Source organism: Prevotella merdae, from assembly GCF_900290275.1.
Lineage (GTDB): Bacteria > Bacteroidota > Bacteroidia > Bacteroidales > Bacteroidaceae > Prevotella > Prevotella merdae.
The window spans coordinates 173,014-230,684 of sequence record NZ_LT985323.1; the positions used below are offsets into that span (position 1 = coordinate 173,014).

Below are 57,671 nucleotides of genomic sequence, written 5' to 3' on the forward strand. Positions count from 1 at the left end.
CAACAATGGACTTAGCGGACCGCCTTGGGGAGTTCCTTCCTCGCTCGCTTCAAACAAACCTTTGTTCATTACACCACTTCGGAGATATTTGTGTATAAGACTGACCACTCTGCCGTCTTTTATCGTACGGCTGAGGATTTCTATGAGTTTGCTATGGCTCACCGTGTCGAAGAAGCGTTCAAGGTCAAGGTCGACTACATATATGTAGCCTTCGTTGACTATCCTTCGCGCTCCTCGTAGTGCGTCATGGCATCCTCTTCTCGGACGGAAGCCGTAGCTCGTCTTGGAGAATTGGTTCTCATAGATGGGAGTCAATACTTGGTTGATGGCTTGTTGCACCAGACGGTCTACTACTGTAGGTATTCCCAACAGGCGCATCTTGCCATTGTCCTTGGGTATTTCTACCCTTTTTACTGGGTTCGGACGGTAAGAACCGTCCATCAAGGAACGGGTGAGTTCATCCTTATTGGTCAGGAGCCATGGGAACAATTGCTCGCACGACATCTTGTCGATACCACCACAGCCCTTGTTTCTCATAACTGCTTTGTATGCTCGATTGAGATTTGTGGGACTAAGAATTTGCTCGAAAAGGTGTTCCTTGTCGAATGGTACTTCCACGATGTTGTCTTCACACATCCACATGAAGGTCTGCACTCCCCCATACCATTCGGTTTCCGACCTATTTCTTTGGGGGCAGCCATTAACTTGGGATAATGTTTTCTGCATTCTTTCCTTCATAAGGTATGTTTCAATTACTATCGTTTAATTGTTAGGTTCAGCCCTTCGTGTAACGTTATCGATTGTTGCACTACTATGACGTCTGCTGACTTCTCACGGCAAGCTTTACTCCACTTCTTTCGTAAAAACAACTATTTGAAGCGTCCGTGAGACCTCCTCGGATAAGGGCGTTGTCTTTCCATCTTATACCTACTTCATTTACACCGACCGTTCCGAATAGCTATTGGGCTTTGGTTTGAATAGCAACCTCACCCACGGTCACATGCCTTATATGAAGTTTCTGTCCGTTAGGTCAGATGTTTGTCTTGGGCTTCCTTCAGATTTCATCTCGCGATGAACACCCTTGCCTTTGACTATGCAATTCCCGCTATTAGGGCTTGCTCGGGACTTTCACCCGTTAGACAATGCTCATGCCGAGCGTACTATAGCAAAAAGGCGTGCTGGCAATAAGCCAACACGCCTTTTTGCTATTTTATACAGCGCTGTAAATATATTTACACAAACAATGTGAGTGTATACAGATATATTACGGCAGCAGGAAATGCCATAAGCGAAGAATCGAAACGGTCGAGCATTCCTCCATGTCCAGGCAGAATGTTGCCCGAATCCTTTATGCCGATAGTACGCTTAAGGAGAGACTCAACAAGATCGCCCCATGTTCCGAAGAGCACAACAACCAATCCTAAGCCCATCCATTGTGGTACGGTAAGTATTAGCTCGGTAGCTGTCTCGTGCATATCCGAATTCTGATACATGCCAACAAGGGCTGCAACCAAGAGTACAAGAAGTCCGCCACCGATGCTTCCTTCCCAACTCTTGCCTGGCGACACACGTGGAAATAGTTTATGCTTTCCAAAGAGCGAGCCGCTAAGATAAGCACCCGTATCATTGGTCCAAAGAAACACAAAGATACTTAACGGTGCCAAGTAGTTGTATACAACTCCATTGCCTACACCACGGAATGCCAACACATTGACCATAGCAAACGGCAACGCGATGTACATCTGCGACAACATGGTGTAAGCCCAGTTGTTTATGGGGTTAGGCGCCTTGGTATAGAGCTCGGCAATGAACATGTACACCACAGTAAGCAGATAGGGTATGAACACTGCCGAAGGTACAATGCCTGCACAGAAACCTGCCATGCCAAGGAAGAAGTATACGGCTGCCACTGTAGCAAGAAAGCGGTTTACGCATACATTCTCTATCCCGTTGACAATGCCGGTATACTCCCATACGGTGAGTCCGGTTACGAGTGCAAACAACAGTATCATTGCCTCTGGACGCATAAAGCACACTACTATGGCTGTCACGAATATGACGCCAGTAATCGAGCGTGTTATGAGATTCTTCATTTTATCACTCATCGTCATTAGTATTTAAGTTAGCCTTTTTAGCAGCTTCATGCTCGGCTTGCGCCTCTTTTACCTCATCAGGCATGTCCTCAAGCTTGGGAGTGTTATCCTCCATTATCTCTTCAGAACGACTAACCCAAGGACGCTTTCCAAAGATTTGCTCCACATCCTCAGCAAATATCACCTCACGAGTCATCAGCAATTCGGCAAGCTTGTTGTGGCCCTCGCTGTGCTCCTTCAATATCTGCTTGGCGCGTGCATACTCATCGTTTATCATCTTGAGCACCTCATCGTCCATAATCTTGGCTGTTGTCTCCGAGTAAGGACGCTGGAACTGATACTCCTGATTGTTATAGTAGCAGATGTTTGGCAAGCGTTCGCTCATACCGGCATATGCAATCATACCATAAGCCGACTTAGTGGCACGCTCAAGGTCGTTCATAGCACCCGTAGATATATGTCCGGTGAACAGCTCTTCGGCAGCACGTCCGCCAAGCAAGGCACACATCTCGTCGAGCATCTGCTCCTTAGTTGTAATCTGACGTTCCTCAGGCAAATACCAAGCTGCACCAAGGGCACGTCCACGCGGCACAATGCTAACCTTGACAAGAGGATTGGCATGCTCGCAGAACCATGATACAGTGGCATGACCTGCCTCATGCAATGCAATGGTGCGTTTCTCATCATTGGTCATAACCTTGGTCTTCTTCTCCAATCCGCCAATGATACGGTCTACAGCGTTGAGGAAGTCTTGCTTGCCTACAGTCTTATTGTTATGACGTGCCGCGATAAGAGCAGCCTCATTACATACATTTGCAATATCTGCACCCGAGAAGCCAGGAGTCTGACGCGAGAGGAAATCGATATCAACCGTGTCATCTATCTTTACCTTACGCAGGTGCACCTGGAATATCTCCTTACGCTCAGTAAGGTCAGGCAAGTCTACGCTAATCTGACGGTCGAAACGTCCGGCACGCAGCAACGCCTTGTCAAGCATGTCGGCACGGTTGGTAGCTGCAAGTATTATGACACCGCTGTTTGTGCCAAATCCATCCATCTCTGTAAGCAACGCGTTGAGCGTATTCTCGCGTTCGTCATTGCCTCCCATTGCAGGGTTCTTGCTGCGGGCACGTCCTACAGCATCAATCTCGTCGATAAAGATAATGCATGGAGCCTTCTCCTTAGCTTGACGGAATAGGTCGCGCACACGGCTTGCACCTACACCAACAAACATCTCAACGAAGTCGGAACCGCTCATCGAGAAGAATGGCACACCAGCCTCGCCAGCTACAGCTTTAGCAAGCAAGGTCTTACCTGTACCCGGAGGACCTACAAGTAATGCACCCTTAGGAATCTTTCCACCTAAGTCGGTATACTTTTGAGGCTCCTTAAGGAAGTCAACTATCTCTTGCACCTCTTGCTTGGCACCAGCCTGTCCAGCCACATCCTTAAATGTTATGCCAAGGTCATTACCCTTCTCGTACATCTGTGCTTTCGACTTGCCGACGCTAAATACGCCGCCACCGCCGCCGCCACCGCCCATACGGCGCATCATAAACACCCAGAGTATGACGAAGAAGATTATAGGTCCGAAGGTATAGAATATGGTTGTCAGACCCGAGCTTGTGTCCTTCTCGTAGCTATAGTCCATTATCTTGTTCTGCTGCTGTGCGGTTGCAAGATAATTGTCGAGAGCCTCGGCCGAACCATAAGTCACGCTTACAAATGGATTTTGTCCCAGTTGCTGAGCCGACTTACCAAAGACATCGCGCATCTTCTCGGGCTTGATATACATACGCAACGTACCCTTGTCCTTATTGACAACCACGCTGCGGGCATAACCCTTCTGCACGTACATCTTGAACTTAGTGTATGTGGCATTCTGCGTGGCCGACGGACCACCCAAAAGCATGTCGCCACCATCCGAAAAGATCAGCACAGCCAGCAACACGATGACGATGGTATAAATCCAGTTCATATTGAACTTTGGCATCTTGGGCTGGTTGTCGCCTAACTGATTTCTATTGTTGTCCATTGTTTAAATTACTAATCGATGTTTGGAATCTCTGTAATGACAGCATCCTGCCACAGATTCTCCAGATTATAAAAGTCGCGTGCCTCTGGAATAAACACGTGCACCAATACGTCTACATAGTCCATTGCTACCCAGTAAGCCTGTGGCAAACCCTGAACATGTACTGGCTTCTCGCCTGCCTCAACACGTGCAATCTCGCTAACAGAGTCGGCAATAGCCTCAACTTGCGAAGGCGAATTGCCCTGGCATATAACGAAGTAGTTTGCTATCGAACCATCCAAACCACGAAGATCGGCTATGGTTATGTTCTGCCCTTTTTTCTCTTGAATACCCTTTACGATAGCGTCAACCAATTTGTCTTTAGTTTCCATTCAAATTCTTCTGATTTCTGATTTTAAATTTATTAAATACCGCTTTTTATATACACGGCCTGCACTTGCAGCGCACACCGACATATATATTATATAATGTGTAAACGCCTCGCCACAAAGCTTGTTAAAAGCCCTTGCCCAACTGGCGCTTAGACTCTACAAAGTTACGGCTAAATATCCGAATAACGACTAAAATAGGTGGAAATCGCCAGTTTATTGCATTTTTTTAATGAAAAACGCATACATTTACAAAAAAATCGGTGAAAACACTTGGCGATTAAAAAAATATTCGTACCTTTGCAGACGCAATGAGGCAACAAGTTGCGACACATTAAAATTGGGATATGGTGTAATGGTAACACTACAGATTCTGGTCCTGTCATTCTTGGTTCGAGTCCGAGTATCCCAACCATAAACAACCTATCTAATGAGGGTACATGTTGAAATGTGTCAAAACTAACTCATTAGCAAAATTGGGATATGGTGTAATGGTAACACTACAGATTCTGGTCCTGTCATTCTTGGTTCGAGTCCGAGTATCCCAACAAATGAGAGGTGAACATCATTGATGTTTGCCTCTTTTTTTTTGAAATCTATGACGATACAGTTCAACATAAGCCACGATGCCCCTTACGGCGAAGAGGTACTGCTCAATGTGCTTGTCAATGATGACGAAGGAAACACACGGGCGGTAGCACTTGATATGCGCACCTCTGATGGTCAACATTGGACATACAAGTTGAACAACATTGACAGGCAGAACCAAAGCCGCATAGATTATTTTTTCTCAACAACATTCGCTGGACACGAACGCATGCGCGAATGGACTGGCATTACACACCGACTTGACCTCAACATTACACGTTGCGAGAATCTTAACATTCACAACGTGTGGCACAACACGCCCGAAAACGTACTGTTCTACTCGTATGCGTATACCGAATGCAAGGAACCACGCCCTATATCCACACCGTCGCGATGCCTATATACAAAGACATTGCGCCTTATAGTAAGAGCGCCCAAGCTGCGTTCTGGCGAACGTCTGTTTATTACAGGCAAAGGCAAGGCTTTCGGCGAATGGAATATAGAGAACGCCATTGCCATGACCGAACATAACACCGGAGAATGGCAGGCTGACATCAATGCCATACATATTGGACACGAGGCTGAGTTTCGCTTCTTTGCCGTTGACAAGGATGGAACTATGACCAACGAGAACGGTGCCAACCGCATCATTGACATGCCACATATGCAAATGGGCGATATGATAGTGTTCGAACTACCCGAAGCAGATGTAGACATTCCTTGCCCAGAGCCGAACATAATATATGCATCAATAGCCAACTTGCGCTGCGCTGACAGTTTCGGCGTGGGCGACTTTGGCGATTTGGCATCCTTTGTTAGCAATGTTGCACGCAAGGCATCGGCAAGTGTAGTGCGCATAACTCCTACAAATGATACACAGTCGACCAATACAGCAGCCGATGCCAGCCCGCACTCTATCATAAGCGTATATGCCTTGCATCCACTTCTGTGCGACATAAGACAGTTGCCTACGATTGAAGATGCATGCGAACAGCAACACATGGAGGCATTGCGCCATCAGCTCAATGCCCTGCCCTACAACGACTATCTTGCCACATTGGAGGCAAAACTCGACTACATACATATTGCATTCGTACAGGAAGGCGACCACATTATGCACTCGGCTGCTTTCAAGCAATGGTTTGCGGCTAACGAATATTGGCTTGTACCCTATGCACAATACAGTTATCTGCGTGAGGCTTACAACCAACCAAACTTCCGTATATGGCCTAACCACAACGAATGGACCGAGGCAGAGCGTGGACAATTGCAAAACCCGCGCACAAAGGCATACAAGAAATTGGCTTTCTACTACTATGTTCAGTACATTCTGCACACCCAATTATGTAGAGTACACACCATAGCACGCGACAATGGCATTGTGCTCATGGGCGACCTAACTGCCATAATAAATCCTAACGGTTGCGATGTATGGCAAGAGCAAAGCAATGTTGGCACAGACCATTGGTGGACACGCCGCCTAAAAGCCGCCAAGCAATACTATGATGCATGCTTCGTAACTACCGATATAGCCAAGCGACAGCGCGTGGCAGACGCAACAAGAATGTGGATGAGCACAAACAACTAACATGATTATTTTCCACTAACATTCACGTTGCATCTCCTTGGCACATCACATTCCTATTACCATGGACATGACAACAGCAGAGACAGTAAATCATAGTATTTAGGTATTGTGTATAAGTTGAAACCAAACTAACTTTGCAACCGGTAAAACCAAAGGCTTTAACCATACACATATATATAAATAAAAACAATTAAAATTATGAAAAAGACAGTTATCATCTATGGCACAAGCACTGGTACTTGTGAAGATCTTGCTGGCAGAATTGGAGCAAAGTTGGGCGTGGACAACATTATCAATGTTACCGATATGGACGATAGTGTGATTGCCGACAACGATAACCTTATCCTTGGTACATCTACTTGGGGAGCCGGCGAAATGCAGGACGACTGGTATGATGGCATTAAGGTTATCAAAAATGCCGACCTTAGCGGCAAGACTGTAGCGCTTTTCGGCTGTGGCGACTCTGAATCTTATCCTGACACATTTGTGGGCGGAATGGCCGAGATATACAATGCCGTGAAGAAGGCTGGCGCTAATGTTATTGGAGCTGTCGCAACTGACGGCTATACGTTTGACGAGTCAGAATCGGTTGTTGACGACAAGTTTGTTGGACTGGCCTTGGATGAAGTGAACGAGGACGGCAAGACCGACGAGCGCATAGATGCCTGGGTGGCTGAAATAAAGCCAAACCTTTAGTATACACACAAGTTCTTATTAAATAATAAAAACAAGTTATCAATCATGCAGCAATCCACAGCATTACCTGTAGACATGAAGGTTCTGATGAACCACATCTACGAATACAAGAAGGGAGTGCGCCGTATGGTACTCTTCACTTTCAACAAGAAATACGAGGACTTTGCTATCCGCAGACTGGAAAGCCAAAACATCAAATATGTTATACAGCCTGTTGGCAACGACCGACTTAATTTGTATTTCGGCAGAGAAGAGTGCCTTAACGCTATACGCATGATTGTAACACGTCCGCTTAACCTGCTCACTCCCGAGGAAGACTTTATGCTTGGAGCTATGCTTGGTTATGACATTTGCGCACAATGCGAGAGATACTGCGAGCGCAAGGATAAATGTATTAATGCCAATTGAACAAACCGCTATTCGCACATAAGTTCAAAATTGCATTCTATCGGCTAAAGTTCTTTACGGACAACATGAAGCAAAGACAGCTTGTTTATGTTATTTAGACAAGATAACTGTAGAGAATTGGTTTATTTTTAAGAATGGAAAACAAAAGAGTGGGTGTTGGCTGTCTATACTACAATATTAGTTTGGCTGGAATTGCAGCCAAACACTCGCGGCTTGCACCCTCTCTTTACCAATAAACATTAATCACCGACAATAGATATCGGTTTTCACTTTTCTTCAATTCTTTTTTTTCAATAATCCTACCTTAATCCAATGATAATACAAAGATAAACACTAACTTTGCGGAACCTAAACAAAGCAACAATCTAAAAGATGATGAAGAAGAGTATTTCGGCATTTTTGCTACTTGCTGCCATATCCCAGACAGCCAATGCCCAAAACGCACAACAGATGCGCTACTGGTTCGACCGCCCTACAAGTGTGCGCGGTGCCGCAGTGTGGTATAACGGACATCCCGAGAAATGGAATGACGCCAACAAGCCTATTACTGCTGGCGACGCTGTACGCAATCCTGACCCCGAATGGGAATCGCAATCGCTGCCTATAGGCAATGGTTATATAGGTGCCAATATTATGGGATCGGTGGAGGCAGAGCGTCTTACTATCAACGAAAAGTCGCTATGGCGCGGCGGACCTAATACCAAAAAGGGTGCCAGCTACTACTGGAACGTAAACAAGCAATCGGCACATGTGCTGAAGGATATACGAAAGGCGTTTGCCGAGAACGACTGGAAAAAGGCTGCCGAACTAACATGCAAGAACTTCAACAGCGAGGTGCCTTACGGCTCGGCTGACGAGACTCCATCACGATTTGGAAGCTTTACAACAGCAGGAGAACTGTATGTGGAGACCGGACTTAACGGTATAGGCATGACAGGATATAGACGCGAACTGTCGTTAGACTCGGCTTTGGCACACGTGGAGTTTGCCAAGGACGGCGTGACATACCGACGTGACTACTTTGCAAGCTTCCCTGCAAACGTCATTGCTGTGCGCTTTGGTGCCTCAAAGACTGGCAAGCAGAACCTCGTGATATCATATGCACCCAACCCTGTATCCGAAGGAAAAATGACAGCCAACGGCAATAACGAACTGCTGTGGAAAGCCATACTCGACAACAACAACATGCAATATGCCGTAAGAATTAAAGCCATAAACAAGGGTGGAAGCATAAGCAACGACGGGGGACGATTGATTGTAAAGAACGCAGACGAGGTATTGATACTGCTGACTGCCGATACAGACTATAAGGAAAACTTTGATCCCGACTTTAACGACCCAAAAACATACGTGGGTGAAGACCCTGTGGCAAACACAGGCAAATGGATGGAACTGGCCTCTACAAAAGGATACAACCAATTGCTTGACGAACATTATGCCGACTACACACAGTTGTTCAGCCGTGTTAGTCTGCAACTGAACGACGCGTCTGCCACTAAGAACGATCGCCCCATAAACCAACGACTTGCCGACTATAGACGTGGCAAGCAAGACCCATATCTGGAACAACTGTACTATCAGTTTGGTAGATACCTGCTTATAGCATCGTCGAGACCTGGCAACTTGCCGGCAAACCTACAAGGAATATGGCATAACAACGTTGACGGACCGTGGCGCGTGGACTATCACAACAATATCAATCTGCAGATGAACTACTGGCCAGCCTGCCAAACAAACCTAATGGAGTGCGAGCAGCCACTGTTCAACTTCATACGCGGACTGATAAAGCCGGGCGAAGTTACAGCAAAGGCTTACTTCGGTACACGAGGATGGACAACATCGGTATCTGGCAATCCATTCGGATTCACCTCACCTCTTGACAGCGAAGACATGTCATGGAACTTCTCGCCATTTGCCGGACCATGGCTCGCAACACATCTGTGGAACCACTACGACTACACACGCGACCGTAAATGGCTTGCCAACGAAGCCTACGACATTATAAAAGGAGCAGCCGACTTTGCCGCTGACTATCTATGGCATCGCCCTGACGGAGTGTATACAGCCGCACCATCCACATCGCCAGAGCACGGTCCGATAGACGAGGGAGCCACATTCGCACATGCCGTAATACGCGAGATTTTGCTCGATGCCATTGATGCCAACAAGACATTAGGTCGTAATGCTAAGGAACGCAGCTCATGGGAAGACGCCCTGAAACATATAGCACCTTATAAGACAGGACGTTATGGACAGCTTATGGAATGGTCGAAAGACATTGACGATCCTAAGGACGAGCACCGACATGTAAACCATCTGTTTGGTCTGCATCCAGGACATACCATCTCGCCAGTAACGACACCCGACCTTGCAAAGGCAGCACGCATAGTGCTTGAACATCGTGGTGATGGGGCTACTGGATGGTCTATGGGATGGAAACTTAACCAATGGGCTCGCCTGCACGACGGCAATCATGCATACATGCTATACGGCAACCTATTGAAGAATGGTACATTGGACAACCTTTGGGACACACATGCCCCATTCCAGATAGACGGAAACTTTGGCGGCACAGCAGGCGTTACAGAGATGCTTATGCAGAGTCATATGGGCTTTGTACATCTATTGCCTGCACTGCCAGACGCATGGAACAGTGGCTCGGTTAAGGGATTGCGCGCACGTGGCAACTTTGTTGTGGACATATTCTGGAAGGATGGAAAGCTGGAATATGCAGAAATTCACTCGGGTTCGGGTGGCGAATGCAAGGTGCGCTATGTCGAACAAACCAAGGTATTGAAGACCCAGAAAGGCAAAACGTATAAGGTTGAGTTTTAGTAAAAAAATAAATACATGAAAAAAACAACAAAGAAGTGGATAGCGACAGTATCTGCCGTAATACTGGCAATACTGATTGCCGTAATAACATATGGCTCGTTCTACCTTGTAGACTATGCCTTGACAAGCAAACCACAATCGCATAAAAAGAACTGGGGAAAGGCTTTCGCATGGTATCCAGAACTGCGTCCGTGGCTTGACAGTATACGTGCCGAGCGCGCATGGAGCGATACCTTTGCCATTATGCCCGACGGCACACGTGCACATGCCGTGCTTATACGCTCTACAAAGGCAAATGGCCGAACGGCAGTGGTGGTGCATGGCTACACCAACAACTCTATAGACATGCTACACATTGCACGTATATATAATAAGGAGATGCACTACAACATCGTGCTGCCCGACCTTCACGGACATGGACTTACGGGTGGCAACGACATACAAATGGGATGGAAAGACCGCATCGATGTGCTAAAATGGATAGAAATGGCGCCCAAGACATTCGGCATAAGCGCCGACTCGATGCGTATAGTTGTACACGGCATATCAATGGGAGCCGCTACAACAATGTGCGTAAGCGGTGAGAAAACACCAAAATATGTACGTTGCTTTGTGGAGGATTGCGGATACACAAGTGCCTGGGATGAGTTTAAGCACGAGTTGCACGGACGCTACTCGTTACCGGCATTCCCATTGCTATACACAGCATCTTGGCTTACAAAGGCAAAATATGGTTGGTCGTTCAAGGAGGCATCACCTCTAAAGCAAGTGGCAAAATGCACAAAACCTATGCTCTTTATACACGGCGACAAGGACACCTTTGTGCCTACATGGATGGTTTATCCATTATACGAGGCCAAGCCACATCCCAAGAAGTTGTGGATAGCACCAGGCAGTGGCCACGCCTTTGCCTATCGCGACCACCGCAAGGAATATATTAAAAAGGTGGAGGAATTTGTAAACCAATACAACACTCCCCGTTATTGTCGTACAAGCGAGTAGATAATGTGTGCCGCACTCTTTGAAGGACTGTCGGCACCTATCTTCTGCCAAATGCGATCATAACCTTCGAGCATCCTATCGCGGGCAGAACAGCCTGGCAGGATAGCCGATAATTCGTGGGCGATATTGGCAACAGAGAAGGTGTCGGCTACAAGCTCGCGCACCACCTCGCTATCGTCTATAAGATTAACCAACGATATGTACTTAACTTTAAGCACATGACGGCGTAGAAAAGCTATAAGCTTAGGCAGTGGAGTTTCGTAGCATACCACCTGAGGAACACGAAATAAAGCTGTCTCAAGAGTAGCGGTACCACTCGTGACAACAGCTGCTACAGCATGCGAAAGCAACGAATATGTATCGTTGTCTACTATTGCGACATCCCTACCAGATATAAACTCCTTATAGTATTCGCTAAGAATTCCTGGCGCACCAGCAAGCACAAGCTGATAATCAGGAAAGCTGCTTGCCGCCTGAATCATTGCCGGCAGATTATCCTTTATCTCTTGACGTCGGCTGCCAGCCAAAAGGGCTATTATTGGCTTATTAGCCAAACCGTGACGACGGCAGAAATCAACTGTAGTCTCGTGGTATGAGTCTTGGAACTGGCGCACCTCCTCGGCAGTAGGATTGCCCACATAGTGTATGGGATAATGATGCTTCTGCTCAAAGAAAGGCACCTCAAACGGCAAGATAGAGAACATCTCGTCGACATCGCGCTTTATATTCTTTATACGCCACTCCTTCCAGGCCCAAATCTTAGGCGATATGTAGTAATATACTGGTATGTTGGTCTTGGCATGAACATACTTGGCAATATCGAGATTAAAGCCAGGATAGTCGACAAGAATAAGAGCATCAGGCTGCCACTCTACGATGTCGCGCTTGCACATGGCCATATTCTTGAAGATAGTGTGCAAATGCAAGAGCACAGGAATAAAACCCATATAGGCAAGTTCGCGGTAATGTCGCACACGCTTGCCTCCTACAGCCGACATAAGGTTGCCACCAAAGAAGCGAAACTCGGGGTTGTCGTCAACCTGTTTAAGCGCCGCCATAAGATGCGAAGCGTGCAAGTCGCCCGATGCTTCGCCAACTATCAGGTAATACTTCATAATTTCCAGTTTTTCAGAGTGTCATAATCCGTTACATCTATGCGTGTAGGCGTTATAGCTACATAGCCGTGGGTAAGAGCCCAGTTGTCGGTATCGGTGGCATCTGGCTCGTCGTTGCGGTAAGAGCCAGTCATCCAAAAATAGTCGTAACCATGCGGATGGCGCATCTTGACACATTCGTTATACCATGTTCCAAATGCCATGCGGCACACACGTACACCATTAAAGGTGTCGAGCTTAGGGAAGTTGACGTTCAGGCACACTCCCTTAGGCAGTCCTTCGGCCAATACCTTCTGCACAATCTGACGCACATAAGGGCGCAAAGGCTCAAAGTTGGCATCGTCAGCAAAATCGCACAACGAGAAACCTATAGACGGTATGTACTTCATACAACCCTCCAACGTAACACCCATCGTACCGCTATAGTGTACATTGACAGATGCATTGTCGCCGTGATTAATACCGCCAACTATAAGGTCGGGCATACGATTGGCAAGCAATTCGTGCAAGGCAAGCTTTACACAGTCGACCGGTGTGCCGTTGCACGACCACATCTCATAGCCGTCGCCTTCCTTGCGACGCAGCTTAAGACGCAAGGGAACAGTGGCAGAGAAAGCTGTAGCAAAACCCGAACGAGCCGACTCGGGAGCGCAAACCACAATGTCGGCAAGGTCGCGAAGCATGTCGATAAGCTGGTTGATACCCTTGGCATGATAGCCGTCGTCGTTCGAAATTAGTATTAATGGTCTTTTAATATTCATAAATTTGTCTTTATTTTCATTTGCAAATGTACGAAAAAAGGTTTAAACGGGCAGTATCTCGCATAAAATATGTAACTTTGCCGAATAATTTTGACGCAAATGGGAAAGATAATAGCATTGGCCAACCAAAAAGGTGGAGTTGGCAAGACAACAACAACGATTAATCTCGCAGCATCTCTCGCTACTTTTGAGAAGACGGTGCTCGTAGTAGATGCCGACCCGCAGGCTAATGCCTCAAGCGGACTCGGAGTAGATATACAAGAAATCGACTGCTCACTCTACGAATGTATTATCGACCAAGCCGACGTGCGCGATGCCGTCTACACCACAGACATAAACGGGCTTGACATCATTCCAAGCCATATCGACCTCGTGGGAGCAGAGATTGAAATGCTCAACCTTAAGAACCGCGAGCGTATCATCAAGAACATGCTCGACAAGATACGCGACGACTACGACTACATCCTTATCGACTGCAGCCCGTCGCTTGGACTTATCACAGTCAACGCTCTTACAGCTGCCGACTCGGTGATAATACCAGTACAATGCGAGTACTTTGCCTTGGAGGGCATAACAAAACTGCTCAACACCATTAAGATAATCAAGAGCAAGCTGAACCCAAGTCTGGAAATAGAAGGATTCTTGCTCACTATGTACGACAGCCGCCTGCGCCTTGCCAACCAAATATACGACGAGGTGAAGAGACACTTCCAAGAACTGGTGTTCAAGACAGTTATACAACGTAACGTAAAATTGAGCGAAAGTCCAAGCCACGGACTGCCAGTTATACTGTACGACGCAGACTCGGCTGGCTCGAAGAACCACTTGGCTCTGGCCAAGGAAATAATCAATAAGAACGACAAATAAATGGCAGTACACAAGAAATACAACAGAAGCGTGCTCGGACGTGGACTCGACGACATAGAAGGAGGCAAAGGGCTCGACGCGCTTATCGACACTGGAAGCGTGCGCACGCAAGGCTCGTCGACCATAAGCGAGATTCCACTCGATCAAATCGAGGCTAATCCTAACCAACCACGCCGAGACTTTGACGAGGAGGCTTTGCAAGAGTTGGCTACAAGCATTGAGCAGATTGGCATCATTCAGCCTATAACGCTCAGACAGACTGCCGAAAACCATTACCAGATTATTGCAGGCGAGCGACGTTGGCGTGCCTCACAGATAGCCGGGCTGTATGCAATCCCTGCATATATACGCACCATTAACGACGAGAGCATCATGGAGATGGCTCTTATCGAAAACATACAACGCGAGGACCTCAATGCCATAGAGATTGCTCTTGCATACGAACATCTGCTTGACGCTGAGGGAATGACACAGGAAAAAGTGTCTGAACGCGTGGGCAAGAGCCGCACAGCCATAACCAACTATCTACGACTGCTGCGTCTGCCGGCACAAGTGCAGATAGCATTGCAGAAGAAGGAGATAGATATGGGACATGCACGCGCTCTATTAGCTGTAGACTCGCCATCGTTGCAGATTAAACTGTTCAACGAAGTTGTAAAGTACGGCTACTCTGTACGCAAAGTAGAGGAAATGGCAAAGATGCTTAAAAACGGCGAAGACGTTGAGAGCGGGCGCAAGAAGATTGTGGCTAAAGCCAAACTGCCAGAAGAATTCAACGTACTGCGCAATAGCCTGTCGGACTTCTTGCAGACCAAGGTACAGATGACATGCTCGCCTAAAGGCAAGGGCAAGATAACCATCCCCTTCGACAACGAAGGCGAACTGGAACGCATTATGAGCGTTTTCGATAAAATGAGACAATAGATTTTCGGTTGATAATAAATGATTACAGTGAAGAATATTTTGCTGAACATACTGCCTACATTGATTGTTGCAACTATCATGATGCTTATGCCCTCCTCTGCGGCAGCGCAACAGAGGGCCGACTCGATAGCAGCAATATCAAATATGCAGGACACACTGAAGCTTACCACAATGGCTGCCGACTCAATAAAGTTGACTAAAAAGCGCGACTGGAGTACATGGCGACCTAATGCCAAGCGTGCCATGTGGCTGGCTATCGTACTGCCCGGTGCCGGACAGATATACAACCGCAAATACTGGAAACTGCCTATTGTATACGGTGGTTTCGTAGGATGCGCATACGCTATGCGCTGGAACAACCAGATGTACCGCGACTACTCGCAGGCATATATGGACCTTATGGACGACGACCCAAATACGCAGAGCTATAACCAATTTCTGCATCTTGGAGCTAAGATAGATGAGTCGAACATACAACGATACCAAACCTTGTTTAAAAACCGCAAGGACCGATTCCGCCGCTGGCGCGACCTTAGCTTCTTTTGCATCGTAGGTGTATACGCTCTAAGTATTATAGACGCATATGTGGATGCGTCGCTATCCGAATTTGACATATCAAAGGACCTCAGCCTTAGGGTTGAACCTACTATTATAAATAATGAGCGGGAGCGCAACCCGATAAAGGCCAACAACCTGGGCATGAGCTTCAGCCTGAATTTCTAAGGAAGAAAGTATAAACTTTAAAAGATTGATGAAACAGACATTTGTATTGATAGCCGCAGCAATTATTGGCTTCTCTACCCCAGTCCTCGCGCAGAGCGACGACAACGAGACCGAAATTACCGTAACTAATGCCGAAGGCAAGAAGGAGATTATCGACCTGCCAGAAGCAATGACTAACGAGTACGACTCGCTGCTGTCGGTTTACAACAACCGTACATATCTTAATATTAACACCGACTGCAATATGCCCGACGTAAACCCGGTGTACAGCAAGGAGGTATATAAGGAAAGACTGGCACGCATACCATCGGTTATAGAATTGCCATACAACGATGTGGTGCAGAAGTTTATCGACCGATACAGCGGACGCTTGCGCCGATCGGTTAGCATTATGCTTGGCGCACAAAACTTCTATATGCCTACATTCGAAGAGGCTCTCGAATCGTACGGATTGCCACTTGAGCTGAAGTATCTGCCCGTTATAGAGTCGGCCCTCAACCCAAATGCCGTATCGCACGTAGGTGCTACAGGTCTATGGCAGTTTATGCTTGCTACAGGCAAGCAATACGGACTTGAGATAAACTCACTTGTAGACGAACGTCGCGACCCTGTACGTGCCTCGTATGCAGCAGCACATTATCTGCGCGACCTGTATAAGATATTCGGCGACTGGAATCTCGTTATCGCAGCATACAACTGCGGACCAGAGAATATCAACAAGGCAATACACCGCTCAAACGGTGCTACAGACTATTGGCAGATATATCCATACCTGCCAAAGGAAACAAGAGGATATGTTCCGGCGTTTATCGCCGCAAACTATATAATGAACTACTACTGCGACCACAACATCTGTCCTATGCAGGCCAACCTACCAAGCAAGATCGACACTGTGGTTGTTAGCCGCGACGTTCACTTCGAACAAGTGGCACAGGTGTTAGGCATGGAGATCGACCAAATCAAACAACTAAACCCGCAGTATAGACGCAATATTGTCAATGGCTCTACACGACCAATGGCGCTGCGACTTCCAGCCACACTTGTTGGCAAGTTTATCGACAACGAAGACTCTATATACGCTTATCGACCAGACGTGCTGCTGGCAAAGCGCACAGAGGTTGAGGTAAACGATGATGTTCCCTCGTACTCACGACGCAGCTCAAGCTCGTCAAGAAGCAAGAGTACGTCAAGCCGCAAATCACGCTCTAAGGGCAAGAAGGGAAAGAAGAACAAAGGAGGACGCAACGTAACAATTCGTCAGGGCGACACTCTTTCAGACATTGCCAAACGCAACGGCACTACCGTAAGCAAGCTTAAGAAACTAAACAAAATTAGCGGTAGCAGCATACGCGCAGGCAAGAAGTTACGCATAAAATAGCTACTTACCCAAATACCTATACATAGGAGACTTGTACTATGGATGACCAGAAACTGAAAGACCAGCAAAGGGAGGCTGCCGATGACAAGCTCATCGAAGGAGCCTTCAAGCAAGTGCTTGATATCTATCTCGCCTCAAGACACCGCAGAAAGGTGGATATCATTACTAAAGCCTTTAACTTCGCTCGACAGGCGCACAAAGGTGTGCGCCGACTTTCGGGCGAACCGTATATTATGCACCCTATTGCCGTAGCTCGCATTGCAGCTGAGGAAATGGGATTGGGATCTACGAGCATATGTGCAGCACTGCTGCACGATGTAGTGGAAGATACCGACTATACGGTAGAGGATATAGAGAATATATTTGGGCCGAAAATAGCACAAATTGTTGATGGACTAACCAAAATATCAGGTGGTATATTCGGCGACCAAGCCTCGGCACAGGCAGAGAACTTCAAGAAGCTACTATTGATGATGAGCGACGACATTCGCGTCATCCTTATCAAGATATGCGACCGCTTACACAATATGCGTACGCTTGAGTCGCAACCAGCCAATAAACAATACAAAATTGCTGGCGAGACATTATATATATATGCTCCGCTTGCAAACCGTCTTGGTCTGAATAAGATTAAGACCGAACTTGAAGACCTTTCTTTCAGATACGAGCATCCTGAAGAGTATCAGTACATAAAAAACCGATTGGCCGACACACAAGCGCAACGCGACCAAATCTTTGCATCATTCACAAAACCTATACGCGAGGCTCTCGACCGTATGGGCATACAGTATGAGATAAAGGCTCGTGTCAAGAGCCCCTACTCTATTTGGAACAAGATGCAGAACAAGCACGTAACATTCGACGAGATTTACGACATTCTCGCTGTACGCATCATCTACACTCCTAAGCTTCGCTCGGATGAAATTAACGAGTGCTTCCGCATATACGTGGCTATCAACCAGATATACAAATCGCACCCCGACCGTCTGCGCGATTGGGTAAACCATCCTAAGGCTAATGGCTATCAGGCTTTGCATGTTACGCTGATGTCTAACCAGGGCAAGTGGATTGAGGTACAGATTCGTTCCGACCACATGGACGAGGTAGCCGAACAGGGTTTTGCAGCCCACTGGAAATACAAGGATGGCGAAGTGGCTGAACTTAACGATGATACCGAACTCAACAATTGGTTGTCTACAATCAAGGAGATTCTTGACGATCCACAGCCTGACGCTATGGACTTCCTTGATACCGTAAAACTAAACCTCTTTGCAAGCGAGATATTTGTATTTACACCAAAGGGCGAAATCAAGACTATGCCTGCCGGATGTACAGCTCTCGACTTTGCCTTCCAGATTCATACATTCCTCGGCAGCCATTGTATTGGCGCAAAGGTAAACCACAAACTTGTACCGCTAAGTCATCGACTGCAGAGTGGCGACCAGGTAGAGATACTATCTTCCAAGTCACAACACGTGCAGCAGTCATGGATAAACTTTGTGTCTACTGCTAAAGCTAAGGGCAAGATTCTGGCAATACTGCGCCGCGATAATCGCGAGACACAGAAGAAGGGCGAACAAATACTCGACGACTGGTTGCGCAAGAATGGTCTTGAAATGACCACACCTGTGCTGACTAAGTTATGCGAATTTCATGAATATCAGAAGACTGACGATCTATTCCTTGCTATCGGCAAGCGCACCGTACTTCTTGGTGACAAGGACCTTGAGGAGTTGCATGAGAAGAAATCGAACAATGGTGGTGGCTGGCGCAAGTTTGTACCTTTCTTAGGCAAGAAAGATGATAATGAGGATAAGAAGAAGAAATTCTTCACCGTTGGCGAAGGCTTCAACAAGAAGAAACCTGTATTTATCAACGAGGAAAATATAAGCCAGTTTGTATTCCCCACATGCTGTCACCCTATTCCAGGCGACGACATCTTGGGATTCATAGACAACAAGAACCGCATTGAGATACATCGACGCGACTGCGAGGTTGCCGCCAAACTAAAAGCCACTTATGGCAAGCGTATCCTGGACGCAAAGTGGGATATGCACAAGGTAATGTTCTTCGATGCCACAATAGAGATACGAGGCATCGACCGCAAGCGTATGCTGCATGATGTGGCAGAGGTAATCTCGGACAAACTTGATGTAAATATACACAAGATGACAATTGAGAGCAACGAGGGTATATTCGACGGACAGATTGAGATAAGAGTGCACGACCGCAGCGAAGTAAAGGTTATAATTGACGAACTGCGCAAGATTGAAGATATAAAAGAGGTGTTGCAGATATTGTAAGACACGCTCTTGATAATAAAAAGATGCCCAGTAAGGGAAGAACGTTAATAAAAAACGTTTTTCACTTACTGGGCGTCTTGCTATTAGATTACTCTTCCAATGCTGCAACAAATTCGCGGTGGAATGTTCCATGGAAGTGTTGTATTTCCTTACGTGTTTCCTCATCTAGTTCCCATACATTCTCCTCGCCTGCGCGATGGGCCAATAGATGACGTACACAACGAGCTATCTTGCGCTTGTTGTTGCGAGCCTGAAGCTGGTCGCCTTGTATGGTACGTTGTGATATATACGAGAAGGCAGCAAGTCGCTTCATAAATGTCTCGTAACGATTGAAGAGCAGAGCCTGACGCATCATCTTCTCAGGATCGGCATCCAACCCTTCCATATCCATAAGCCCCTCAAGATTCTCGTGGCTCCAATCGTCATCACACAGCCAATACCATTGAAAGGCATAACGCTGCTCCATATGCATAAGACGTTGGGCAAGCAAGTCCTCATCAACCTCCTTATCTTCTGTATAACGCTCAAAAGCAAAACGTGCCAATGCTACACCGTTAATCTCCACATCGCTTGCTCCATCTACATCCTCACCCGTAAGCTGTATGCGCCAACGCGACGACTTGTTCTTAACCAATATAGAATGGGCACCCATAAGCAACTGGTCGAGTGTTCCTTCTGTCTCAATCTCGTCAACAAGAGCAAGACGCTCACGCATATCGCGAACAGAAAGGCGATTGTCCTCAGTAAGCACACACATATAATTGAGCTTATTATCGTCAAGCGAAATCTGAAATCGGTCGTTAGAAGGATTGCCAACAAAACAATAATTGTAGTTGGATACGTCCTCATGCTTAATCTCGATATCGCCACTTACACGATTACCTTTATCATCAGTAAGCGAAAAACCTACATAAGGCATTACTAATCTCAGTGTGAAAGCATTGCCCTTGCGTGGAGTTAGATACATAGCAATACCATCCTCACCGAAGTCGTCCTTTTTTACAACCCAACCCTCATCTGTTTTAGTGGCACGGTCGATACTTATAGAACCATATCTCCATGTAAAGTCGAACACTATCTCATTATCATCCTCGCGTACCACATTTATAAACTGCTCGGTAGGTACACCAAGGTATACAGCCTCAACAGGTTCTACCTCCTCATCCCCATCACCAAGTACGCAGATATCAAGACGTCCCATCATTGGAGAATCTTCCCAATCATCAGGATCGGCACCTTCGGCACGAAAGACCACAAACGTAAGCTTGTGCTGCTCGCGAACACCACCCTTGCGACAAAGATAATAAGAAGTTTCCTCTGGTATATAAATAGGTGTACTGATGTAAGGGCTCATACAGCGAGCCGAATATTCTACCTCGGTCCAGGCAGAGGCATTAGAAGCTGTTGTATTATTAGAAGACATATATCTTTTTAAAATTAACAATGTTATCCTATGTAAAAGCTACTGCAAAATTACTGTATTTTTACGAGATATACAAATGATTAAATAAAGTTGTCAAAAAAACGATAAAACATTTGCATATTCAAAAAATTAGTCGTACCTTTGCACTCGCTTTAAAACATAAGGCAAACACGGAGATCCGCTAGCTCAGCTGGTAGAGCACAACACTTTTAATGTTGGGGTCATGGGTTCGAGCCCCATGCGGATCACAAAACATACAATCAAACAAATCCATTAAAAGGGGCTTTACTTCGGTAAAGTCCTTTTTTTGTTTGTTTTTTATCCCACAATATTTTATGAAACCAGTACATAAACAGTTTATCAATTTGTTTTATTAACTATGTCGCAGATTTGTCGCACCCTAAAACCAAAAAACGGCTCAGTGGAAAAGTACTGTGGATGTTTTTTTTGTTTCATAGTATTTTGTATCTTTGCATTATGAACATGCTTGAACAATTAGCCCGTATAGTTCTTCCCAAAGAAATACTGGACAATTTCGATATCGTCAAGATAGAAACAGATGAGTCTGATATTGACTCAATGAGTATGACCATCTATCTAGACGAGCGTATGAATGCTTATCTCCAAAAATCTGAGGACTACGAATCCAAAGGTTTTATGGATGCTGTACGCATAACTGATTTTCCGATTCGTGACCATAAAGTGATTCTTGTACTTCGTCGTCGTAGATGGAGAAACAAGGAAACAGGAGAGACATTTGTCGACCGTATTAGTGTTACCGAATCAGGAACCCGCTACTCGAAAGAGTTTGCGGCTTTTTTAAAAGAGACGTATGGACATATCCCCGACGACCTGCCGTACGCTTGAGCAATACTACCATGTAAACTCCAATACGTTGGATAAACAATACAAGGATGTCTTGAGTGACTATCGTACCTGGTCAGAACTAGAACATGCCGATGAATGGCTTGTCTTTCCTGACAACGTAGGTCGTAATTTGGCAATAGACGAGACCTCTATGTCTAACGGTGAATTGCGCACAATCGTCACCAACAGGGACAGACACGGAAAAGATCAATGTCTGGTTGCAATTGTCAAGGGTGTTAAGTCAGAGGACGTTATCAATGCCTTGAAGCATATACCGGAAGCACTTCTGAATATCGTTGAGGAGGTTACATTAGATTTGTCAGACTCCATGAGAAAGATTGTTCGCACATGCTTTCCAAAAGCAATGAGAGTAATTGATAGATTTCACATACAGAAGCTTGCTTGCGATGCTGTGCAAGAAATGCGCATTAAGCATCGTTGGGATGCTATACAAGAGGCCAATGACGACATGGAGAATGCAAAACTTGAAGGACGCGAATACGTGCCTTTTCGATATGAGAACGGAGATACGAGAAAGGAATTGCTAGCAAGGAGTAGGTATCTTCTTTTCAAATCAGGAGAGAAATGGACGCTGTCACAAAGCAAGAGAGCAGAGATCCTATTTAGAGAATATCCAGATTTGAAGACAGCTTATGGACTCTCGCATTCTTTGAGAATGATTTTCTCAAAAAATACTGTTAAGGATGCCGCAAGACTTTCTATGGCTAAATGGTACAACAAAGTGGAAGAAGCTGGCTTCCGTTCTTTCAATGTTATTGCTGCAACATTCTATGAACATTACGATGATATTCTTAACTTTTATAAAAATAGATCATCTAATGCTGCAGCTGAATCCTTTAATGCGAAAATCAAAGCCTTCAGAGCATCACTAAGGGGTATCGTTGATGAAAAGTTCTTTCTGTATCGACTTGCAAAGATTTATGCTTATCCCCACTAAATTTCCACTGACCCCAAAAAACGACATAACCAGTTGTATTACAACTTGCTATGTCGTTATTCGTTGATTATGAACGGCTTATGTTACACAATTTGACTATTTTAAGATTTGTAAATCGTTTTGTCTTTTTCAATAGACAATAAAAATGCTACTTTTGGTTTCACAACCATTAGTAGCATTTTTTATGGCAACAACTCAACAATTCGAAAGGATATTTACAAAGTAAAAAACTTTCTCTATCATATTTGAGTAAATTATATGTGACAAAAAAACAACAGGCGTTATGAGCGCAAACGTGACAAGATTACAATAAGCTTGACGCACGCTCCCAGTACCATTTTCAGTACCACCCAACTGGTACTGGAGTTTCATATAGGTGGTACTGGAGTTTCACTTATGTGGTACTGGAGTGTTACTTATGTGGTACTGGAGTGTTACTTATGTGGTACTGGCAAAGAACTTGTATGATTGCCTTTTAATTTCACATACCTTTCAATACAATCTTCAATCATTCTTATATAATATGAAGAGTCATGGTCTGATTGATCGTCAATTGCGATATTAAATCCTTCGCCATACTTTTTGTAGTATAGATCGAATAACTTATTCCAATTATTATCATACATATCTATGTTTCCCGATGTTTGCCAAGCAAAATGGTATTCTTTACCTTTGTATTTATACGCAAAACACATAGGTACTGCAAAATAGTAATTTTTGCCTTTTATTGTCCTATATCGTTTTTCTTCTGGTGCATCGAATGTTACTTTAGATTCGCCAATAAATGCATCTAAGATATCTTCACGATTGTTGCGCGTCAATTTCAGCGTTAAATATAGATACCTGTTTAACCATAACGATGGAGAGTTGGCCTTCCATTCAAGTTTATATCCAGAATTCTCGTTTATAAGATTCTTCCAGATGTTATTATCTATTAATAACTGTATGATATCGTCATGACTATCTGCAATCTCATTCGGTGATAAAAGCAGACCATTCACGTATTCTGAAAGATTAATGTCAGTTAGAACTTGTTTCCAACTCTCTTTATCTGTATCAAATACCGGTTTCCGTATGAGATTTATCCAATTTTCGCAATGAGAAATAAGCACTTGGTTAGCTTTTACCTTCTTTTCCTCTGAAAGTCCATCTTTGGTAAAGAGGTCTATGCAATTACAGAGTTTGGTCGCAAACTTCTCCCAAGGTTTTTCTCCATTACTATTTCTGTAAAGGAAACGGATGGAACCATGAAAGAACGCACATTCTTCAGCTTTCTCTATTGCATCGTTCCAATTACTCCATTTACCAAGTGTTTCCTCATTCCAATCACTTGGTATGGATTGATCATTACATTGCATTTGGATAGCCTTTTCAGCTTCCTCTTCTGCTTGCTCTGGAGGATTTGAACCGATTATTTCCTTGATTTGGCGAGAGTACAATGTTTTGTCCTCTAAGTCTATGATTTTTTTGACAAGTTCAACCCTGTTGTCTTGTACATTTTCGAGGATGTTCCACATTAAACGCAAAGCCTTTAAGAAATCTTTAGTTTCTATATTGTCAAATTTCTTAAAATATTCATAACAACAAAGTGTAAAATCGAGATCATTTTTATTTTTGGGATGAAAGAATGTCTCAAATAAAGTTCTGTCTCCAAAGTAAGGCACTATTTTTTGGTAGCGGTCCAGAACAGTTTTTATCATCTTTACACATGTGGCTGCAACAGTTGAAGCGATGGATTCTTTATTAGTGATACCTGAAAAATCAGAATAGGGAACAAATGGAAGTTCAATCTGACTCCAGGTATTGTGGGTGTATGCTGCAAGTTCCTTGATGCCATTACCGCAATCCACGCCAGTTTTTTTCGCTTCGTAGGCCATGATTCGTGCATACAAAGCGAAGAAAGCATTATCCGGCAATTCGTGTTGTTCGTCTGAACAAGTGAAAAAACGATTGGAAAGCTCTTCCATCTCTTTAACCCACCACTCTTTTTTATCTTCGCATAAGTCTTCAGAGAATTTGCCTTTGAAGTTCTCCCATTGTGTCAATTGCAATCCACGGGCATTCATCTTCATGTAGATATCATCACCAAAGGCATCTATCTTCAGATTAAATCTGATTTTTGAGGCAATGGCCTCCAAAATATCCTCTGCTGTGATGGAGTCTTGGTGTTTATTCCATTCTTCATGAATAGTGGAAAGCATTCTTATCATAGAAGCTACAGTTTCATCCTCTTTCCAATAGTCCACAAACCAATCCTGACAAAGAATATCAGGATTCGGGTCTTGGGTAATGTCCCATCTCGAGTCTTCACAAGTCAATGCCTGGCAGAATCGTTTAGCATTGATTCTGTCTTCATAGGTAAAACGAGAAAGTAAGCGCAGTAGTTCCTTACGATTTGAGGGTTCTGCCTTTTCCACTGCGTACCTTGCAATCAGCCATAAGGTGGTCAGGCGTTGCTGACCATCTACGGGTACAAAAGAATCTTCTCCATTAGTGTTGATGGGGCCATAGATGAAATGCAGATTGAATTCATTCTGCTTTTTTTCTATTGCAGTGAAGATTTCTTTTATAAACTGTTTACGTACGCTTTCGGCCTTGGGATTATTGGCTCCCTGGACATAGTGGCGTTGAATGCCAGGAATAACCACACGATACCTGGACAATAGTGCAAACAAATTGTCTGGTACTTCTATATAGTGCTTTAAAATATTATTTTTCATATTTTTACAGGATTCTTTAATTTGTCAATAAAACTATCGATGTCCTTGCTCATAGAATTTCGATAAGCTTTTTTATCTTCTTCTGACCAATATGGATCTGTCATCTTTAATCCAGGGAGTGATTTCATAAACACGGCTTCTGTGACAGGAGGTGCCCAATACTCAGTCCAACTATTACGTGCCCATTCAGAAACAGCTTCCCGTTTTCCTTCAAACAACTTGTTATTTAACGAGGAGTTTGCATCTTTTGGCAACAATGCAAGATTCCCGATAGAATTATCTTCTGTTGTCGGGTATCTACTGCCTAGTTTTTTAGCTAGCCAATCATCTCCTTTTCCTTTTCCGCATTCTTTTTGATACTCGTCAAACACACTTTTAGAATAGTCATTGCCTAACCACTCTTCTAGTTCTTTTTCATCCAAAACTTTTTGGTTTCTGGCAAATATATGCTCAATCGACCAAGCTTCTACTTGTCAATGCATTTCAAAGCTATAGCGATAGGCCCATCTTTTCCAACAGAAAGCGACATTGCTGAGCAACAGATAATTAAATAAATCTTCTCCCCAGTTGGAGTAATCGTTCTTGTCTTCTTTTGGCTTGTATTCTGCCATTTTTTCTATAGCGTCCAATATCTCCTTTCTTGTTTTGGGCTTGATATCCTTATTATTTCTTTGATGAACAATAGCTCCAAAAGCATGATACATGAGAGGGTCGTTGTACCATTCTAATAAACGATAAAATACTGAATATATCATTTCCCAAATCGTGATACGCGACTTGGTCTTCAGTTCGTCAAGAATTCTTGTAAGAAAAGGAAAAACCTCTTCCTCTTGTTCTGTCTTCGTTGGAATTAATCCTGCATAGCGCAACAGAACAGTCATTCCATCATCTTCTTTCCAGGTGTTACGTGGCGTTATGAATGAAAAAAAACTATTGTTATTAAGCATGCGTTCAATATCGTCCCATTCGTCAGCACGCGCTTTCGTTACATTCGATGTCTCGTCATTTCCTAAAGTCAGCATGACGCATTTTACCAATTCTGAATCTTTTGCTGGAATTTTACCGCTATTAAGATCGTTGAATGTGGACAATTCTTTAGCCTTTTCAACTTCATAGTAGAGAAATTTGCAACACTCTTTAATCTTTTTGCAGAATTCGGTTCTTCTTTCGGGTCCAATCTTAACCAATTTTTCCTCAATAACGTCTTTGGCCATATTCATGAAATACTTATCGAGAGCCTGGTTCGCCTCACGGGCATAGTCAATTGGTAATTCGCCACTTTCCTCACCGAGTATCAGCTTTAACGTGGTAAGTCGCTGTTGTCCATCCACTACATTTACTCTATTATTCTCTGTATCTTTAGCAACAGCTAATGCCTGGAGAAAATAGAAAGGAGTGGATTCGGTGGGACTAAAAGAGTCAATATCATCTATCAGCTGACTGACTTGTCGGCTTTTCCACCTATACCCTCGCTGATAGCTGGGAATATAGAAGTTGATATTGTCGTTTTCAAAATCAACTATTGATTTAAGTGAAACATTCTTGCTCATAAGTTTTCTTTTTTACATTTTCTTTATCATTCTAGCAACCTCTTTAGCTTAGTAAATAGGTTCAAACAATGTAGGTCTAATAAAGACATTAGAGTATTAAACGCATTCTTTCTACTGCCTTGTCAAGTATGCTCTTTGTCTCATTGATAAAAGCGTCTGTATCCTTGAGTCGGCTTGCAATGTTAAGACATCCTATCCATGTTACCTTTCCTTGGTTATTAATCATTGGCTTGAAAGACTTGTCGATGTCCATTAACGCAGATGATATCGCATCAAAAAACTCGTCTTTAGGATGATTGTTTTTAAGAGAACGGACCCCAATTTGCTTTTCAGACTGGTTGGAAATAGTAATAAGCAAAACAGGATTGCCTTGCTGGTCAGCTATGGATAATCTTTCTATATTCTCTTTCTTTTCATAGACTTCTAAACCTATATTAAATTTGCAGTAATTGCAAAGACTGGCATAAATATACTCCCAACGAAGGGTGATTTCATGCTTTATCTCATCTCTGTCATTTCTTTTCTTTGTGAATGATTCAAGAATGTCTTTTGATTTGGCATAAAATTCTCTGTAATCAATAGGCTCATTATCCAACTTAAAAGCACGCCCTAAAGATTTGCACACCAATTCCATCTGCTCAATCGACCAAGATGAAGAAGTATGTTCAATGCCATAAGTAGGGATACTGTCTATTTCCCCGTAATCAAGTTTGACAACATCACCAAGTAAAGGATTTTTGCTATCCAACAGCAACTTCATACAATTCTTTCCACCCAAGCAAATAATGTGTTTTGGGCGAATAATGTCTATCAACATTTTTGTATATTCAATTGATGCCTTCTGTGCCTCTTTGACTTTTAATCCATTAAGACCTGTTTCCTTATGCGTAGAAAAGAAAGTGGCATTAGTGAGTACAAAACGACTTTCATCTTTCATTAAATCACCAAAATAGCCATAATCAAGAATGGAACGGAGCCTTCTTACGATGCGCCATTCAAAGATGTTGAGATGAGGGGCACCCTCTTTCTTGAAATCACAATTTCCATGCAGCAAATATTCGGGTTTGGTAAATCGGTCTTTCTGATAATGTCCTCCATACCCAGGATTGATGCCAATGACCATTAGCTCAACGGGCTTGTCGTCTGTAAGTTGGGTAAGGTCTGACTGAGTGTAAAAATCCAAATCAAGGACTCTTGCCTCTTTTGAATAAAATTCATAGGCTTCTTCAGCCCATAGTCTCAGTTTTTCTTGAATATTCATGTTCTCCATTGATTACAGTTGGATTTATTAATATACAACAATTTTATTCTATGCCATATCTATTCACCATCCTTATACTTGTTCCACATTCTCTTTACTTTTCCTGCAATCTCCTTACGTAGCCATAGCGGCTCGAGTACTTCAAGGTCTTCACCATTCCATAACAGTTCCTGTTGGAAGTCGAATGTCGGGCGCACATGCAGTTCAAAGATGCTGTATTCATCTGTTTGCTCAGTCTCTTGTTGCGACTCATGCAGAGGAAGGTCGCGCAGGTAGTTAGCCTGACTGGTACTGACCTTGATTTTTACCTTCTCAATGTCGGTGCCATCGCCAGGAATTACACCTATACAACCATTGAAGTATTCCTGTGGATTGAACTCTTCAGGATATTCAAACGTGTGGCTCGAAAGGCGGAAGTCATGTATGCGGTCGAGACAAAAGACGAGGTCATAGCCTGCAGGCCAATTACGCCCAACCAAATACCAGCGTTGGCGGTATAGCTTTACGCATAGCGGCATCACATAATGGTCGCGCGTGTCACCTTTCCAGTAGTTGAAATAGTTGATATGAATGAAGCGGTTCTTCTTCATCGCATCTATTATCAGCTCCAAATATTCCCTGCCACTGGGCACGTCTTCAAGGATAATCCTGTTCTTGACAGATTTGCTTTCAAGGAGAAAATTACTCACCGATAGCGTACTGAGCAACCAATTTTCAATACTTCCACTCTTCATATCCTCCACGTTGGCGATATAATACCTATATGGAGCGGTCTTTTCGCAGTCTATCGACAATCCGAAGGTGTCGAAGATATTCCACTTCCACTTATGGAAAGTGCGCTTCAACATCTCCTCACCACCGCTCAAATCTACATTATCCATCCAGCGGCGGTTCAATTCCTCGAATGAAATCTTATGTGCCTTATAGATGGTTTCCACAATCCATACGAGCTTATTGGTTTGATTCAGTGCCATATTTGTCGTTTATATACGATAACGTTTCGGCTGCTAAGATATTGCTATGGTGTGTCTTTTTTTCATACCATCATAATCAATCTCGCTCTACAAGGTTGCAATTTGCAACCTTATAGGTGGGAGAAGCAGCTGCATAAAAGTTGGACCAACAATTTTTCGTCTAACTTTTCATCTGTTCCAGTCTCCCATGTATATTCTGCTTTGTGAAACTTATTTGCAAAGAACGAGACCAACTGACATAACTCACTCTTTTTCAACGGATATACTGATGCAGTAATAAACTGTAGCACAACCTTGTCATATTGTTTGCAATCAATCATTGCATAATCTTCAAACTCTCTGATTATACTTTCCACTCGCAACTCACCGTCATTAGGAAAAGAAATAATTCTTCTTTTTAAGACAGCACGTGCCTGTTGATTTTTGACATTATCTTTCATTTCTACAAAGGTACTGATGTGAATAAAGTTAATGTTTTCGGCGTGGCTATCGTGATTGTAAGATATAATAGGCTCTTATCCGGAAAGGTTTCCATATAGTCACCTACAGGAAGCATCATCTTTTCAGGAAGCGTTATCTTTTTCATCTCATCAGTATAGTCATTGGCTATGGTAATAGCCAAAATATACCTGCCATTTTCTTTTATATATATTGACTTTAGATGCGCAAGAGCTTCTGTTATGTCTTTTTTATACACATACGAGTGGGTAGATATTACGTTCCTTCCTCTTATAAGTATTGAGAAATCAGACAAATCAAAGCATAATAGACCATGCTTCTCTATACATATATTATATAGTTGCAGAAACTTTTTCAATTCTAAGTATGGATTGCTATCTGCCTGAAAAGACAATATAGAGAAAATGTCAGATTCTTCTTTGATACTGAGTTCTGGATTCATTTTTATTACGACATTTCTTCTTGTACATGCATGTGTTTCTAAGATTTCATTAACGCTATCGGCTCCTTTGTCAGTAGACACCAACACGACATTAACATGTACATTTGGGCTGTTCTTTATTGAATATATACCTTCTGAACGAAGCTCGTTGATTACTTGTTGGCTAACATAATCTGCCGCAATCAGCCGTAATGATTCAAGTGCGATTTTTTCCATTTTATTAATGCTTATATCTTTATAATCATAAATACAGTGCAAAAATAAAATGGAGCTATGCCAACTGTGGGCACAACTCCATTTTATAATGAAATAATATTAAGTTACACTATAGCTTTTTATAGTCTTTTGCAATACAATTTACAAAAGTACAAAATCTTTGTCGTAGATTTGTCGCAGTATAAAATGAAAAAACGACATAACTCGTTGCTTTACAACTTGCTATGTCGTTATTAGTTGCGGAGGCAGGACTCGAACATGCGACCTCCAGGTTATGAGCCTGGCGAGCTACCAACTGCTCCACTCCGCGATATTAACCATAAAATTTAATCTTTGTTGCGGAGGCAGGATGGGCGATTCCTTATATTCCCGGGTTTCAGACAGAAATCTTAATAACATTGATCACTTTTGGGGTTCAATATTCTTATTTATGGTCCTTTTCACGTCCTATTTGCAGAACGTAGTCTAAGCGTTGACCAAGCTCTTTATTAGTATTTTTTAAGTCTTCAATCCTCTGGTCTTTCTCGCAGATTACCATTTTCAGGGCCTTTATTTCAGCTCTGAGTGTAGTAACATCGGTGTTGACATAGTTACTGTTAACAACATTATTATTTCCTTGTATGTTCGGAGTGTCCGAGCTGTTGTCCGACTTGATAAGGAGGTCATCTAAAGAACAACCGAAGATCTCTGCCATTTTAATTAGTGTAGATACCTTTAGGTCTGGTCGACAATCGAAATATGATATACTGTTGTGAGACTTTGGGCCCCATAGTCTTCGGCTTAACTCTGAGAACGTCATTCCGCTTTTGGAAAGTAATTCCTTAACTCTTTGGCTCGTTACCATGCTATTTTCGTACTTCATTTTTAATTAGTGTTAAAATCCTTACGAATTAGGAAGATTCTATCCTGACACATAAGGATAATTAGCAAATAGTTTATATCTTTGCGTCAAAATTAGTGACTAAATCCGACATGAACAAGAAAATTGAACATAAAATCGATTCATTGAACCTGCAGGATTACTATGGTAACCTGTCAAAGAAGAATAAGGGACTTTTCCTGAAATATCTGGTTGTTGCTTACGATATGAACTATAGTACAATTCGTCGCAAGCTGACAGGTGTCGATGGGTTTTTCCTTAGTACGGTCGAGCGTATTGCTTGCAATGAAGCTATTAAAAACGAAGAAATATGGAAAAATTAAAGACATTAGAATTTTACGTCACCCCCGATGGCTCCGTATACTACAAGGAACCAGGCAAGGAGTCAAGACGGTTGACCAAGTTCAACACCGACATTATCGATTTTGTTAACAATCGAGTGAAAAAGTATTGGCCAGAGTGCTACTCAACATTATCCTTGTTGTACAAGCGCGTCGCCTTCCGTATCGCAGACCGTTTCATACGCTGCAACTTCGGCGAGCATGACTATCTCTCTCAAGACCTCGACAATGGTGTCATGCACTTCGAGGAGGTCCGCTGTCCTCTGCGAGGCATCTGTGAGCATGAGGGCGTTATATGCAAGCCAAAGTCAATGATCAAGCTCTCTAAGTGTGAGCGTGAGATTGCTGACCTCTACCTTGAGGGGCTTACCTTTACCAAGATTGCCGAGCGGCTTGGAAAGAACGCACAGACTGTCAAGGTGCAGCTGCGACGAATCAAGGAGAAGTGTGGCGTTAAGCATTGCCGCGATATTATCAGAGTACTAAGGTTAAAAAATTATTAATATGAAATCTCAAATGGATTCCTGGATAGAGGGTGTAACTTTCATGGCGCAGTTGAAGTTATGAAATGCGACTCGTGCCCTCACATGCGCCACTGTCTTAACGGCCGATGGTGCAGTTTACTTCTAAAATATGTAGAATATCTTAAAAATATAGAATGCGATTATGATAACAATAGATAGTTATACAAAATTTACCGAGTCTCTCAAAGAGACCGGAGTCTTGTCAAAGGACTTCCATATTATACAATACTCTGAAGGCTGCTGCCTTGGTGTAGATGGCAAGAGCAAAGAGTTTGAGGATGAAGCCTTGGAGAATGCTGATTATATCCTGTGGGATAAGTTCGGCATTGCCTACCGTACGCTTAATAGCGAGCGCCCTGGTGTGGTCATTGGCGAGGATGGTGTATCTATACAGCAGGTTCCTCAGTTGGTTCCTTATCCTCCTTTTAATCACCCTCAAGCAATTTATGATCTAAATGAGGTTGTATTCAGCTATGTTGATGCTGTGTTCGATATGTGCCGTAAGGATAACCGTACGGTATTCTTCATGTGCTCATCTGCAAAGGATGCTTATCCAATAAAAACTTGGGCGGAAGGTAAATGTAGTGTTTTTAGCATGGCTTTAGCTAAAAGTATGAGGAAAAATGATAAATTTAGAGCTGCTGTAAAGGAGGCTATGCGATTAGTCGACGAGGAAGAATCTGAAAAACTCTCCACGGAATCGTGACAACGTGACTCTGCAACTCCATGCCACGCTCCGCGTGTTTTCCCCATGAGCGTGGCACGCTTTAACTTTGCACCCTGAAGAACAAAACAATAAGCGAAATGATAACAGTAGAAAAAATATTAAGCGAAACAAATGGTGGCTTGAACATCATCCTCGACCTCTTTCCGCAAGCTAAGGATTGTGTAGGCCAGAAGAACAAGCACTTTGCCATTCGCAACGAACGCACGCCGTCGGCTTGCCTACGGCAATACGACTCGAAAAAATATGGTCGGATATGGCAGGTTACAGACTTCGGTGGTGATGGACGAGGCGAGAACGCCGTCGACTTATATATGCGTGAGAAGGGCTTCGACCGCTCACGCTTCAACGAGGCCATACTACAGATGGCTGCGGAATATGGTGTACGCGATGAACTTAATCGGTCTCTCAATAAACCGGATATTCGACAGCGTGATGCTCTGGCTGATGAAAAGGATGGTACACGCAGATGGGAGCTTAAAGACAAGTTTACGGAACGGGAACTTAAGGTACTCGGCCCGCGTGTCACTCAAGCTGATGTCGAAGCTCTGCATTGGTACTCGGTCAAATGGATAAGCAACGTCAAGGATCGTAAGACTACCATAAAATACTCTACCGATAACTACCCGATTTTCATGCGTGAGTGTGTCATTGAGGAAGCCACTCCTACACAGCCAGAGAAGAAGTTCTACAAGGTGTACGAGCCTTTCAACTGCGACAAGGGATTTCGTTTTTCCTACACTCCTGCAGGTGCCAAACCCCGGTCGTATATAAATGGGCTGTCGGAACTTATTAAAGCATACAAGAAGTACAACGATGAAGAAGAGAAGCTTTGGAATGCCGAGCATGGCGACGATAAACCATACAAGATAAAGAAACTCCCTGAGGCTGTCATCTGCTCTGGCGAGCGTGACTCTCTGTGCTGTCGCTCGATGGGCTATCCTCCTTTATGGTTCAACTCCGAGACCTACCAGCTCTCCGTAGATGAGTACAAGGAGATAATGAAATATGTCGAGGTGCTGTATAATATTCCAGACATCGATGAGACTGGTCGTCGCAAGGGCCGTGAGTTGGCCTTGCGCTTCATCGACATCCATACCGCTTGGCTTCCAGACAAGCTGCAGACCTTCAAGGATAACCGCGGTAAGCCTCGCAAGGACTTGCGCGATTGGCTCGAGATACATAGCGAGCGCAAGGACTTCCGCAACCTGCTCAAGATAGCCATGCCGGCTAAGTTTTGGGTGCAATACTTCGCCAAGGATGGCAAACCTAAGACTGAGATTGATACAGCGTGTCTCTACAATTTCCTCCAGCTCAACGGCTTCTATGCCTTGCACGACGAGAACTCGGCCAATACACAGTTCGTCCGTGTCGAGGGCAATATTGTCAAGCGTGTTAATGTCAAGGATATTCGTGAGTTTATCCGTCGATGGGTGGTTGATAGGTTCGAGGATCGCAACATCCTCAACCTGGTGCTTAATACCACCAAACTCTCTCCTGCAGCTCTTGAGTCGCTTCAGGAGGTTGACCTTAACTTTATCAACTTCACGCCCAACTCGCAATACTTCTTCTTTCCTAACAAGACGGTTGAGGTGTGCAAGCCTGTAGGCGAGTCGAATGGTATCAAGGAATATGACCCTGGTGCCGACGACTTGCATAACTACGTGTGGGAGGAGGATGTCATTCCGCATCGGTTCAAGGCGTTGGATGATATGTTTGAGATTACACAGTCAGAGGACGAGGATGGCCAGATTACTCTCGATATAAAGATTAAAAATGTCAAGAGCCATTTTTTCGGTTATCTTATCAACACGTCACGTCTGTATTGGCGTGCTGAGACTGAGACCAGGTTCAAGGACGACCGCAAGTCTGCAGAGGAGTATGTCAAGGCTCATCCCTTCCGCATCGATGGTGATGGCCTTACTGCCTATGAGATCCAGGAACAGAAGCGTAACCTCATTAACAAGATATTCACCTTCGGCTACATGCTGCATCGCTATAAGGACTCAGTCCGGGCTTGGGCCCCGTTGGCCATGGACAATAAGATAGGCGACGAGGACGAATGCAATGGCCGCTCCGGCAAATCATTCTTCTTCAAGGTGCTGTCCTTCTTGATGAAAACAGTCAAACTGTCTGGCCGTAACCCGAAACTGATGGACAACCCTCATGTGTTCGACCAGGTGAGCCAGTTTACAGACATGCTGCTTGTCGATGATTGCGACCGCTATCTCAATCTCGGTCTCTTCTACGACAATATCACCTCCGACATGAATGTGAACCCAAAGAACAACCGTTCCTTCACCATCAGCTTCGATGAGTCGCCAAAGATGGCGTTCACCACCAACTATGTGCCCCAGGACTTCGACCCGTCATCCGAGGCTCGATCATTGTACATGGTGTTCTCCGATTGGTATCACCAGAAGACTGAGGATAATGACTATCATGAGACTCGCTCCATCCGCGACGACTTCGGCAAGACTCTCTATGCCTACGACTACAGCGAGGAGGAGTGGAACTGTGACCTCAACTTTTGGATTCAATGCTGCCGCTACTATCTCTCTGTCAAGGATTCTGGCATCAAACCGCAGCCTCCTATGTCCAACATGGAGCGTCGCCGTCTGAAGGCGGCTATGGGTGTCAACTTCGAGGATTGGGCCAATGGCTATTTCTCGACCGAAGGTGACAACCTCGACAAGTTCATCGCGCGTGACGATGTCTTCACCGATTATCAGAGGTTCGCCAATGTCAAGCATATCACCATGCAAGCCTTCACCAAGAAGCTCAAGGCCTTCGGTAAGCTTTGCCCTTGGATTGACTGTATCAACCCTCCGGAGTATTGTAATTCAAGCGGACGCATCCAGAAAGCTGTTCAGATCACTCCTGAGCTGCGTAAGACCAAGGATATGCTCTATGTGCGCTCCATGTCTACAGATGCAGCAGCTGAGCCTCCCAAGGAGCAACAGCTGCAGTTCGATGGCGAGGAAGACAATCGGCCGTTCTAATCTTTTTTCTATCATAATTTCGCTTTAATCTTCAATGGGTGGCGGACTGCCAGGTATTTATTGCCTGTGCGGTCCGCTTTTTCGTTGTCCCATATTCCAACAACCTGTAGCAGAGTGTTCCAAATTTCCACAGGCATTTCTCTGAGACTCCCGCCGGGGCCTTCTTCTGTTCCCCGACACCCCTCTCTTATTTTGTCTTAAAACTTTGTGATTTTGTATAAGATGTTCCAAAAAAGTCTAAAAACATAGTAAATAAAGGGGTTTCGGCTTGTCACAAACTGTCACAAACTTACATCACAAAGTTGTCACAAACTTACAAAGTTTGCAACGACATTTCAACAGTCTTGGTGTGTCACAAACTTCGGTCTCTGTCACAAACTTGTGATAAGCCCCGACTTAATTTTGCAACATTTGATATTCAGATAGTTACAGCGTTGTCACAAACTTTCACTCTGTCACAAACTTTTCGTACAAAAACATAACAGACTCAGCGAAAACTCAGAAATACAAAAAGAAAATCCTAATAAACACGGGAAACCACCCTTAAACATAAGGATATTTGTTCTATTTTTCCTAATTTTGTAGGGAAATATCCACAACTAATAAATAATAACTAATAATATAGCAGTCGTGTCAAACTTCGTCGTATATCTCAAGCTCAAGCCCTTCATCGTTCAATGGCTGACATTCCACTACGGCACTCCAGTCCGCTTCCCGGACCAGAGTGCCGAGAATGCTTGCATCCGTCGCTTCCTCACCCGTCAGCCTACGTCCATGCCGGCTGTGTGTCAGCCTGGAGAGATTGCTATCTGTATACCCGACAGCAAGCAGAAGCCGGTTGTCACCTACAACCACCTCGGCTCTCATGCGCGTGCTGCCGTGGCTGACTGCATCGAGGACACGTTCCGGCTCCAGCTTTGGCATGACCTCAACGGTTATGAGACCCTGCATTGTCCTCTCCTGAAGGCTGTCCGGGCATGGTGTCAGAACAATGGCATCAGCATAGATTATGAGGATACTGTCAAGATGCGTTTTCAGCGGATGCGCAACGCATATCTCAAGTCGGGCATCGACCTGCGGCGCTCATCGCGTGACCACAGCAAGTAAATTATGTTAATTTTTCTATAATTCGTACCGACAAGAACACCGTTTTTGTTCAGATGCGTTCAATACCGTTCACTCCTATGAAATCAATCAAAATTGTCAAGTCTGTCGAGTATGCTTACACTACCGACATCAAGTCCCTTGAGCGGCGAGGCTCGCGCAAGGTCTACATCCCGTCGTCTGTCGTCTGGACTCCCATCTGCGTGCGCAATCATCCTTCGCTCGTCTCGTCGAGCAAGACTGAGGACAATAATACTATAGTAACAACCACTCTCAAGCTGCTCACGCCCGAAACACTCAAGATTATCCGCCAACGGCACATGGTATTCCGCGTCACCCTTACCGATGACAGGCAATATCTTGTTGGCATCAATGGTCGTCCCTACACCCAGATTGTTGTGACTGAGAATTGCCCAGAGTCTATAACCGACAATCAGCTCACAGAGATTAATGTGTCCTTCAAGTCCGACCACCTTCCACCTTATATTATTCAGAATGTATATGGTTGATGACCGTCTCCGTGCTCATTTTGGGGCTTAGTCTCACTTGCCTCAGTATTTTCATCCGCTCTATCTTAGCTCTATCTTTGCCGAAAATTCATAGCTATGGAATATAATTTCGTAATATCTGGCACTATCGGCGATTGGTGGAGTGGTTGCTCGGCCGATTATGTACGCTATGTGCTCAACAATAACAAGGGCAAGGAGGTTCATGTCGGATTCTGTTCGCTCGGTGGCTTCGTCAAAGATGGCCTTGAAATGCACCAGGCTTTCAAGGATCATGGTAACGTCCATGCCCACGCCTTCGGAATGAACGCCTCAATCGCTACTATTGCTATGCTCGGATGCAAATCCATCGACATTGTCAAAGGCAGCTTCTTCTTGATACATAATGTTTCTACTCTCATCTATAAATATGAGCAAAGCAACAAGGAGCAGATTGATGCGTTCGTCCGCAAGCTTCAGGCGCAGCGCGACTCCCTCAAGAACTTCGACGAGGTGCTTGCCTCGCTCTATGCCGACAAGACGGGCAAGACCGTCGATGAATGCCTCGCTCAGATGAAGCGGGGCAACTGGCTTACTGCTCAGCAAGCTCTCGATTTCGGCCTTGTCGACTCCATCCGCGAGGATGAGCAGGCTGAGAAGGCTGCTGCCGAGTTCTCTGCCCAGTTCGTCAACAACTACGATATCTCTAACCAATTCAAGGATGCAGGCATACCGCCGTTATCTCTACCGCAAACCTCGGATGATGTCGCCTCTAAGGTGGCATCTGTGGTTGATGGTGATGGCAATCCAACTCAGAGCTTCCTTCAAAAGACGTGTGAAGGTCTCAAGTCCCTCTTCCGTAACCAACACGCACCAAAATTCTCTCAAAGTAATAAGATGATTAAGATTTTCGCTTCTGTCATGGCATTGCTCAACGTCGCTGAAGGTTTCGCCACCAACGACGAGGGCAATGTCACTCTTACTCAGGAGCAGATGAAGCTTATCAATGATGAGCTTCACTCGCTCAAGAAGCAGGTGGAGGACAACTCCAAGGCTGTCAACGAGGCAGGTACTGCCCTCAAACGTGTCAAGGATCAGCTCACCCAGGCTCAGAACGATGTCAAGCAACGTGATGAGCAGATTGCAGCCCTCAAGGGTTCAGCTGGCGACTCTACCGATGATAAGCCTGATTCTGCTGAGCAGTCGTTTACAGCTCAGGATGTGTTTAACCTTGTTAAAAATGTGTAATTGTTATGGCTTCGATTAAAATAGGTAATGTCACTTATGGTGCCGAGGAGCTGTCCAAGACCTTCCAGACCTACCGCAAGGAATTCGTCATCATGCCTTTCCTCGCGATGGAGCAGCTTGCGAAGCACATGAATGTCCGCACCGGCATTCGCTACCGTGAGACTGTCAGCCAGATGTCGACCGATGCTGAGATTAGCAACTATTCTAAGACTAAGCATCAGGATGCCGATGTGAAGATCGACCCTCGCGTCTTCGAAACTTTCTTCGGCAACATCGTGCAGGGCATCGACCCTAACGCTATCTATCAGTCCATCTGGGGTAGCAACGTCACCAAGGGCGACGGTCTCAAGAATGTTCCGATTGTTGTGCAGGTGTGCGGTTATCTCGTCAAGAAGATTGGCGAGAAGATGTTTATGAATTCGTTCACGGCAAAGCACGACTCTACAGACACTACAAGCACCTCAAAGTGGTTCAACGGTTTCCAGACCATCCTCGAGAATGATGTCGCTGGTACTAATTATACTAACAAGGTGCTCATATCTGCTGACATTGGCAACCTTGTCGAGGGTGCTGAGTCCATCACAGCCGACAACGCCGAGGACCTTATTAAAGATTTCTACTGGAATCAGGTGGGCAATCCTGCAGCTGCTGCCAAGCTTCGCTCGCAGCAGCTCAAGCTCTTTATGAGCGACCAGGCTTATCACTTCTATACTGAGTCATATCAGACCAACCACGGTTCGTTGCCCTACAACCAGGCTTACGACAAGAAGTCGCTCGATGGCGCAAGCAATGTCGAGTTCGTTCCGCTACCTTGCGTGCCTGACGACTTCCTGCTTCTCACGCCCAAGAACAACGCTTATCTCCTCTTCAACCAGAAGACGGATGATGATAAGTTCCTTGTCGAGAAGTCGCTTAGCAACCACTACGACGTTGACTTCATCATGAACTACTTCTTTGGCACTCAGTTTGAGTCAGTTTCTCCTGAGGTTCTCCGCTATTGGAAGAAGAAGGCTTAAGCAGGGTTATGTATAGTGATTAGGGGTTCCTCACCACTCGTGGGGTTCCCCAATTAATAATTTAATAATTTTACAAAAATGACAAAGTGTACTGGCGCTGAGTCTATCTACTCAGACATTAATTTCTGCCCAGGGCAGAAGTCTCTGCCGGGTGTGCGTGGCTGGATTTACGGCATTTCCAAGCGCGACATTGTCAAATGGCCGACTATCGGGGCTGAAGCTCCTAAGGATCTTGAGTCTGTAGCTAAATATACGGGCGATTTCGTCCTCGCTTCCGATAAAAAGTGGCATAAGATTGCTCTTATCCCCAACGAGTCGGAGCTTAAGGTGGAGTCGCAGGGTTCTTACGGTTCCAAGACCTTTAAGAATACTGGTACAGCCGTGGCTCCTGGTACTGAGGAGAAGATTACTGGCTACATAGCACAGGCCAACAACGATGAGATGGTCTACCTCTTCATCCAGCGCAACGGCAAGGCTCGTATGCTCGGTTCCGAGGCTTTTACGCCCGAACTCACTCTCTCGCAGGATCTTGGCAAGGCTCCAACCGATGCCAACTCTACCTCTATACAGATTGCTGCCGATGACGAGTATCCTGCTCCGTTCTATCCGGGCAAGATTGAGACTGCCGACGGCGATTTCTCTGGTGAGACTGGCCTACTTCTTAATGTTGCTGCATAGGCTTTTCTTTATAATCATAATAGGTTTAATTTTATTAACGTGTTAGGGGCGGTCAGCATAGCAATTGTGCTGGCCGTTTTTACTTAACAATCAATTTCTTTACTCTATGTACGATGATAAGTTAACTCAAGATATGCAGTCATGGCTTGCTGACGAGTCTCACGATAGCGCGTCCATCATTCATGGTGCCGAACTTGTGCTTAAGCTCAACCGCAATGTGTCTATGTATCAGACTATTATCCGCCGTCCGCTTAAGTTCGAGTCCAAGGTACGCTATGAGCTTAACAAGTTCCTGCCCATGCGACTCGAGCGCATGACTCTGCAGGATGTCAAGGCTCTCGATGCCGAGGTCACACCTGAGGTTAAGGAGGCCATCGACGAGGAGCAGCAGTTCATGACCGACAATAAAGATGAGGAGGCTGCTGAGGACTCGGAGGACTCTGATGCTCCTGCTGATATGTCTTTCCTCCCTCGCGCGTCGGGCATCCGTCCCGACCACGACAAGCTGCCAGCAGATGTGCGCAGCATCTGGCAGCAGAACAAGGAACGTTGGAACAACATCAAGCGTCTCTACATGACCCTGCTGCCTCTCACACAGCCTTGCGACCGCTACGAGTATCTGCAGCAGCTCAAGGAGACATGGTATACCTACAAGCGTGAGCTCGAGCGCTACGACAACTATATTGCTCCTTCAGGCTCGGAGGTTGCCGCTGATGGCGCGGCTCCCTCGCCAGTTGACATTGCCAAGGACATTTCCAACGCTCGCTCTTACATTACTAAGTATATCGACCGCCTTGTGGAGCTTCGTCGCTCCTCTCTCTCTGCTGATGATAACACAAAGGCTCTCGCCGATTACAACAATTTGCTCGCCAAGGTGCAGCAGCGCGTTACCGTGCTCGTCGAAAATGCTGCCCCTATCGGCGATGATATCTTAGCTAAACTCAATGAGACAGGTCTGTCCCTTCCGTCCGCTGAGTGATGCTACTGCTCAGTATCATCTCGGTACTGGATTACACACGCTCGGTTTGCTCAGTTGGATTCTGAAGCAGACCGGGCGTGCCGACGTATATGTGTCAACTTTCTCAACTTCCGACGCTTTCCTCTCTGGCTTCTTGCGTCTGCGCCGTCGCAACCTGATTGCACATGCTACTCTGGTGGCCGACCTCAAGGCTGCTCGTAAGACTGTGCAGCTCTATCGGCTTATGCAGAGTTGTTTCGACCATGTGCATCTTGCGCAGAACCACTCCAAGATTGTCCTCGTCAATACAGCCGACTATACCGTGTCGGTCATCAGCTCGCAGAATCAGACCTATGGTGACCGTGCTGAGTGTACCATGCTCACCACCGACCCTCAAGCCTATTACTCGCTTCTTGCCGGTCTCAGAGGCATCGTCGATAAATCTTTGGAACTTAATGGACTATTCAACCGACTTGCTCTCCGAGATAGAGGCTCATGCCAAGGAGATGATGACTCCACCGGAGATATCCGCCCTTTTGGGTATTGATGAGCGTCAGCTGTCCGACGATATTAATACTGTCGGCCATCCTGCCCGTACTGCCTACCTCAAAGGTGTGTCTGCTACTGCTCTTGAGCTTCGACGCACTCTCCACGACACGGCCCTCGCCGGCTCTCCGTATGCTGTCCAGGAGTGCCAGCGTCTTCTCTCCGTCGCACAGTCGGCTGTCAGTTAGCAATTCAACATTCAAAACTCAAAATTCAACATTCACCATGCCTCTTCCCGTCAACCTCGATGAATACTCGCGCTACGTCACTCTCGACGACTCTGAGCTTCGCGACCTGCGTGTCTCCGATTCTGTCCTCAATAGGCTGCATCGCATTCGTGGGCTATATGCGTATTGGCTGCAGTTCCCCTCGAAGAGCGACAACGACCTTGTGCAGTACGACATGAATATGTTCAAGGCTTCGCGCTCTCTTGCCTACGAGGATCTGCATCTCACCAAGGTCTTGCTCGGCAACATGCAGCAGACCACCAAGGAGTTTATGAGGTGGAAGATCAACAAGTCTGTCGAGCAGGACATTGCTGCAGCTCGTAAGGCTGGTGAGTGGCGGGCTGTGGCTGCTCTCTCAAAGGTGCTTGTGGCTAACAATCGCACAGACAAGGATGATGAACCTGACCTTGAGTTCGACAAGATTGTGCCGCAGAACTTTGAGCCGACTGACGATCCTACAGTTCTTGGCATAGAGCGCATCCCCGACCTCCGTGGCAAGATTCGCGCTCTCTACAAGCGCTACTCAAATACTATGGTGCAGGACGCTGACTTTGAGGAGATTAAGGATGAACCTAAACCCGATGAAGATGATTGATAACACAGAACAACCCAACCGACAATACTTCAACGATGCTCAATACTACTCTCTGGCCATGAACACTCGCGACGAGGTGATTGTGGCAGGGCGTGGTATCGGCAAGGGTGCCATTCAGGCACGGCGCTTGCAGTCGTGTTTTCAAGGTATGCCCGGTTCTATGGGCGGTTTTGTGGCTCCTTCAGTCAAGCGTTGTCTCACCAATATCCTTCCCTCAATGCTCATTCATCTTGAGCGTTGGGGGTTCAAACGCGACCTGCATTATGTTGTTGGTCGCCGACCATGGAAGAAATTGCATTGGAAGTCGCCCATCTTCACCCCTGCCAACTGGGAGAACACTATCAGCTTCTACAACGGCTCTGTCTGCAACATCATCTCGCAGGACCGCTCGGGCACGTCCAACTCTATGTCGCTCGACTACCTCATAATCGACGAGGCAAAGTTCATCGACTTCGAGCAGCTCAAGGATGAGACGTTCCAAGCCAATCGTGGCAATGAGATGTACTTCCGCCACTTTCCTCTCCACCATGGCATGACTATCACGTCGGATATGCCGGTCACCAAGCGAGGCTCATGGTTCCTCTCCTACAAGGACAAGCAGGATCCTGAGCTTGTCAAGGTCATCGAGGGCATCATCTACCAGATCTGGAAGCTGCGTGCAAAGATGGCAAAGCGCCCTGAGCTGCATGAGGCTATAAGCAAGCGTCTTGAGGAGCTTAACCGACAGCTTAATTTTTTCCGCTCACATTGTCTCCTCTACAAGGAGTACTCATCTATCGAAAACTTGGCACTTCTTGGCGAGGAGTTCATCCGTCGCGCCAAGCGTGACCTTCCTCCGCTCACCTTCGCCACATCTATCATGTGCCAGCGCATAGGCATTGCTGCGGACGGCTTTTATGGTGGTCTGCGTGAGGATGTCAACCTCTATACGGCTCCCAACGAGTCTGTGCTTAACCTCCACAATCTCGCCAAGGCCGAGGGTGGAGTCATCCCGAACGACTGCCGAATGGATGCCGACCGCGACGATCGTGCTCCTCTGCTCATAGCATTCGACTCCAACAACCTCATCAACTGGCTTGTGGTGGGGCAGGTGCAAGGCTCCAAGCTCCGCATCCTCAAGTCGTTCTTCGTAAAGTATGAGCGCAAGATTCCCGAGCTGCTCGAGGACTTTAATGCTTACTATCATTTCCATCGGCGTCATCAGGTGATATTCTATTACGACTCCACCATGGTTGGTACGAACTGGGGCTTGCACTACAACGACCCGCACAAGGAGGTCATCAAGTCCCTGCGCTCCATGGGATGGGCTGTGCGCGACGTGTACCTGGGCAACCCGATGAACCACATCGAGAAGAATGCTCTTATCAACAATATGTTCCGCGGACGTGCCCGCCTTCAGGTGTTCATCAACCGCGACAACAATCCCGACCTCTTCATCTCTATCACTTCGGCTGGCGTCTACAATGGCAAGAAGGACAAGCGAGGTGAGAAGCTTGCCGAGACTGAGGAGGACAAGCTGGAGGCGCGTACCGATGGCTCCGACGCTTTCGACGTGATCTGCATAGGTGCCGAGACCAAGCCCGTGTTCCAAGGCTCTGGTGGCACAGTCAACACATACGGTTAGCTTTATGTCTTTAGCTTTTTTCGTTGTTTCATTTTTAGTTTAGTTTTGGGTCGGCCACTTGCGCGTGATGCGTAGGTGGCTTTTTTGTTTGGCAATTGCCAAGCTGTTTTTCCTCACACAAGGTCGCCCGACCGCAAGCCGAAATCACATACTTGGGGACATCGTTCTGCATATTCCGCTTTGTCGGGGGGAGGCAATTGCCGTCTCGGCGTAGGGCGGTGTAGTGCTGCAAAGACGTAAGTCTTGCACCCTGCAAAATTTAGCCACATAACTCATTGAAAATAAGGCGGCTAAATTTTGCAGGTATGGAATAGGTACGCGAAAACGCGACATTTTTTGATATGGAAACTTCTTTTCATTGCGGAAAAGAAGCAAAAGCGCTGCCGATAGCGAGCTATCGGGGGGTATTCTCCGGGGGAGAATGGATTTTTTTACATCTTCCGCTTATCCGCTTGAGAGCCTTTTTTTAAAAGCGCATCGCATCGAAATCCGTTTTTCCTCCGCGAATTTACGACGAACGGCTGTCAGCCAAGAACCGCAAGCTAAAGTACCAGAAATTTCACGGCAGCCTTCCGAGTTTTTCCTTCCTACATCTACCTTCTAAAAACTCGGTTTTCCGTGAAATTTCAGTCTCTTTTTCTTGTCTTTTAGCCTTGCTTTCGTCGTCTTTTTGCGGCGTAAAAAGCGAAATTCGACCCGACGTGAATTAAAAAAAAACTCTCAAACGGGCTACAGATGGGAGGTGTAAAAAGCTCCTTTCTCGCCTCGGAGAATTAAGAACCCCATTAAGAAATATTTAAAATTTGACTATTATGAGAACAGCAGCGTATTTCTCCTACATTCCGAAGCGCATCCGTACCGCTGACGAAATTGTTAACCGTGTGCGTAATTTCATCTATGCTTTCAAGGACGGCAAGCGCAAGGCTACAGATTATGCCATCAGTCTTGTGGCTAACACCCTTAACAAGTGGTATGGCGCAAGTTGCGAGGACTATGTCTTGTGTTGTGTGCCGTCTGCAAACAACTACAAGTATATAGTAAGGTTCAAGCGGTTTGCCGAGCAAGTGAGCAAGCTGACAGGCGTGCAGAACGGCACGGCTCACGTGAATATCTTTGGGCAGCGTGAAGCCAAGCACACCAACGCACGACACATCGTAAGCGAGTCGTATGGTTATATCGTGTCAGCCGACCCCGATTTCTTTCAAGGCAAGACCGTCATTCTGTTTGATGACCTTATAACCACAGGCGAGACCGCCAACAGCTTTGCCAAGGAGCTTGAAGCCGTAGGCGCAACCGTTATAGGTGCAATGTTTCTTGCACGAACCCGAACAACTAACAACTAAAAACTTATACATTATGAATGATTTCTCAATTATGGTACGTGAGGAGCGTCCCGACTACAAGGCAGTTAACAACGGTTTTCAATCTCTTGACATTGTGGAACTTCTATCGCTCATTATCGGGCAGGGCAACGACCCAACCGCATCAACACGACAGGCAAGGCAGCTCATTAATGTGTGTGGCGGTAGCCTTAGAGCCATGACAAGCCGAAGAACCGAGGATTTTGAAGTCGTGCAAGGTATCGGCAGCAAGAAGGCTATTGCGCTCAAGGCAGCTTTGGAGCTTGCCAAGCGCATCGAGCATGAAGCGCAAGCCGAGCGCACGGACTTTTGCAGCGCCGATAGCGTGTGGCGTTATTTCCGCCCCATTTTGGGCACAGCCGACCACGAGGAAGCCCACGTTCTTCTGATGAACAACCGCTTTAAGCTCATCAAAGCCGTAAGGATTTCAAGCGGTGGACTTTCGGAGACAGCCGTAGACGTTAGGGTGATACTTCGCGAAGCTCTTCTCTGCAACGCCACCACGCTCACCCTTATACACAACCATCCGAGCGGAACGACACGACCAAGCCGAGACGACGACAACGTTACGCTAAAACTTAAAAAGGCTTGTGAGACAATGCGAATATATATGGTAGACCACGTTATCGTTACAGATGCAAAATACTACAGCTATGCGGAGGAAGGCAAGATATAAAGCATTTCCCGACCTTTAAACAAAGGTCGGGAAATGCTTTATATCTTGCCTTCCTCCGCATAGCTGTAGTATTTTGCATCTGTANCTCCTATTGTGCTGTTTATCAGCATTTTTTTGTACCTTTGTAGTGGAAAAGTAATTGCAATTTACAGAAGGATCTTTATTAGGTTTGAAGTGTATAATATTCAGTCTGCTGCTGTGAAGTAGTTGCTTTGAATAATATTAGGTGACCGTCTCTAACGGACGTCATTTCTAATAAGTCAAATTTTATCATATTTCTTCGGAGGTTGAGGGCTGTGAAGCTCCCAACCTTTTTTTTGTTGTTCATAGTAAAATAGTTACTATTTTGTTTGGCTATTAGTAGTAAAATTACTACCTTTGCAGTGTTGAATTATTAAACAAGCGATCTATGAAAAATGTAAAAGTTTCTAAGATTCTGAGAATCTTGGCTGATGACGGCTGGTACTTAGACCGTTACAGCGGAGACCACCGAGAGTTCAAGCATCCTACAAAAAAGGGTGTTGTAACTGTCAACGGCAAGCCTTCAACATCTATCTGCGGATGGCTCCTCAGTAGTATTGAACGGCAGTCGGGGCTTAGGTTCTAACAAATCGGGGTGGAGCTAACGCTCCGCCCTACCTTTAACATTAAATAGAAGCGTGGTTTGGTGTTCAGCAAAGTAAGGTGGCGGTCATGCTGCCACCTATTTTTAAGATTAACATATAAAAAGATATATTATGAACAATGTTGTGATTAAAGCGGCTCGAACTGAAGACGGCTATTGTTGCGTCTGCGACTTGTTGCCGGGCTGGGTCGTTGCCTACGATGGCGACCTTGATGGCTTTAAGGTATATGTTCAGGAGAGTGTCGATTTCTGGCTCGAAGGTCGGCGCAAAGACGGTGATGTCTACCCGGCTGTCTTCGATGGTGAATATCAGCTTGTCTATGATTTCGACGTGGCTACGTTGCTCGACTACTATCGTGGCATATTCTCCTTTGCCGCGCTTCAGGAGATAACGGGCATTAACCAAAAGCAACTCTCACACTATGCGAGCGGCATTTCCAAACCGCGAAAGCAGCAGGTTGACAAAATCAAGTCTGGCTTGCGCCGACTTGCCAAAGATATTGAAATGGTCACTGTTTAATAAATTCAACACCGCCGCCCGACCATGCGGCACCATGACCGCTGCAAGTTATGACTTCGCAACGTTTCATGATTGAAAGAACTCGTTGAGCCCTCGGTGCGTGACGCATCGGGGGATTTTTCATTTGCGTGTCTCCACGAAAATGATTAACTTTGCAGCATCGAAATTTTAAAACATTTATATAGCGGTGGGAGTCTGTGAGGATTTCAGCCGCTTTTCTTTTGCCATATATTGCTTAATCAAATTTTTATTGCTAATTTTGTGCAATGTTTTAAAATTTTGAAAAAATGAACAATGGTGATATTACTGTTATAAATAATTATGTTCAAACAGTCTCGCACTCATCTTCATATTGGATGGTGAGGACTATGGGTGGTGAATACTACAATGACTTTGTCGAGAATGGATTCATTGCTGTTGGGCATAATGACATCCTTCTAAAGGATATAAATGATATATTGACCAATGAAAACACAGCGATGAAGAACTTGCGCAAGATAGTAGCAAATCTTCATCCTGAAATCAACCGTCCCGGCCATGTAGCTTCGCAGCTCATACGCTTTTGCCATGAAATAAAACCTGGCGATATAGTTGTTGTTCCTGGGTATTCTTCATTCAATTTAAGTATATGCCGTGTCAAAAGTGCTGTATATGAGGAGCCTAATATTGTTGAAGGCAATGGTCGGTGTCCGTTCATGAAGAGAATAGATGTAGATATCCTAAAGTCTACTTCTCGCACTGTTCTGCCACCGAAAGCCCAGCTAATGTTTAATTCTCGTCATCCAATCTCAGACATTTCAGAATATGCGGCATATATAGACTCTACGCAGTTTGATTTCTATAATAAAGATGATGAGACACACATCGTTCTAAGAATAAAGACAGAAAACGAAGTGGACGTTTCCACATTTTACGAAATCCAACAATTATTTATACTTGCAGAGCAGTTTTGCAAAGAGAATAATATAGAAGACTCAGCAAAAGATGTGTCTATGAAAGTGCAGATGGAGTCGCCTGGTTTGCTTCATTTCATTTCAAAGAAAAAGAACATATTGTCTACCGTGGGGATTATAGTACTTCTCATTAATGGTGGTGGTTTGGAATTCAACAATAAAGATTTCCAATTTAAACTTAAAACAGATGGCATCATTAAGAATGTCAGCGAATTTCTCGATCGTAAGACCGACCGGGAGATGCGTGACAAAATAAAGGATTCATTGGACTCGCTTCAGATAAACACTCCCGATGATTTCCAAAAGGCCATGATTGAGCTTTATAAGACACAAAACGCCAATCGTAAAGCTTATTAGTATGGATAATGATAAAACGGTATAAGCATTATGGCAATGGCTATACTTATGGCAATAATTATAACCTCAGCCTGTTCTTTCATCTGCTTGCTGTGGCTGATTTTTACTACAGCAATGCGGATGAGGGTCATGGGCAGTGTAGCTATTACTACAAATGTGCTCACGAATGCCAATATGTTACCAAGTAAGCTGAACATGATGATGGTTGATTTCTTCGGTACAAAGTTAATCATTATATTCATAACTTGTAGCTACGCAAGGGGTGTTTAACTAAAACATTTTTCAAATTTACCCCACTCCTCAAACTTTTTTCAAAATTTTTCGGCGAAATCCTTGCACGTCTCAAACTTATTCCATACCTTTGCCATCGCTACAATTTATATGTGGAGCATTCCACATGAACAAAGGGCGAGGATATATGTTCAAGCCCGACCAAAATATTTATTAAGGTTGTGGGCTTATTTTTTTGCCCGTACCTTTCCGCATTGAGCCGAGGGAGTCGCCCTTTGTTCATGTGGAGCATTCCACATTTGTGTGGATATGCCAAGACAGAATACGGCGGTTCGCCTTCCACGTGTTTTTTAGCCCTTTGTGGTGGATCACATGTAAGTTGTAGCAGACGAGGAAGTGCGAGCCGCTTTTTTCGTACCCTTTCGTCAACCGTACCCGACGGATTCGGGCATAAGGCTACAACTTACACATTATGCAAACAACTGCATCAATTCAGCGCACAGCTCATTTGCGCACGTTGACCATTAGCATCGCCGACATTAAGGCATGGCTCAACGCTAAGAGCGAGTTATTCACCCACATGAGCGGTTTCTGCGTCACCCGTCGTGAGGTCATCCGCGTCAATCTCGCTTTCTTCATCATGATCGTAGGCGCAGCAGTATCCCAGGTCTCTCTGCTTGCTGCCTTCGCCTGTGTACCCCTTGCGGGCTACCAAATCTATAAGCTTAACCAGGAGGACGATGACAACTGGCTTAAGGATGAGGAACGTTTAGCAGAGGAAGGAGGCAAGCAATGAATACTCAGCACAAGGAAATAGAGGCTTATACAGAGCGACACATCGACTCGTTCTCTATTGTATTGGTCAAGGCTACACCGGCACCCAAGAACCACTTCCAGAAGGAAGTCTGCGAGGTGCTGCAATATGGTCTGCACGGACTTGTGTTCCCGACCGACGATTTTCAGCTGCTCAAGCGCAACATGTTGCAGGCTCTACAGCACATAGACAAGTATAATCCGCGCAAAAACCGCCGTATGTCAACCATATACAGCGAGCTTGGCACAGATAGTACGGGCAGACTGAAGCATGTCAACAATCTTGACATCGGCGAGATTGTACAGTCTAAAGACATATTCGAGAGGGTCTGCGTAGTCGAGTTCATGCCTATCCAGGGCACATTTGTCAAGACAGAGGTGGGAGAACCTAAGCTCTTCGCCGCGCCGATCTTTTCCGACAGAATTATGTGGGCAGATTCTTACAACAGATATGTCGAGCAGGAAGGAGGCGAAGCATGAACCTTATAGAAAAGGACTTCGAGCATCTTGGCAGAACCGAAAAGTCGAACTTTATCTCAGAGCATATAGAGTTTGCTACGCCTAAGGCTGTAGGGGAATACGTGAGGGGTTATCTTTTTGATGTACTCAAGAGCGTGAACGACGATGGCTACATCATCAACTATATCACCGAACGTGGCTATAAGGTGGAGAAGAAGCAGCCCAACGAGCAGCTGCCTTATGTGGACTGGAACAACACGGGATTCCTCAATGAGCTGTCGGTGGTGCTTGTGCACTGCTATGCTCCCAAAAACAAGTTCCAGAAGGAGCTGGTTCGATTGCTCAGTCCGCTGCATGGCATGTGTGTGCAGACTGAGAGACTGAGCAATGTCGGGGGGGACATTATGCGCATAACGAAAGCTCTTGACAAAAAATATCCGAGACGGAGCACTTCGGCATTCGTTAACATTTACAAGGGTAGTTCGGATATGTATGGCCAGAAATGCGACTCGGTTTTGATTAGTGACTCTAAGGAGAACTTTGGCGACGATTATGGCGTTGTCTCCATCTACTTTATGCCGCTTAAGGGCTTGCTTCACTTCGTTAACGACTATGGTGTGGATCAGATGTGTGCCGTGCCGTTTGAGTCGGATGGAACTGTTTGGGCAATGGAATATAATCAACTGGTACAAGAGCAAGGAGGCAAGTTATGAACACTATGAGCGACAACAACACTAACCCTATAGGAGTACTTACCGACAAGGACAACCTCGAAGTCAAGATACAGCTTATCCATGACACCATGAGCCACCTGCTGGCTGAGACCGCCGAAATGGACAACCCGACAGAAATGAGGGATGTGCTTGACTTGATGCGCAATCTTAATGAACTTAGTAAACAACTCGAAAACATATTAGATACATTATGATGGAAGAAGAATATCTCGATAATGAACAGCAGCGCCAAGACCCTCTCGAAGGCTTTAATCTTGTGCTGCTCGACAATTACTTTGCAAGCCGCTCGCCAGAGCCTAAGAAGGGTATCACCGGCGATAGCTACACGCCTGAGTACAAGACCACCGAAGACATCTACGATGACCTTGAGCCTATCAACCCGGTTTCAACGCGGTTGATTGTGCTCTATCTTCGCAACCATGGCTATCGTCTCAAGACTGTTGCCGATGGCACTCTACGGTGGGAAATATGGCGCGACATGCGATTCATAGAATAACCCTGAGGTAGACAAATTCATTATTATGAACAAAGAGGATTGTTTCAGAATCTTCCATGTGGAAGATATAATGGATCTCCCGCAATCAGTAATGAATGTTGTTATGGGAGACAGGGAGCAGCGCGATGCCATATATAAAGAGCTACTCTCTGTCAACCACCACGACATGAGTTTCGACTGGTTTAGGCAGCTTTATGAAGAGGAATTTGCCCAACGCAAGAAGCAGAAGCAAGACTTTACCCCTTTGGAAGTGTCTGAAATCGTGGCGATGTTGGCATTACCAACAGTAGGTTCTATACACGAACCTACTGCGGGCACGGGCGGTCTTATAATAAGCGCGTGGTGGGAGCAATGCCGACGTGTAATACCGTGGGAGTACTTTCCGTCGAAGCACATGATAACGGTATGGGAGCTGTCTGACCGTGCAATCCCCCTGCTGCTGCTAAACCTCAGTATACGTGGCATCATGGGGTATGTCTATCACGGAGATGTCCTTGAACGCACGGTTAAGGCTCGCTATATATTGCTTAACCAAAAAGATGACGCTCTTGGGTTTAGTGATGTTGTAAAGGCAGAACCTGGAGACCGTATCGTAGAACAGTAAATGAAAGGAGGTTATGTAAACAATGACATTTTTGGAAGCTTATGATAAATGGCTTGACAAGCATAAGGATGAGGTGAAACAATCTACGGTCGCCGCTTATTATAATCATGGCAAGACGTTCTCCCGTATTCTTGATCCTAATGCGGATATATGTACTCTTGATGAAGATTTGATGAAGGCCATTTTTGAACGGTTCCGTGAAAGTGGAGCAAGCAATCACTACATAGCGGATTTGATACGCGTATTTAGGATGGTTATGCGCTATGCTGACAAGGATTTGGGTATAAGCAATTTGCCATCTACCGATTGGAAGATAAGGGATGTGGTAACAGATCGTGTCAAGGACGCAACGAGGCAACGTGTGAAAAGGTTCACAATCGCTGAATATGAGCGTATGATAAAGGCATTTGAAGAACATCCTACTCCTGGCAGACTTGCCGTTGTGGTGACTATGTTTACCGGAATCCGAATTGGAGAGGCATGCGGATTGAAATTTTCTGATATTGATTTCGATGAAGGTGTAATACACATACAGCGTACGTGTGTGTCTATCGTCAAAACAATTCAGAAAATGCTTCATCCGGATGAGGAATACGTAAGGTCACGATGTCTGCAACCTCCCAAAAGCGCTTCATCCAACCGTTACATACCGATGATACCAAAACTTCGCAAGATACTACAGTCTTATGCGAGAGTTTATCCTGGAGATTATTTTGTTGCCACACTATCGGCTGAACCCACGTGCACACGAACACTGCGCATTTGGTATGGGCAGATGCTCAAGGCGGCGAACGTTCCTTACCTGAATTATCATTGCTTGAGACACACATTTGCAACTCAGATGATAGAGAAAGGTGTTGATGTAAAGACTGTATCTTCCATCCTCGGCCATGCTGGTGTGGAGATAACAATGGACACTTATTGTCATCCGTCTGATGAAGTTAAACGTGCAGGGATACAAAAAGCCTTTAAAGGATTGCTTAAGTAGTTGGACATACAAGCTTGAATAAATGGCCGGCACTCCTTGTAGTGTCGGCTATTCTCTGATTCGGAGAAGGACATTCTCAAGGGAGCACTCGTAGACCTTAGCAACCGTATAAGGCGAGTAGCTGACAATATACATTAAGCCACGGATTGGGTATATTCCGTATTGAACAATTAGTCGCCACTGGCTTGTGGCGCGTCTTCTCTGCCCTGGTGTTCTTGCGAGCATCAGGGCTTTCGTTTTGTATTCTTATTTCCTTTCATCATCCATTAACTTTGCACTTGTAACAAAATTATATACAAGCGCAATGATTACCGTATTACAATCAATCTCTGGCTCCTACTTCTCGTCGGGCATTCCCGACGTGGAGTTCTCCGTTACTGGCTACCGTGCAGGGGTAGTTATTTCCGTCGATGGCGCTCAGATATATTCCGAGCATCTGTATCCCGTCGATGGCAAGATTGCTCTCACGGAGCTTGACACTCTGCTCACTCCCTACGCCCGACAGAGCCTTAAGGTTGCATTGTGCATCGTCATCAGCGAAGAGGCAGAGGATTCCTCGACTGCTACCTCCACGGCTACACTCAACGCCGACATCATCTATTGTGCCGCCGACGTTGGCACGTCTGCAGCCGACTTCATCTCGTCGCACTTCCTCACCACCCTCGATGGCGAGAAGACTACAGCAGTCAACCGCCTTGAATATCTCCACTATATAGGTACCGACTCAGCCACAGCCACCGCTCACTATGACGATGGCAGCACCAAGGCGTTCAAGCTGTTGCCCGTAGCGGGCAACTCCAAATATACAACACTCGATGTGTCGCCCGGCCAATTTGTTTTAGATGGTCATGTGTTAGTCTGTTTTGTAATCCAGGCAGGTGAGCGCACGTTCCGGTTCTCAATCGATTTTGACGAGCCTGACTGCGCCCCTGTCCTGGTTTTCGACAACAGCTTTGGCGTTGAGGAACTCCTCTACTGTACCGGTACTCACACGGTAGCGCCAACCTACAAGCGCGAAAGTGGATTCGTTGGCCGATACAACCGCAACTACAACATCCGCGAGACGCGCACCTTCAAGGCTGACACGGGCATCCTCTCCTTCACCATGGCCAACTGGGTTGATGAGCTGTTCCGCTCGCAGTCCATCCACGTCGTTAACTTCCGCGATGGCAACCCCAACATTGGCAAGGAGATTCTGATAACTGATTCCAAGTCGGAGTATACCAACGACGATGATGAGCTTCCTCGCTTCACTTTCAGCTATGAGTATGCCCAGCGCAATCACAACGTCGTCGACGTGCTGCGCTCTGGACGCATCTTCGACAATACTTTCGACAACACTTTTGAGTAGTTTTGAGTTTTGAATTATGCGCAAAGCGCATTCTGAATTATTCAATTTTGAATTGTGATTTGGCTAACTCAAAACTCAAAACTCAAAATCGCCAAAGGCGACAATTCAAAACTCAAAACTCAAAATTCAAAATTCCCCATGGGTGCTATTCATTTCACCGAAATGCTCCGTCTCCTCGACCGTGCCTATCAATACCGCTCACTCGTCGACATCTATGCCTGGGAGGGCGGTACGGGCGAAGTCATCCACTACAAGGGATGGCTCGTCCATCATGTCAACTGGCGTGGCGGTTACTTCCGCCTTCGCCATCCTAAGGCGCGTGGCAACCCTCTGCTTCGCACGGTACCACAGGTGTTCATCTTCCGCATCAACAACCAACAAATCTACTTATGAGCAAAAATAATGGCTATTCAATGGAGTCTGCGTCTCCAACTACAGATAAAGACGGGTTCCGTCGCTACCGCATCGTGCCGTCAGGTGTCGACGATTCGTCTTCCGTCAACTCCGTCAACTCCGAATATGGTGTAGACTCGAGCACCATCTTCGATGATGAGGACTCGCCGGGCATGCAGTCCGTGCGCGACATCATAGTCAAGGGCAAGCCCTACAAGTATGTGCAATGGGGTGTCGACGACCAGCTGCCCTACCGTGTGCGCAAGGAGCTGATGGGCAACATGGTCACGGCACAATGCCAGCAGTTCAACATCGTTAGCTGCTACGGCCAGGGCGTGCGCTTCGTTGACCGCAAGACCAAGAGCGACGTGTCGGACAAGGAAATCCTCGACTTCTGCTTGCGCAACTCCCTTCAGGAGGTTTTCCTGGAGCAGACAACCGACATCAAGTTCTATTCCTTCTCGGTTACTGTCATCATCCTCTCGCGCGATGGCGAGAAGATAGTCACCGTGCGCAACAAGGATGCCTCTTATTGCCGTTTCGAGTATGCGCCCAGCACACGGAGCGGAGGCATCGAGCACGTGTTTTACGGCGATTTCCGCATAGGCTTTTTCGACGAGTCCAAGATAGAGTCGATACCGCTCCTCGATTACTGGAATCCTCTCGGCGACCTGCTTGTACGCATGGGCAAGGAACCAGACCCGATGACCGGCCTGAGCCGCAAGCCTACTAACGACCGCAAGTTTGCCATCGTCAGCCGTATGGCTACGCCGGGCTGTCAGTACTATCCAGTGCCTTACTATTACTCCATCTTCCGCGACGCCTGGTTCGACATCTACCGTCTCATAGGCATAGGCAAGCGCTATATGATCAAGAACACGTCTGCTCCACGTGTGCAGATTGAGGTGCATGATGATTACTGGGATAATGTCTGCGACAACGAGGGCATTACTGATGAGACAGAGCGTCGTAAGCGCAAGAATCAGGAGAAGCGCAACATCATCGATTTTGTCACGGGCATCGAGAATGCGGGCAAGGCGATGATCAGCGGCTACTACGTCGACCCTAACGGCAAGGAGAACCGCATGGTGCGCATCGTGCCTCTCAACGACGCAAGCAAGAAGGAGGGTGGCAACTGGAGCGATGACATGTCGGAGGCTTCCAACGCTCTGTGCTTTGAGTTCGGCATCCATCCCAACCTTGTTGGAGCCACACCTGGCAAGAGTCAGATGAACAACAGCGGCTCCGACAAGCGCGAGCTCTTCACCCTGAAGCAGGCTATTGAGAAGCCTTGTCACGATGTCATGTGCAAGCCTTATCATGTCATTCTGCATTACAATCATTGGCATGAGCGTGCCACAGTCGATGTCCCCATGATAGTCCTCACCACTCTCGATGAGCACAAGGATGCCAAGGCTGTGTCTGCCGACTCCAACGGCAATAAAGCAGAGGAATAATATAACATTTAACATTCAACATTTAACATTCACGTCTCATGAGATTGACTAAGCAAGATTTCGAGCTTGCCCTGCCCGTAGGCATCAGCGCACACGATGAAGTATACGAGGCTGTGTCTCCTGCTATCGCCACAGCCCTCGACAATTACTGTAGCATGTTGCTCGGCGATGTTGGCATTAAGCGAGTTACAGAGTCTGAGGAGGATAGTCAGTTGAAGCGTTACTTTAACATGCTTGTCTGCATCGATGGCTTCCTCTCTGTGTTCCGCCAGCTCGACCTGGTGCTCACTCCTACAGGATTCGGCATCGTCAGCAACGACACTATATCTCCGGCGAGCAAGCAGCGTGTCGATGCCCTTGAGGGGTCGCTGCGCACAGCTCTCTGCCGTGCCAGAGCCATGACCGTCCATCTCTTGCGCTCGGCGGAGTGGGGCTGTACGGCTGCAGCACGCAACTTCATACGCTACATCTTCACAGAGCACTACTTCTTTTTCAATCCTCAGGCTACAGCTTCGCTGTCCTATCAGGATTGGCTGAACATGCAGCCGGCTATAGTCGATACAGATGAGCAGCTGCGTCTGCGCTTCGGCGACGAGCAGGTTGATGACCTCCTCGATGCCTACCGATGCAGCGACCACGACCGCCTCACTCCCTATGCGTCTGTCCTGCAGCTCTGCTGCGACTTCACCTCGCGGTGGTCAACCATGGGCAAGTCTGCCCTCGCTACTCCCCAGTACCGCCGCCTCGTCCGCGAGATTGAGAGCGACTCCACCACCTATGCTCTCTATCATGGCAGCGAGGCCTACAAGGCAGCTCACGTCGAGCCGTTCGCCAATACCAAGGAGTCCTCCGCTTTCATCTTTAACGCATAGTTAATAATTACAAATAAATAATTGACAAATGGATCTGTCTTCACCTACATCTTGGCGCGAGCTTACACAAGACCAGCTCCGCTATGTGTTCTATCTACTCGCCACCTTCGCCGACATGGTGGTTGTCAAGACCTACATGTTCGTCCGCTTTACGGGCATCAGAGTCGTCAAGCGCAACCGGTTTGGTTGGAAGTGTGTCAAGGATGGCAAGGTGTTCTATCTGCAGTCGTGGCAGATTCATTCCTTCCTCTCGCAGCTATCGTTTGTGGACAGCA

Annotated in this window: 59 protein-coding genes, 4 tRNA genes and 1 pseudogene (2 of these 64 only partly in view); 47 read left to right on the plus strand and 17 right to left on the minus strand. The window is 45.8% G+C overall.

From position 1 onward, the window contains the following. The 4 genes from ltrA to rsfS all read right to left on the minus strand — a co-directional run. Window positions 1-738: the 5' portion of a group II intron reverse transcriptase/maturase gene (ltrA, locus tag C9991_RS00650; RefSeq protein WP_106810728.1), read on the minus strand. 669 nt of this gene lie to the left of the window's left edge; only the first 738 of its 1,407 coding nucleotides appear in the window; the start codon lies at window positions 736-738; its stop codon lies off the left edge, out of view. Window positions 739-1,232: 494 nt separating this feature from the next. Then, a complete protein-coding gene (locus tag C9991_RS00655) occupies window positions 1,233-2,105 on the minus strand; it encodes a phosphatidate cytidylyltransferase (RefSeq protein WP_106810729.1) in 873 nt (290 codons plus the stop codon). After that, window positions 2,098-4,128, minus strand: coding sequence for an ATP-dependent zinc metalloprotease FtsH (gene ftsH / locus C9991_RS00660; protein WP_106810730.1), 2,031 nt, complete (start codon window positions 4,126-4,128; stop codon window positions 2,098-2,100). Before ftsH ends, C9991_RS00655 begins: the two co-directional genes overlap by 8 nt. 11 nt (window positions 4,129-4,139) lie before the next feature. After that, on the minus strand, window positions 4,140-4,499 hold the full coding sequence (gene rsfS / locus C9991_RS00665) for a ribosome silencing factor (protein WP_106810731.1): 360 nt from the start codon (window positions 4,497-4,499) through the stop codon (window positions 4,140-4,142). A gap of 338 nt (window positions 4,500-4,837) precedes the next feature. Between rsfS and C9991_RS00670 the strand changes: the two genes are divergently transcribed. The 7 genes from C9991_RS00670 (at window position 4,838) to C9991_RS00700 (ending at window position 11,613) form a co-directional block, all read left to right on the plus strand. Next, a tRNA-Gln gene (locus C9991_RS00670) sits at window positions 4,838-4,911 on the plus strand. A 62-nt stretch (window positions 4,912-4,973) separates the two neighbouring features. Further along, window positions 4,974-5,044, plus strand: a tRNA-Gln gene (locus C9991_RS00675). A 50-nt stretch (window positions 5,045-5,094) separates the two neighbouring features. Then, window positions 5,095-6,672 carry a 4-alpha-glucanotransferase gene (locus C9991_RS00680; protein ID WP_198643723.1) on the plus strand — a complete coding sequence of 526 codons (1,578 nt, stop codon included), beginning with the start codon at window positions 5,095-5,097 and terminating at the stop codon, window positions 6,670-6,672. A 198-nt stretch (window positions 6,673-6,870) separates the two neighbouring features. Next, window positions 6,871-7,368, plus strand: coding sequence for a flavodoxin FldA (gene fldA / locus C9991_RS00685; RefSeq protein ID WP_106810733.1), 498 nt, complete (start codon window positions 6,871-6,873; stop codon window positions 7,366-7,368). 45 nt (window positions 7,369-7,413) lie between these two features. Next, window positions 7,414-7,776, plus strand: coding sequence for a DUF2023 family protein (locus C9991_RS00690; protein ID WP_106810734.1), 363 nt, complete (start codon window positions 7,414-7,416; stop codon window positions 7,774-7,776). Between the two features lie 375 nt (window positions 7,777-8,151). Continuing rightward, complete coding sequence (locus tag C9991_RS00695) at window positions 8,152-10,611, plus strand: glycoside hydrolase family 95 protein (RefSeq protein ID WP_106811705.1); 2,460 nt, start codon at window positions 8,152-8,154, stop codon at window positions 10,609-10,611. 15 nt (window positions 10,612-10,626) lie between these two features. After that, window positions 10,627-11,613 (plus strand): alpha/beta hydrolase, encoded by a 987-nt coding sequence (locus C9991_RS00700; protein ID WP_106810735.1) that lies wholly within the window; start codon window positions 10,627-10,629, stop codon window positions 11,611-11,613. Here C9991_RS00700 and lpxB read toward each other — a convergent pair. Together lpxB and surE are read right to left on the minus strand one after the other, a co-directional pair. Beyond that, the gene (lpxB, locus tag C9991_RS00705) at window positions 11,592-12,728 is read right to left on the minus strand and encodes a lipid-A-disaccharide synthase (protein WP_106810736.1); all 1,137 of its coding nucleotides are present in this window, start codon (window positions 12,726-12,728) and stop codon (window positions 11,592-11,594) included. The genes C9991_RS00700 and lpxB overlap by 22 nt on opposite strands. Beyond that, window positions 12,725-13,489, minus strand: coding sequence for a 5'/3'-nucleotidase SurE (gene surE / locus C9991_RS00710; protein ID WP_106810737.1), 765 nt, complete (start codon window positions 13,487-13,489; stop codon window positions 12,725-12,727). Before surE ends, lpxB begins: the two co-directional genes overlap by 4 nt. 99 nt (window positions 13,490-13,588) lie before the next feature. On the opposite strand from surE, the gene C9991_RS00715 reads away from it, so the two are divergent. From C9991_RS00715 to C9991_RS00735, 5 genes are read left to right on the plus strand one after another with little or no spacing between them, the layout of a single operon-like run. Next, a complete protein-coding gene (locus C9991_RS00715; RefSeq protein WP_106810738.1) occupies window positions 13,589-14,356 on the plus strand; it encodes a ParA family protein in 768 nt (255 codons plus the stop codon). Further along, the gene (locus C9991_RS00720) at window positions 14,357-15,280 is read left to right on the plus strand and encodes a ParB/RepB/Spo0J family partition protein (RefSeq protein WP_106810739.1); all 924 of its coding nucleotides are present in this window, start codon (window positions 14,357-14,359) and stop codon (window positions 15,278-15,280) included. It begins immediately after the preceding gene. Window positions 15,281-15,298: 18 nt separating this feature from the next. Then, window positions 15,299-16,003: a DUF5683 domain-containing protein gene (locus C9991_RS00725; RefSeq protein WP_106810740.1), complete on the plus strand. Its 705-nt coding sequence runs from the start codon at window positions 15,299-15,301 to the stop codon at window positions 16,001-16,003. A 28-nt stretch (window positions 16,004-16,031) separates the two neighbouring features. Beyond that, complete coding sequence (locus tag C9991_RS00730) at window positions 16,032-17,381, plus strand: lytic transglycosylase domain-containing protein (RefSeq protein ID WP_106810741.1); 1,350 nt, start codon at window positions 16,032-16,034, stop codon at window positions 17,379-17,381. A gap of 38 nt (window positions 17,382-17,419) precedes the next feature. Continuing rightward, a complete protein-coding gene (locus C9991_RS00735) occupies window positions 17,420-19,684 on the plus strand; it encodes a RelA/SpoT family protein (protein WP_106810742.1) in 2,265 nt (754 codons plus the stop codon). Between the two features lie 88 nt (window positions 19,685-19,772). Here C9991_RS00735 and C9991_RS00740 read toward each other — a convergent pair whose 3' ends face one another. Next, window positions 19,773-21,107 (minus strand): hypothetical protein, encoded by a 1,335-nt coding sequence (locus C9991_RS00740; protein ID WP_232823207.1) that lies wholly within the window; start codon window positions 21,105-21,107, stop codon window positions 19,773-19,775. Between the two features lie 175 nt (window positions 21,108-21,282). Here C9991_RS00740 and C9991_RS00745 point away from each other — a divergent pair. The 3 genes from C9991_RS00745 (at window position 21,283) to C9991_RS00755 (ending at window position 22,932) form a co-directional block, all read left to right on the plus strand. Further along, window positions 21,283-21,355: transfer RNA gene (locus C9991_RS00745), tRNA-Lys, on the plus strand. 229 nt (window positions 21,356-21,584) lie between these two features. Continuing rightward, window positions 21,585-21,974, plus strand: coding sequence for an ISAon1 family transposase N-terminal region protein (locus C9991_RS00750; RefSeq protein ID WP_106810743.1), 390 nt, complete (start codon window positions 21,585-21,587; stop codon window positions 21,972-21,974). Next, the gene (locus C9991_RS00755; protein ID WP_106810744.1) at window positions 21,940-22,932 is read left to right on the plus strand and encodes an ISAon1 family transposase; all 993 of its coding nucleotides are present in this window, start codon (window positions 21,940-21,942) and stop codon (window positions 22,930-22,932) included. Before C9991_RS00750 ends, C9991_RS00755 begins: the two co-directional genes overlap by 35 nt. Window positions 22,933-23,366: 434 nt before the next feature. Here the strand turns inward: C9991_RS00755 and C9991_RS00760 are convergent, their stop codons facing one another. The 9 genes from C9991_RS00760 to C9991_RS16560 all read right to left on the minus strand — a co-directional run bounded on the left by C9991_RS00760 (window position 23,367) and on the right by C9991_RS16560 (window position 31,248). Further along, complete coding sequence (locus C9991_RS00760) at window positions 23,367-25,652, minus strand: DUF262 domain-containing protein (RefSeq protein ID WP_106810745.1); 2,286 nt, start codon at window positions 25,650-25,652, stop codon at window positions 23,367-23,369. Next, a complete protein-coding gene (locus C9991_RS00765; protein WP_106810746.1) occupies window positions 25,649-26,107 on the minus strand; it encodes a GmrSD restriction endonuclease domain-containing protein in 459 nt (152 codons plus the stop codon). Before C9991_RS00765 ends, C9991_RS00760 begins: the two co-directional genes overlap by 4 nt. Window positions 26,108-26,125: 18 nt before the next feature. Continuing rightward, window positions 26,126-27,202, minus strand: a complete 1,077-nt coding sequence (locus C9991_RS00770; protein WP_106810747.1) for a DUF262 domain-containing protein — start codon at window positions 27,200-27,202, stop codon at window positions 26,126-26,128. Window positions 27,203-27,290: 88 nt separating this feature from the next. Then, a complete protein-coding gene (locus C9991_RS00775) occupies window positions 27,291-28,463 on the minus strand; it encodes a hypothetical protein (protein WP_198643724.1) in 1,173 nt (390 codons plus the stop codon). Between the two features lie 59 nt (window positions 28,464-28,522). Then, entirely contained in the window at window positions 28,523-29,437 is a 915-nt protein-coding gene (locus C9991_RS00780) for a helix-turn-helix transcriptional regulator (RefSeq protein ID WP_106810749.1), read from the minus strand. A 110-nt stretch (window positions 29,438-29,547) separates the two neighbouring features. Beyond that, window positions 29,548-29,877 carry a hypothetical protein gene (locus C9991_RS00785; protein WP_106810750.1) on the minus strand — a complete coding sequence of 110 codons (330 nt, stop codon included), beginning with the start codon at window positions 29,875-29,877 and terminating at the stop codon, window positions 29,548-29,550. Between the two features lie 2 nt (window positions 29,878-29,879). Then, window positions 29,880-30,554 carry a hypothetical protein gene (locus C9991_RS00790; RefSeq protein ID WP_106810751.1) on the minus strand — a complete coding sequence of 225 codons (675 nt, stop codon included), beginning with the start codon at window positions 30,552-30,554 and terminating at the stop codon, window positions 29,880-29,882. Window positions 30,555-30,791: 237 nt separating this feature from the next. Beyond that, a tRNA-Met gene (locus C9991_RS00795) sits at window positions 30,792-30,864 on the minus strand. A gap of 114 nt (window positions 30,865-30,978) precedes the next feature. Further along, window positions 30,979-31,248 carry a hypothetical protein gene (locus C9991_RS16560; RefSeq protein WP_157949319.1) on the minus strand — a complete coding sequence of 90 codons (270 nt, stop codon included), beginning with the start codon at window positions 31,246-31,248 and terminating at the stop codon, window positions 30,979-30,981. A gap of 278 nt (window positions 31,249-31,526) precedes the next feature. Between C9991_RS16560 and C9991_RS00805 the strand changes: the two genes are divergently transcribed. From C9991_RS00805 to C9991_RS00890, 19 genes are all read left to right on the plus strand, one after another. After that, complete coding sequence (locus C9991_RS00805; protein WP_106810753.1) at window positions 31,527-31,757, plus strand: hypothetical protein; 231 nt, start codon at window positions 31,527-31,529, stop codon at window positions 31,755-31,757. Beyond that, window positions 31,745-32,278: a helix-turn-helix transcriptional regulator gene (locus C9991_RS00810; RefSeq protein WP_106810754.1), complete on the plus strand. Its 534-nt coding sequence runs from the start codon at window positions 31,745-31,747 to the stop codon at window positions 32,276-32,278. The genes C9991_RS00805 and C9991_RS00810 overlap by 13 nt, the downstream gene beginning before the upstream one ends. A gap of 163 nt (window positions 32,279-32,441) precedes the next feature. Then, complete coding sequence (locus C9991_RS00815) at window positions 32,442-33,005, plus strand: hypothetical protein (protein ID WP_106810755.1); 564 nt, start codon at window positions 32,442-32,444, stop codon at window positions 33,003-33,005. A 98-nt stretch (window positions 33,006-33,103) separates the two neighbouring features. Beyond that, window positions 33,104-36,025, plus strand: a complete 2,922-nt coding sequence (locus C9991_RS00820; protein WP_198643725.1) for a hypothetical protein — start codon at window positions 33,104-33,106, stop codon at window positions 36,023-36,025. Window positions 36,026-36,808: 783 nt separating this feature from the next. Then, window positions 36,809-37,132 (plus strand): hypothetical protein, encoded by a 324-nt coding sequence (locus tag C9991_RS00825; RefSeq protein ID WP_157949320.1) that lies wholly within the window; start codon window positions 36,809-36,811, stop codon window positions 37,130-37,132. 77 nt (window positions 37,133-37,209) lie between these two features. After that, window positions 37,210-37,638, plus strand: coding sequence for a hypothetical protein (locus tag C9991_RS00830; protein ID WP_157949321.1), 429 nt, complete (start codon window positions 37,210-37,212; stop codon window positions 37,636-37,638). A 96-nt stretch (window positions 37,639-37,734) separates the two neighbouring features. After that, window positions 37,735-38,862, plus strand: a complete 1,128-nt coding sequence (locus C9991_RS00835) for a Clp protease ClpP (protein WP_106810758.1) — start codon at window positions 37,735-37,737, stop codon at window positions 38,860-38,862. A 5-nt stretch (window positions 38,863-38,867) separates the two neighbouring features. Further along, on the plus strand, window positions 38,868-39,878 hold the full coding sequence (locus C9991_RS00840; RefSeq protein WP_106810759.1) for a hypothetical protein: 1,011 nt from the start codon (window positions 38,868-38,870) through the stop codon (window positions 39,876-39,878). Between the two features lie 78 nt (window positions 39,879-39,956). Continuing rightward, on the plus strand, window positions 39,957-40,556 hold the full coding sequence (locus C9991_RS00845) for a hypothetical protein (protein WP_106810760.1): 600 nt from the start codon (window positions 39,957-39,959) through the stop codon (window positions 40,554-40,556). Window positions 40,557-40,662: 106 nt separating this feature from the next. Then, entirely contained in the window at window positions 40,663-41,535 is an 873-nt protein-coding gene (locus tag C9991_RS00850; RefSeq protein WP_106810761.1) for a hypothetical protein, read from the plus strand. Continuing rightward, window positions 41,501-42,061: a C4-dicarboxylate ABC transporter gene (locus C9991_RS00855; protein WP_106810762.1), complete on the plus strand. Its 561-nt coding sequence runs from the start codon at window positions 41,501-41,503 to the stop codon at window positions 42,059-42,061. The genes C9991_RS00850 and C9991_RS00855 overlap by 35 nt, the downstream gene beginning before the upstream one ends. Then, the gene (locus C9991_RS16565) at window positions 42,021-42,248 is read left to right on the plus strand and encodes a hypothetical protein (protein WP_157949322.1); all 228 of its coding nucleotides are present in this window, start codon (window positions 42,021-42,023) and stop codon (window positions 42,246-42,248) included. Before C9991_RS00855 ends, C9991_RS16565 begins: the two co-directional genes overlap by 41 nt. A gap of 37 nt (window positions 42,249-42,285) precedes the next feature. Continuing rightward, a complete protein-coding gene (locus C9991_RS00860; RefSeq protein WP_106810763.1) occupies window positions 42,286-42,882 on the plus strand; it encodes a hypothetical protein in 597 nt (198 codons plus the stop codon). Further along, window positions 42,854-44,506, plus strand: a complete 1,653-nt coding sequence (locus tag C9991_RS00865; RefSeq protein WP_232823208.1) for a hypothetical protein — start codon at window positions 42,854-42,856, stop codon at window positions 44,504-44,506. Before C9991_RS00860 ends, C9991_RS00865 begins: the two co-directional genes overlap by 29 nt. 812 nt (window positions 44,507-45,318) lie before the next feature. Further along, window positions 45,319-45,849 carry a ComF family protein gene (locus C9991_RS00870; RefSeq protein ID WP_106810764.1) on the plus strand — a complete coding sequence of 177 codons (531 nt, stop codon included), beginning with the start codon at window positions 45,319-45,321 and terminating at the stop codon, window positions 45,847-45,849. A 13-nt stretch (window positions 45,850-45,862) separates the two neighbouring features. Next, window positions 45,863-46,543, plus strand: a complete 681-nt coding sequence (gene radC, locus C9991_RS00875; protein WP_232823209.1) for a RadC family protein — start codon at window positions 45,863-45,865, stop codon at window positions 46,541-46,543. A 409-nt stretch (window positions 46,544-46,952) separates the two neighbouring features. Then, window positions 46,953-47,150, plus strand: a complete 198-nt coding sequence (locus C9991_RS00880; protein ID WP_106810766.1) for a type II toxin-antitoxin system HicA family toxin — start codon at window positions 46,953-46,955, stop codon at window positions 47,148-47,150. 130 nt (window positions 47,151-47,280) lie between these two features. Further along, window positions 47,281-47,688, plus strand: a complete 408-nt coding sequence (locus tag C9991_RS00885) for a hypothetical protein (RefSeq protein WP_106810767.1) — start codon at window positions 47,281-47,283, stop codon at window positions 47,686-47,688. A gap of 368 nt (window positions 47,689-48,056) precedes the next feature. After that, a complete protein-coding gene (locus C9991_RS00890) occupies window positions 48,057-48,998 on the plus strand; it encodes a hypothetical protein (protein WP_198643726.1) in 942 nt (313 codons plus the stop codon). On the opposite strand, the gene C9991_RS00895 is transcribed toward C9991_RS00890, so the two are convergent. Then, window positions 48,995-49,240, minus strand: a complete 246-nt coding sequence (locus C9991_RS00895; protein WP_157949323.1) for a hypothetical protein — start codon at window positions 49,238-49,240, stop codon at window positions 48,995-48,997. The two genes, C9991_RS00890 and C9991_RS00895, sit on opposite strands and share 4 nt — an antisense overlap. 461 nt (window positions 49,241-49,701) lie before the next feature. On the opposite strand from C9991_RS00895, the gene C9991_RS00900 reads away from it, so the two are divergent. From C9991_RS00900 to C9991_RS00955, 13 genes and pseudogenes are all read left to right on the plus strand, one after another. Then, entirely contained in the window at window positions 49,702-50,025 is a 324-nt protein-coding gene (locus C9991_RS00900; RefSeq protein WP_106810770.1) for a hypothetical protein, read from the plus strand. After that, window positions 50,022-50,522, plus strand: coding sequence for a hypothetical protein (locus C9991_RS00905; RefSeq protein WP_106810771.1), 501 nt, complete (start codon window positions 50,022-50,024; stop codon window positions 50,520-50,522). Before C9991_RS00900 ends, C9991_RS00905 begins: the two co-directional genes overlap by 4 nt. Continuing rightward, window positions 50,519-51,214 carry a hypothetical protein gene (locus C9991_RS16950; RefSeq protein WP_232823210.1) on the plus strand — a complete coding sequence of 232 codons (696 nt, stop codon included), beginning with the start codon at window positions 50,519-50,521 and terminating at the stop codon, window positions 51,212-51,214. The genes C9991_RS00905 and C9991_RS16950 overlap by 4 nt, the downstream gene beginning before the upstream one ends. After that, entirely contained in the window at window positions 51,211-51,429 is a 219-nt protein-coding gene (locus tag C9991_RS00915) for a hypothetical protein (protein ID WP_106810772.1), read from the plus strand. Before C9991_RS16950 ends, C9991_RS00915 begins: the two co-directional genes overlap by 4 nt. Then, on the plus strand, window positions 51,426-51,731 hold the full coding sequence (locus C9991_RS00920) for a hypothetical protein (RefSeq protein WP_106810773.1): 306 nt from the start codon (window positions 51,426-51,428) through the stop codon (window positions 51,729-51,731). Before C9991_RS00915 ends, C9991_RS00920 begins: the two co-directional genes overlap by 4 nt. Before the next feature lie 25 nt (window positions 51,732-51,756). Beyond that, a complete protein-coding gene (locus C9991_RS00925) occupies window positions 51,757-52,335 on the plus strand; it encodes an N-6 DNA methylase (RefSeq protein WP_106810774.1) in 579 nt (192 codons plus the stop codon). A gap of 22 nt (window positions 52,336-52,357) precedes the next feature. Continuing rightward, complete coding sequence (locus C9991_RS00930; protein WP_106810775.1) at window positions 52,358-53,323, plus strand: tyrosine-type recombinase/integrase; 966 nt, start codon at window positions 52,358-52,360, stop codon at window positions 53,321-53,323. 63 nt (window positions 53,324-53,386) lie between these two features. Continuing rightward, window positions 53,387-53,461, plus strand: a pseudogene (locus C9991_RS17215) (DUF5053 domain-containing protein); the annotation flags it as partial. Window positions 53,462-53,627: 166 nt separating this feature from the next. Further along, complete coding sequence (locus C9991_RS00935) at window positions 53,628-54,674, plus strand: hypothetical protein (protein ID WP_106810776.1); 1,047 nt, start codon at window positions 53,628-53,630, stop codon at window positions 54,672-54,674. Window positions 54,675-54,812: 138 nt separating this feature from the next. Next, on the plus strand, window positions 54,813-55,067 hold the full coding sequence (locus tag C9991_RS00940) for a maintenance system killer protein (protein WP_106810777.1): 255 nt from the start codon (window positions 54,813-54,815) through the stop codon (window positions 55,065-55,067). Next, window positions 55,064-56,524 (plus strand): hypothetical protein, encoded by a 1,461-nt coding sequence (locus C9991_RS00945; RefSeq protein WP_232823211.1) that lies wholly within the window; start codon window positions 55,064-55,066, stop codon window positions 56,522-56,524. Before C9991_RS00940 ends, C9991_RS00945 begins: the two co-directional genes overlap by 4 nt. Window positions 56,525-56,562: 38 nt before the next feature. Next, window positions 56,563-57,396: a DUF6712 family protein gene (locus C9991_RS00950; RefSeq protein WP_106810778.1), complete on the plus strand. Its 834-nt coding sequence runs from the start codon at window positions 56,563-56,565 to the stop codon at window positions 57,394-57,396. 28 nt (window positions 57,397-57,424) lie between these two features. Beyond that, a protein-coding gene (locus tag C9991_RS00955; protein WP_106810779.1) for a hypothetical protein crosses the window boundary here: on the plus strand, window positions 57,425-57,671 show its start. Its footprint extends 506 nt past the window's final position; only the first 247 of its 753 coding nucleotides appear in the window; it begins with the start codon at window positions 57,425-57,427; its stop codon lies off the right edge, out of view.

Excerpts from the sequence above, each read along its gene's own strand:
- C9991_RS00655 (WP_106810729.1), bottom strand. The coding sequence starts at position 2,105 with ATGAGTGATAAAATGAAGAATCTCATAACACGCTCGATTACTGGCGTC.
- ftsH (WP_106810730.1), bottom strand. The coding sequence starts at position 4,128 with ATGGACAACAATAGAAATCAGTTAGGCGACAACCAGCCCAAGATGCCA.
- rsfS (WP_106810731.1), bottom strand. The coding sequence starts at position 4,499 with ATGGAAACTAAAGACAAATTGGTTGACGCTATCGTAAAGGGTATTCAA.
- C9991_RS00680 (WP_198643723.1), top strand. The coding sequence starts at position 5,095 with ATGACGATACAGTTCAACATAAGCCACGATGCCCCTTACGGCGAAGAG.
- fldA (WP_106810733.1), top strand. The coding sequence starts at position 6,871 with ATGAAAAAGACAGTTATCATCTATGGCACAAGCACTGGTACTTGTGAA.
- C9991_RS00690 (WP_106810734.1), top strand. The coding sequence starts at position 7,414 with ATGCAGCAATCCACAGCATTACCTGTAGACATGAAGGTTCTGATGAAC.
- C9991_RS00695 (WP_106811705.1), top strand. The coding sequence starts at position 8,152 with ATGAAGAAGAGTATTTCGGCATTTTTGCTACTTGCTGCCATATCCCAG.
- C9991_RS00700 (WP_106810735.1), top strand. The coding sequence starts at position 10,627 with ATGAAAAAAACAACAAAGAAGTGGATAGCGACAGTATCTGCCGTAATA.
- lpxB (WP_106810736.1), bottom strand. The coding sequence starts at position 12,728 with ATGAAGTATTACCTGATAGTTGGCGAAGCATCGGGCGACTTGCACGCT.
- surE (WP_106810737.1), bottom strand. The coding sequence starts at position 13,489 with ATGAATATTAAAAGACCATTAATACTAATTTCGAACGACGACGGCTAT.
- C9991_RS00715 (WP_106810738.1), top strand. The coding sequence starts at position 13,589 with ATGGGAAAGATAATAGCATTGGCCAACCAAAAAGGTGGAGTTGGCAAG.
- C9991_RS00720 (WP_106810739.1), top strand. The coding sequence starts at position 14,357 with ATGGCAGTACACAAGAAATACAACAGAAGCGTGCTCGGACGTGGACTC.
- C9991_RS00725 (WP_106810740.1), top strand. The coding sequence starts at position 15,299 with ATGATTACAGTGAAGAATATTTTGCTGAACATACTGCCTACATTGATT.
- C9991_RS00730 (WP_106810741.1), top strand. The coding sequence starts at position 16,032 with ATGAAACAGACATTTGTATTGATAGCCGCAGCAATTATTGGCTTCTCT.
- C9991_RS00735 (WP_106810742.1), top strand. The coding sequence starts at position 17,420 with ATGGATGACCAGAAACTGAAAGACCAGCAAAGGGAGGCTGCCGATGAC.
- C9991_RS00740 (WP_232823207.1), bottom strand. The coding sequence starts at position 21,107 with ATGTCTTCTAATAATACAACAGCTTCTAATGCCTCTGCCTGGACCGAG.
- C9991_RS00750 (WP_106810743.1), top strand. The coding sequence starts at position 21,585 with ATGAACATGCTTGAACAATTAGCCCGTATAGTTCTTCCCAAAGAAATA.
- C9991_RS00755 (WP_106810744.1), top strand. The coding sequence starts at position 21,940 with ATGGACATATCCCCGACGACCTGCCGTACGCTTGAGCAATACTACCAT.
- C9991_RS00760 (WP_106810745.1), bottom strand. The coding sequence starts at position 25,652 with ATGAAAAATAATATTTTAAAGCACTATATAGAAGTACCAGACAATTTG.
- C9991_RS00770 (WP_106810747.1), bottom strand. The coding sequence starts at position 27,202 with ATGAGCAAGAATGTTTCACTTAAATCAATAGTTGATTTTGAAAACGAC.
- C9991_RS00775 (WP_198643724.1), bottom strand. The coding sequence starts at position 28,463 with ATGAATATTCAAGAAAAACTGAGACTATGGGCTGAAGAAGCCTATGAA.
- C9991_RS00780 (WP_106810749.1), bottom strand. The coding sequence starts at position 29,437 with ATGGCACTGAATCAAACCAATAAGCTCGTATGGATTGTGGAAACCATC.
- C9991_RS00785 (WP_106810750.1), bottom strand. The coding sequence starts at position 29,877 with ATGAAAGATAATGTCAAAAATCAACAGGCACGTGCTGTCTTAAAAAGA.
- C9991_RS00790 (WP_106810751.1), bottom strand. The coding sequence starts at position 30,554 with ATGGAAAAAATCGCACTTGAATCATTACGGCTGATTGCGGCAGATTAT.
- C9991_RS16560 (WP_157949319.1), bottom strand. The coding sequence starts at position 31,248 with ATGGCAGAGATCTTCGGTTGTTCTTTAGATGACCTCCTTATCAAGTCG.
- C9991_RS00805 (WP_106810753.1), top strand. The coding sequence starts at position 31,527 with ATGAACAAGAAAATTGAACATAAAATCGATTCATTGAACCTGCAGGAT.
- C9991_RS00810 (WP_106810754.1), top strand. The coding sequence starts at position 31,745 with ATGGAAAAATTAAAGACATTAGAATTTTACGTCACCCCCGATGGCTCC.
- C9991_RS00815 (WP_106810755.1), top strand. The coding sequence starts at position 32,442 with ATGATAACAATAGATAGTTATACAAAATTTACCGAGTCTCTCAAAGAG.
- C9991_RS00820 (WP_198643725.1), top strand. The coding sequence starts at position 33,104 with ATGATAACAGTAGAAAAAATATTAAGCGAAACAAATGGTGGCTTGAAC.
- C9991_RS00830 (WP_157949321.1), top strand. The coding sequence starts at position 37,210 with ATGAAATCAATCAAAATTGTCAAGTCTGTCGAGTATGCTTACACTACC.
- C9991_RS00835 (WP_106810758.1), top strand. The coding sequence starts at position 37,735 with ATGGAATATAATTTCGTAATATCTGGCACTATCGGCGATTGGTGGAGT.
- C9991_RS00840 (WP_106810759.1), top strand. The coding sequence starts at position 38,868 with ATGGCTTCGATTAAAATAGGTAATGTCACTTATGGTGCCGAGGAGCTG.
- C9991_RS00845 (WP_106810760.1), top strand. The coding sequence starts at position 39,957 with ATGACAAAGTGTACTGGCGCTGAGTCTATCTACTCAGACATTAATTTC.
- C9991_RS00850 (WP_106810761.1), top strand. The coding sequence starts at position 40,663 with ATGTACGATGATAAGTTAACTCAAGATATGCAGTCATGGCTTGCTGAC.
- C9991_RS00855 (WP_106810762.1), top strand. The coding sequence starts at position 41,501 with ATGAGACAGGTCTGTCCCTTCCGTCCGCTGAGTGATGCTACTGCTCAG.
- C9991_RS16565 (WP_157949322.1), top strand. The coding sequence starts at position 42,021 with ATGATGACTCCACCGGAGATATCCGCCCTTTTGGGTATTGATGAGCGT.
- C9991_RS00860 (WP_106810763.1), top strand. The coding sequence starts at position 42,286 with ATGCCTCTTCCCGTCAACCTCGATGAATACTCGCGCTACGTCACTCTC.
- C9991_RS00865 (WP_232823208.1), top strand. The coding sequence starts at position 42,854 with ATGAACCTAAACCCGATGAAGATGATTGATAACACAGAACAACCCAAC.
- C9991_RS00870 (WP_106810764.1), top strand. The coding sequence starts at position 45,319 with ATGAGAACAGCAGCGTATTTCTCCTACATTCCGAAGCGCATCCGTACC.
- radC (WP_232823209.1), top strand. The coding sequence starts at position 45,863 with ATGAATGATTTCTCAATTATGGTACGTGAGGAGCGTCCCGACTACAAG.
- C9991_RS00880 (WP_106810766.1), top strand. The coding sequence starts at position 46,953 with ATGAAAAATGTAAAAGTTTCTAAGATTCTGAGAATCTTGGCTGATGAC.
- C9991_RS00885 (WP_106810767.1), top strand. The coding sequence starts at position 47,281 with ATGAACAATGTTGTGATTAAAGCGGCTCGAACTGAAGACGGCTATTGT.
- C9991_RS00890 (WP_198643726.1), top strand. The coding sequence starts at position 48,057 with ATGGGTGGTGAATACTACAATGACTTTGTCGAGAATGGATTCATTGCT.
- C9991_RS00895 (WP_157949323.1), bottom strand. The coding sequence starts at position 49,240 with ATGAATATAATGATTAACTTTGTACCGAAGAAATCAACCATCATCATG.
- C9991_RS00900 (WP_106810770.1), top strand. The coding sequence starts at position 49,702 with ATGCAAACAACTGCATCAATTCAGCGCACAGCTCATTTGCGCACGTTG.
- C9991_RS00905 (WP_106810771.1), top strand. The coding sequence starts at position 50,022 with ATGAATACTCAGCACAAGGAAATAGAGGCTTATACAGAGCGACACATC.
- C9991_RS16950 (WP_232823210.1), top strand. The coding sequence starts at position 50,519 with ATGAACCTTATAGAAAAGGACTTCGAGCATCTTGGCAGAACCGAAAAG.
- C9991_RS00915 (WP_106810772.1), top strand. The coding sequence starts at position 51,211 with ATGAACACTATGAGCGACAACAACACTAACCCTATAGGAGTACTTACC.
- C9991_RS00920 (WP_106810773.1), top strand. The coding sequence starts at position 51,426 with ATGATGGAAGAAGAATATCTCGATAATGAACAGCAGCGCCAAGACCCT.
- C9991_RS00925 (WP_106810774.1), top strand. The coding sequence starts at position 51,757 with ATGAACAAAGAGGATTGTTTCAGAATCTTCCATGTGGAAGATATAATG.
- C9991_RS00930 (WP_106810775.1), top strand. The coding sequence starts at position 52,358 with ATGACATTTTTGGAAGCTTATGATAAATGGCTTGACAAGCATAAGGAT.
- C9991_RS00935 (WP_106810776.1), top strand. The coding sequence starts at position 53,628 with ATGATTACCGTATTACAATCAATCTCTGGCTCCTACTTCTCGTCGGGC.
- C9991_RS00940 (WP_106810777.1), top strand. The coding sequence starts at position 54,813 with ATGGGTGCTATTCATTTCACCGAAATGCTCCGTCTCCTCGACCGTGCC.
- C9991_RS00945 (WP_232823211.1), top strand. The coding sequence starts at position 55,064 with ATGAGCAAAAATAATGGCTATTCAATGGAGTCTGCGTCTCCAACTACA.
- C9991_RS00950 (WP_106810778.1), top strand. The coding sequence starts at position 56,563 with ATGAGATTGACTAAGCAAGATTTCGAGCTTGCCCTGCCCGTAGGCATC.